Annotated in this window: 54 protein-coding genes (1 of these 54 running past the window's edge); 35 read left to right on the plus strand and 19 right to left on the minus strand. The window is 55.4% G+C overall.

Going from position 1 to position 57,671, the window contains the following annotated elements:
• Positions 1-382: 382 nt before the first annotated feature.
• Both A3466_RS19770 and mdtD read left to right on the plus strand, forming a co-directional pair.
• Complete coding sequence (locus A3466_RS19770; RefSeq protein ID WP_063452026.1) at positions 383-1,090, plus strand: FadR/GntR family transcriptional regulator; 708 nt, start codon at positions 383-385, stop codon at positions 1,088-1,090.
• Positions 1,087-2,520 (plus strand): multidrug transporter subunit MdtD, encoded by a 1,434-nt coding sequence (mdtD, locus tag A3466_RS19775; RefSeq protein ID WP_063452027.1) that lies wholly within the window; start codon positions 1,087-1,089, stop codon positions 2,518-2,520. The genes A3466_RS19770 and mdtD overlap by 4 nt, the downstream gene beginning before the upstream one ends.
• Here mdtD and rbsR read toward each other — a convergent pair.
• The 7 genes from rbsR to kup all read right to left on the minus strand — a co-directional run bounded on the left by rbsR (position 2,486) and on the right by kup (position 10,405).
• Positions 2,486-3,478, minus strand: a complete 993-nt coding sequence (rbsR, locus tag A3466_RS19780; protein WP_003862402.1) for a ribose operon transcriptional repressor RbsR — start codon at positions 3,476-3,478, stop codon at positions 2,486-2,488. The genes mdtD and rbsR overlap by 35 nt on opposite strands.
• Before the next feature lie 3 nt (positions 3,479-3,481).
• Positions 3,482-4,411 (minus strand): ribokinase, encoded by a 930-nt coding sequence (gene rbsK, locus A3466_RS19785; RefSeq protein ID WP_063452028.1) that lies wholly within the window; start codon positions 4,409-4,411, stop codon positions 3,482-3,484.
• 108 nt (positions 4,412-4,519) lie between these two features.
• Complete coding sequence (gene rbsB, locus A3466_RS19790) at positions 4,520-5,410, minus strand: ribose ABC transporter substrate-binding protein RbsB (protein WP_063452029.1); 891 nt, start codon at positions 5,408-5,410, stop codon at positions 4,520-4,522.
• Positions 5,411-5,437: 27 nt separating this feature from the next.
• A complete protein-coding gene (gene rbsC / locus A3466_RS19795; RefSeq protein WP_047360514.1) occupies positions 5,438-6,403 on the minus strand; it encodes a ribose ABC transporter permease in 966 nt (321 codons plus the stop codon).
• Positions 6,404-6,407: 4 nt separating this feature from the next.
• On the minus strand, positions 6,408-7,913 hold the full coding sequence (gene rbsA, locus A3466_RS19800) for a ribose ABC transporter ATP-binding protein RbsA (RefSeq protein WP_063452030.1): 1,506 nt from the start codon (positions 7,911-7,913) through the stop codon (positions 6,408-6,410).
• Between the two features lie 7 nt (positions 7,914-7,920).
• The gene (gene rbsD / locus A3466_RS19805) at positions 7,921-8,340 is read right to left on the minus strand and encodes a D-ribose pyranase (protein WP_063452031.1); all 420 of its coding nucleotides are present in this window, start codon (positions 8,338-8,340) and stop codon (positions 7,921-7,923) included.
• A 196-nt stretch (positions 8,341-8,536) separates the two neighbouring features.
• Entirely contained in the window at positions 8,537-10,405 is a 1,869-nt protein-coding gene (kup, locus tag A3466_RS19810) for a low affinity potassium transporter Kup (protein WP_063452032.1), read from the minus strand.
• Between the two features lie 222 nt (positions 10,406-10,627).
• On the opposite strand from kup, the gene ravA reads away from it, so the two are divergent.
• Positions 10,628-12,124 carry an ATPase RavA gene (gene ravA / locus A3466_RS19815; RefSeq protein ID WP_063452033.1) on the plus strand — a complete coding sequence of 499 codons (1,497 nt, stop codon included), beginning with the start codon at positions 10,628-10,630 and terminating at the stop codon, positions 12,122-12,124.
• Positions 12,118-13,569: an ATPase RavA stimulator ViaA gene (gene viaA / locus A3466_RS19820; protein WP_063452034.1), complete on the plus strand. Its 1,452-nt coding sequence runs from the start codon at positions 12,118-12,120 to the stop codon at positions 13,567-13,569. The genes ravA and viaA overlap by 7 nt, the downstream gene beginning before the upstream one ends.
• On the opposite strand, the gene asnA is transcribed toward viaA, so the two are convergent.
• Positions 13,570-14,562, minus strand: a complete 993-nt coding sequence (asnA, locus tag A3466_RS19825) for an aspartate--ammonia ligase (RefSeq protein WP_003862385.1) — start codon at positions 14,560-14,562, stop codon at positions 13,570-13,572.
• A gap of 151 nt (positions 14,563-14,713) precedes the next feature.
• On the opposite strand from asnA, the gene asnC reads away from it, so the two are divergent.
• The 20 genes from asnC to phoU all read left to right on the plus strand — a co-directional run bounded on the left by asnC (position 14,714) and on the right by phoU (position 34,680).
• Positions 14,714-15,172, plus strand: coding sequence for a transcriptional regulator AsnC (asnC, locus tag A3466_RS19830; RefSeq protein ID WP_003862383.1), 459 nt, complete (start codon positions 14,714-14,716; stop codon positions 15,170-15,172).
• 90 nt (positions 15,173-15,262) lie between these two features.
• Entirely contained in the window at positions 15,263-15,712 is a 450-nt protein-coding gene (gene mioC, locus A3466_RS19835) for an FMN-binding protein MioC (RefSeq protein WP_063452035.1), read from the plus strand.
• Positions 15,713-16,086: 374 nt separating this feature from the next.
• Positions 16,087-17,976 (plus strand): tRNA uridine-5-carboxymethylaminomethyl(34) synthesis enzyme MnmG, encoded by a 1,890-nt coding sequence (mnmG, locus tag A3466_RS19840; protein WP_063452036.1) that lies wholly within the window; start codon positions 16,087-16,089, stop codon positions 17,974-17,976.
• A 106-nt stretch (positions 17,977-18,082) separates the two neighbouring features.
• On the plus strand, positions 18,083-18,706 hold the full coding sequence (rsmG, locus tag A3466_RS19845) for a 16S rRNA (guanine(527)-N(7))-methyltransferase RsmG (RefSeq protein WP_063452037.1): 624 nt from the start codon (positions 18,083-18,085) through the stop codon (positions 18,704-18,706).
• Between the two features lie 615 nt (positions 18,707-19,321).
• Complete coding sequence (gene atpI, locus A3466_RS19850; protein ID WP_003862375.1) at positions 19,322-19,702, plus strand: F0F1 ATP synthase subunit I; 381 nt, start codon at positions 19,322-19,324, stop codon at positions 19,700-19,702.
• A gap of 8 nt (positions 19,703-19,710) precedes the next feature.
• Entirely contained in the window at positions 19,711-20,526 is an 816-nt protein-coding gene (gene atpB, locus A3466_RS19855) for a F0F1 ATP synthase subunit A (RefSeq protein ID WP_028014916.1), read from the plus strand.
• A 49-nt stretch (positions 20,527-20,575) separates the two neighbouring features.
• Complete coding sequence (gene atpE / locus A3466_RS19860) at positions 20,576-20,815, plus strand: F0F1 ATP synthase subunit C (protein ID WP_000429386.1); 240 nt, start codon at positions 20,576-20,578, stop codon at positions 20,813-20,815.
• Between the two features lie 48 nt (positions 20,816-20,863).
• Positions 20,864-21,334, plus strand: a complete 471-nt coding sequence (gene atpF, locus A3466_RS19865; RefSeq protein ID WP_003862370.1) for a F0F1 ATP synthase subunit B — start codon at positions 20,864-20,866, stop codon at positions 21,332-21,334.
• A gap of 14 nt (positions 21,335-21,348) precedes the next feature.
• Positions 21,349-21,882: a F0F1 ATP synthase subunit delta gene (gene atpH, locus A3466_RS19870; RefSeq protein ID WP_003862369.1), complete on the plus strand. Its 534-nt coding sequence runs from the start codon at positions 21,349-21,351 to the stop codon at positions 21,880-21,882.
• Between the two features lie 12 nt (positions 21,883-21,894).
• Positions 21,895-23,436: a F0F1 ATP synthase subunit alpha gene (gene atpA / locus A3466_RS19875; RefSeq protein ID WP_063452038.1), complete on the plus strand. Its 1,542-nt coding sequence runs from the start codon at positions 21,895-21,897 to the stop codon at positions 23,434-23,436.
• Between the two features lie 51 nt (positions 23,437-23,487).
• The gene (atpG, locus tag A3466_RS19880; protein WP_063452039.1) at positions 23,488-24,351 is read left to right on the plus strand and encodes a F0F1 ATP synthase subunit gamma; all 864 of its coding nucleotides are present in this window, start codon (positions 23,488-23,490) and stop codon (positions 24,349-24,351) included.
• 31 nt (positions 24,352-24,382) lie between these two features.
• On the plus strand, positions 24,383-25,765 hold the full coding sequence (gene atpD / locus A3466_RS19885; protein WP_015570150.1) for a F0F1 ATP synthase subunit beta: 1,383 nt from the start codon (positions 24,383-24,385) through the stop codon (positions 25,763-25,765).
• Positions 25,766-25,785: 20 nt separating this feature from the next.
• Complete coding sequence (locus A3466_RS19890) at positions 25,786-26,205, plus strand: F0F1 ATP synthase subunit epsilon (RefSeq protein ID WP_003862360.1); 420 nt, start codon at positions 25,786-25,788, stop codon at positions 26,203-26,205.
• A gap of 138 nt (positions 26,206-26,343) precedes the next feature.
• Positions 26,344-27,714 (plus strand): bifunctional UDP-N-acetylglucosamine diphosphorylase/glucosamine-1-phosphate N-acetyltransferase GlmU, encoded by a 1,371-nt coding sequence (glmU, locus tag A3466_RS19895; RefSeq protein WP_063452040.1) that lies wholly within the window; start codon positions 26,344-26,346, stop codon positions 27,712-27,714.
• Between the two features lie 224 nt (positions 27,715-27,938).
• The gene (glmS, locus tag A3466_RS19900; RefSeq protein ID WP_063452041.1) at positions 27,939-29,768 is read left to right on the plus strand and encodes a glutamine--fructose-6-phosphate transaminase (isomerizing); all 1,830 of its coding nucleotides are present in this window, start codon (positions 27,939-27,941) and stop codon (positions 29,766-29,768) included.
• Positions 29,769-30,089: 321 nt separating this feature from the next.
• Entirely contained in the window at positions 30,090-31,130 is a 1,041-nt protein-coding gene (gene pstS, locus A3466_RS19905; RefSeq protein ID WP_063452042.1) for a phosphate ABC transporter substrate-binding protein PstS, read from the plus strand.
• 127 nt (positions 31,131-31,257) lie between these two features.
• A complete protein-coding gene (gene pstC / locus A3466_RS19910) occupies positions 31,258-32,217 on the plus strand; it encodes a phosphate ABC transporter permease PstC (RefSeq protein ID WP_022649877.1) in 960 nt (319 codons plus the stop codon).
• A complete protein-coding gene (gene pstA, locus A3466_RS19915; RefSeq protein ID WP_003861156.1) occupies positions 32,217-33,107 on the plus strand; it encodes a phosphate ABC transporter permease PstA in 891 nt (296 codons plus the stop codon). The genes pstC and pstA overlap by 1 nt, the downstream gene beginning before the upstream one ends.
• A 47-nt stretch (positions 33,108-33,154) precedes the next feature.
• Positions 33,155-33,928, plus strand: coding sequence for a phosphate ABC transporter ATP-binding protein PstB (gene pstB / locus A3466_RS19920; RefSeq protein ID WP_003861154.1), 774 nt, complete (start codon positions 33,155-33,157; stop codon positions 33,926-33,928).
• Positions 33,929-33,954: 26 nt separating this feature from the next.
• The gene (gene phoU, locus A3466_RS19925) at positions 33,955-34,680 is read left to right on the plus strand and encodes a phosphate signaling complex protein PhoU (RefSeq protein ID WP_003861153.1); all 726 of its coding nucleotides are present in this window, start codon (positions 33,955-33,957) and stop codon (positions 34,678-34,680) included.
• A gap of 44 nt (positions 34,681-34,724) precedes the next feature.
• On the opposite strand, the gene yieH is transcribed toward phoU, so the two are convergent.
• Positions 34,725-35,390 carry a 6-phosphogluconate phosphatase gene (gene yieH, locus A3466_RS19930; RefSeq protein ID WP_063452043.1) on the minus strand — a complete coding sequence of 222 codons (666 nt, stop codon included), beginning with the start codon at positions 35,388-35,390 and terminating at the stop codon, positions 34,725-34,727.
• A 165-nt stretch (positions 35,391-35,555) separates the two neighbouring features.
• Between yieH and adeP the strand changes: the two genes are divergently transcribed.
• The gene (adeP, locus tag A3466_RS19935) at positions 35,556-36,893 is read left to right on the plus strand and encodes an adenine permease AdeP (protein WP_165602770.1); all 1,338 of its coding nucleotides are present in this window, start codon (positions 35,556-35,558) and stop codon (positions 36,891-36,893) included.
• A 61-nt stretch (positions 36,894-36,954) separates the two neighbouring features.
• On the opposite strand, the gene A3466_RS19940 is transcribed toward adeP, so the two are convergent.
• From A3466_RS19940 to rpmH, 9 genes are all read right to left on the minus strand, one after another.
• Positions 36,955-37,521: an NADPH-dependent FMN reductase gene (locus A3466_RS19940; RefSeq protein ID WP_003861147.1), complete on the minus strand. Its 567-nt coding sequence runs from the start codon at positions 37,519-37,521 to the stop codon at positions 36,955-36,957.
• A gap of 36 nt (positions 37,522-37,557) precedes the next feature.
• Positions 37,558-38,304: a 4'-phosphopantetheinyl transferase family protein gene (locus tag A3466_RS19945; protein WP_063452045.1), complete on the minus strand. Its 747-nt coding sequence runs from the start codon at positions 38,302-38,304 to the stop codon at positions 37,558-37,560.
• Between the two features lie 122 nt (positions 38,305-38,426).
• Entirely contained in the window at positions 38,427-39,398 is a 972-nt protein-coding gene (gene yidZ / locus A3466_RS19950; RefSeq protein WP_063452046.1) for an HTH-type transcriptional regulator YidZ, read from the minus strand.
• A complete protein-coding gene (locus A3466_RS19955) occupies positions 39,367-40,542 on the minus strand; it encodes an MFS transporter (protein WP_063452047.1) in 1,176 nt (391 codons plus the stop codon). Before A3466_RS19955 ends, yidZ begins: the two co-directional genes overlap by 32 nt.
• 112 nt (positions 40,543-40,654) lie before the next feature.
• Positions 40,655-42,019 (minus strand): tRNA uridine-5-carboxymethylaminomethyl(34) synthesis GTPase MnmE, encoded by a 1,365-nt coding sequence (gene mnmE / locus A3466_RS19960; RefSeq protein WP_006808762.1) that lies wholly within the window; start codon positions 42,017-42,019, stop codon positions 40,655-40,657.
• Positions 42,020-42,091: 72 nt separating this feature from the next.
• Complete coding sequence (gene yidC / locus A3466_RS19965; protein WP_003861138.1) at positions 42,092-43,735, minus strand: membrane protein insertase YidC; 1,644 nt, start codon at positions 43,733-43,735, stop codon at positions 42,092-42,094.
• 2 nt (positions 43,736-43,737) lie between these two features.
• A complete protein-coding gene (yidD, locus tag A3466_RS22655; protein WP_001307474.1) occupies positions 43,738-43,995 on the minus strand; it encodes a membrane protein insertion efficiency factor YidD in 258 nt (85 codons plus the stop codon).
• On the minus strand, positions 43,959-44,318 hold the full coding sequence (rnpA, locus tag A3466_RS19970) for a ribonuclease P protein component (RefSeq protein ID WP_006808764.1): 360 nt from the start codon (positions 44,316-44,318) through the stop codon (positions 43,959-43,961). Before rnpA ends, yidD begins: the two co-directional genes overlap by 37 nt.
• Positions 44,319-44,334: 16 nt before the next feature.
• Positions 44,335-44,475 (minus strand): 50S ribosomal protein L34, encoded by a 141-nt coding sequence (gene rpmH, locus A3466_RS19975; protein WP_000831330.1) that lies wholly within the window; start codon positions 44,473-44,475, stop codon positions 44,335-44,337.
• A 637-nt stretch (positions 44,476-45,112) separates the two neighbouring features.
• On the opposite strand from rpmH, the gene dnaA reads away from it, so the two are divergent.
• The 4 genes from dnaA to gyrB are packed head-to-tail and all read left to right on the plus strand — an operon-like array spanning position 45,113 to position 51,125.
• Complete coding sequence (gene dnaA / locus A3466_RS19980) at positions 45,113-46,507, plus strand: chromosomal replication initiator protein DnaA (protein ID WP_003861124.1); 1,395 nt, start codon at positions 45,113-45,115, stop codon at positions 46,505-46,507.
• Positions 46,508-46,511: 4 nt separating this feature from the next.
• On the plus strand, positions 46,512-47,612 hold the full coding sequence (gene dnaN / locus A3466_RS19985) for a DNA polymerase III subunit beta (RefSeq protein ID WP_003861122.1): 1,101 nt from the start codon (positions 46,512-46,514) through the stop codon (positions 47,610-47,612).
• On the plus strand, positions 47,612-48,685 hold the full coding sequence (recF, locus tag A3466_RS19990; protein WP_063452048.1) for a DNA replication/repair protein RecF: 1,074 nt from the start codon (positions 47,612-47,614) through the stop codon (positions 48,683-48,685). Before dnaN ends, recF begins: the two co-directional genes overlap by 1 nt.
• A 28-nt stretch (positions 48,686-48,713) precedes the next feature.
• Positions 48,714-51,125: a DNA topoisomerase (ATP-hydrolyzing) subunit B gene (gyrB, locus tag A3466_RS19995; protein WP_063452049.1), complete on the plus strand. Its 2,412-nt coding sequence runs from the start codon at positions 48,714-48,716 to the stop codon at positions 51,123-51,125.
• Between the two features lie 33 nt (positions 51,126-51,158).
• Here gyrB and A3466_RS20000 read toward each other — a convergent pair whose 3' ends face one another.
• On the minus strand, positions 51,159-52,094 hold the full coding sequence (locus A3466_RS20000) for a LysR family transcriptional regulator (RefSeq protein ID WP_063452050.1): 936 nt from the start codon (positions 52,092-52,094) through the stop codon (positions 51,159-51,161).
• A gap of 113 nt (positions 52,095-52,207) precedes the next feature.
• Between A3466_RS20000 and A3466_RS20005 the strand changes: the two genes are divergently transcribed.
• The 6 genes from A3466_RS20005 to dgoD all read left to right on the plus strand — a co-directional run.
• A complete protein-coding gene (locus A3466_RS20005; protein WP_063452051.1) occupies positions 52,208-53,233 on the plus strand; it encodes a zinc-dependent alcohol dehydrogenase family protein in 1,026 nt (341 codons plus the stop codon).
• A gap of 115 nt (positions 53,234-53,348) precedes the next feature.
• Positions 53,349-54,161 carry a sugar-phosphatase gene (yidA, locus tag A3466_RS20010; protein WP_045308263.1) on the plus strand — a complete coding sequence of 271 codons (813 nt, stop codon included), beginning with the start codon at positions 53,349-53,351 and terminating at the stop codon, positions 54,159-54,161.
• 225 nt (positions 54,162-54,386) lie between these two features.
• Positions 54,387-55,076 carry a D-galactonate utilization transcriptional regulator DgoR gene (gene dgoR, locus A3466_RS20015; RefSeq protein ID WP_003861109.1) on the plus strand — a complete coding sequence of 230 codons (690 nt, stop codon included), beginning with the start codon at positions 54,387-54,389 and terminating at the stop codon, positions 55,074-55,076.
• Positions 55,073-55,951, plus strand: coding sequence for a 2-dehydro-3-deoxygalactonokinase (locus A3466_RS20020; RefSeq protein WP_063452052.1), 879 nt, complete (start codon positions 55,073-55,075; stop codon positions 55,949-55,951). Before dgoR ends, A3466_RS20020 begins: the two co-directional genes overlap by 4 nt.
• Complete coding sequence (locus tag A3466_RS20025; protein WP_063452053.1) at positions 55,935-56,552, plus strand: 2-dehydro-3-deoxy-6-phosphogalactonate aldolase; 618 nt, start codon at positions 55,935-55,937, stop codon at positions 56,550-56,552. Before A3466_RS20020 ends, A3466_RS20025 begins: the two co-directional genes overlap by 17 nt.
• On the plus strand, positions 56,549-57,671 hold the 5' portion of the coding sequence (gene dgoD / locus A3466_RS20030; RefSeq protein ID WP_063452054.1) for a galactonate dehydratase. Its footprint extends 26 nt past the window's final position; only the first 1,123 of its 1,149 coding nucleotides appear in the window; it begins with the start codon at positions 56,549-56,551; its stop codon lies beyond the right edge, outside the window. Before A3466_RS20025 ends, dgoD begins: the two co-directional genes overlap by 4 nt.

Genomic DNA, 57,671 nt, shown 5'->3' on the forward strand with positions numbered 1-57,671 from the left:
TATCGTCTTGCGACGTTAAGAATCCATGTCACTTTGAGTGCCCACACAGATTGTCTGATAAATTGTTAAAGAGCAGTGCCGCTACGTTTTCGCTGCGGCGCGGGGTGTGCATATTACGCTTTCCCGCTTCAGAGTCAAGCCTTTATTTTGCTTTTCTCTGCTGACCCGGCGGCTTGCGTGCCGTTGTTCCGTGTCAGTGGAGGCGCATTATAGGGAGTTCTTCTGAAGTGACAAGAGGAAATTTAAAAAAAGTTTCTGACCGTGTTTTTTTTCACCAAAAACGATGAGTTCAAGCTACAAATTGTTCTATTTGATGTATCTGCAACCACAATCACACCTGAGATGGCATAATTAGCGCATCAATATTTAAGGAATAAAAGCGATGCCATTAAGCGCACAACAGTTGGCAGCTCAAAAAAACCTGTCGTACGTGCTGGCAGAAAAGCTGGCCCAGCTGATCTTAGCGGGTAAATATGCCCCAGGGAGCATCCTGCCCAGCGAGATGGAACTGGGGGATCGGTTTGGCGTAAGCCGTACCGCCGTTCGCGAAGCGGTAAAAACATTAACGGCGAAAGGAATGGTGCTTCCACGCCCGCGCATTGGCACCCGCGTTATGCCTCAGGGGAACTGGAACTTTCTCGATCAGGAATTACTCACCTGGTGGATGACCGAAGATAACTTTAATCAGGTCGTTGAACACTTTCTGGTCATGCGCAGCAGTCTTGAGCCTCAGGCCTGCCTGCTTGCCGCCACGCTCGGCACGGCAGAGCAAAAAGCGCAGCTCAATACATTAATGGAAGAGATGGTGTTTCTGAAAAAGCACTTTAACCGCGAACGCTGGATAGAGGTCGATATGGCCTGGCACGAACATATCTATAATATGAGCGGTAATCCTTTCCTGACCTCCTTTGCTTCTTTATTCCATTCTGTGTACCACACTTACTTTACCTCTATCACACAAGATGAGGTGGTGAAGCTGGATCTGCATCAGGCGATAGTCGATGCCATTCAGGAGAGCGACGGGCAGCGAGCCCTGAGTGCGTGCCAGGCGTTGCTGGCCGCGCCAACCCACCAGCAGGTAAATAAATGACTGAGAAAAAAGCACGCAGTATGGCCGGATTGCCGTGGATTGCAGCCATGGCGTTCTTTATGCAGGCACTGGATGCCACTATCCTCAATACCGCCCTTCCCGCTATAGCCCAAAGCCTTAACCGCTCCCCGCTGGCGATGCAATCCGCCATCATCAGCTATACCCTGACGGTGGCGATGCTTATTCCGGTCAGCGGCTGGCTGGCCGATCGTTTCGGCACGCGTAAAGTGTTCATGCTGGCGGTGACGCTGTTCACCCTCGGTTCTCTGGCGTGTGCCCTCTCCACTTCCCTGACGGAGCTGGTTATCTTCCGCGTCCTACAGGGGATAGGCGGTGCGATGATGATGCCCGTCGCGCGTCTGGCGCTCTTGCGCGCCTATCCGCGCAGCGAACTGCTCCCGGTGCTCAACTTTGTGACCATGCCGGGACTGGTCGGGCCGATACTTGGCCCGGTACTAGGCGGCGTACTGGTGACCTGGGCAAGCTGGCACTGGATCTTCCTGATTAACATTCCGATTGGTGTGGCAGGGCTGATTTACGCCCGCAAATATATGCCGAACTTCACCACGCCACGGCGCAGCTTCGATATGGGCGGCTTCTTCCTTTTTGGCCTCAGTCTGGTCCTGTTCTCTAGCGGGATGGAGCTGTTTGGCGAGAAAATCGTAGCGACGTGGCTGGCGCTGGCCGTCATCCTCAGCGGTATTCTGCTGTTCCTTCTTTATATACGCCATGCGCGTCGCCACCCGACGCCGCTTATCTCTTTATCTCTCTTTAACACCCGAACGTTCTCCGTCGGGATCGCGGGCAATATAGCTTCACGTCTCGGCACGGGCTGTGTGCCTTTCCTGATGCCGCTGATGCTTCAGGTCGGCTTTGGCTATCCGGCGCTGATTGCCGGCTGCATGATGGCCCCCACGGCGATGGGCTCGATTCTTGCAAAATCGACGGTTACCCAGGTGCTGCGCTGGTTTGGCTATCGTAAGACGCTGGTTGGCGTGACGGTATTTATCGGATTGATGATTGCGCAGTTCTCCCTGCAATCTGCGGCGTTACCGATATGGATGCTGATCCTGCCGCTGTTTGTGCTGGGAATGGCCATGTCGACGCAGTTCACGTCGATGAACACGATTACCCTTGCGGATCTCACCGATGAGAACGCCAGCAGCGGCAACAGCGTACTGGCGGTGACCCAACAGCTGTCGATCAGCCTCGGGGTAGCCGTGAGCGCGGCAGTGCTGCGGTTTTATGAAGGGTTTGACGGTACGAATACCGTTGAGCAGTTCCACTATACCTTTATCACCATGGGCGCGCTTACCGTGGTATCGGCGGTGGTCTTTATGTTGTTAAAGCCGAAAGACGGCCGGAACCTGATTAAAGAGCGTCACAAAGAAAAGGCTAAACCGAACCGCGTTCCATCAGAACAGGAGTAAGCTGCAAACGTTGCTGTTGCAGCGTGGGTTGCGCCATACGGTGGATCAACACGTCGATGGCCAGCTCACCCAGCTCATCCTTCGGCTGATGGATCGTGGTCAGCGGCGGCGTCATGTAGCGTGCCAGTTCGATATCATCGTAACCGACGATCGCCATATCGTCCGGAACACGTAACCCCGCCTGATACAGCGCCTGGTAAGCTCCGAATGCCATCGCATCGTTACCAATAAACACGGCCTGCGGGCGCGGCTCTTGCGCCAGCAGTTTCTGCATTGCTTCAAATCCACCGTTAAATTCGAAATCGCCGGTGATGCGATAGCCATCAGGAATGGCAAGCCCTGCCCGTTCCATTGCCGAAAGATAGCCTTCGAGACGCAGGCGCGCCGGGGTTTTATCCAGCGGGCCGGTAATGCAGGCAATGCGGGTATGACCTTTATCAATCAGGTGCTGCGTCGCCATATCGCCGCCCAGCAACGAGTTATCCTGAATCAGATCGCTGGTCCCGTCGAACGGCGCCCAGTCCATCATTACCGTGGGAATAGAAGGGTAGCGCTGAATAATCTCTTTCGAGGGTTGATGCGTTTCGGTACAGAGCAGCAGCAATCCGTCGACGCGTTTTTGCATGAGCGTCTCCAGGTTACGGTTCATGCGCTGCTCGTCCCCTTCGGTATTGCACAGCACCAGGCTATAGCCGCGCTCGAAGCAGCTGCGTTCCACGCCGCGCACCAGTTCAGAATAGAAAGGATTGGTACTGGCCGTGATCAGCATGCCGATGGTGCGCGTCTGGTTAAGCTTCAGGCTGCGCGCCAGCGCGGACGGCGCATAATTGAGTTCTTTAATTGCAGCGTCAACTTTCTCCCGAATCGCCTCGCTGACGAAGCGATCGTTATTAATAACGTGGGAGACGGTCGAGGTAGAAACGCCCGCCATACGGGCGACATCTTTCATTGTGGCCAAGCATTACCCCTGCTGACTTAAGAATTCATCGATCTCTTTACGCCACGGAACAGAAGGCTGTGCGCCTTTGCGCGTCACCGCAATCGCGGCGGCGGCATGCGCAAAGCGGATCGCGTCATCCATTGCTTTTCCTTCCAGCAATGCCGTTACCAGCGCACCGTTGAAGGTGTCGCCTGCGGCGATGGTATCAATGGCTTTGACCTTAAAGCCCGGTACGCGACGGCCATCGCCCTTGACGCTAGCCCACACTCCACGGCTGCCGAGGGTGATTATTACGGTTCCAATGCCTTTTTCATGCAGCGCACGCGCCGCACGCGCTGCATCGTCATCATTCTCGACACGGATGCCCGTCAGCTTTTCCGCTTCGGTTTCGTTCGGGGTGATGATATCCACCAGCGCCAGCAGTTCGTCTGATAATACACGGGCAGGCGCAGGGTTAAGTACGACAGTGGTATGATTTTCATGCGCAATTTTCGCGGCGGCCAGCACGCTTTCAACCGGAGACTCCAGCTGCATCAGCAGGGCTTCCGCTCCGGCGATGATCCCACGCTGCGCTTCGACACGTTCAGTCGTTAACGCGGCGTTAGCCCCCGCATGAATACCGATGACATTCTCACCTTCCGCATTGACGAAAATCAGCGCCACGCCGGTAGATTCCCCTTCAACAACGCTGACGGGTGCAGTATCGATGTTGTCGCTTGCCAGCTGTTTACGTACGCGCTCGCCGGTATCGTCATCACCCGTACAGGCGATAAACGCGATATTCGCCCCGCTGCGCCCGGCAGCAACCGCCTGGTTTGCGCCCTTACCGCCGAACGCGACCTGATACTGATTGCCGGTGACGGTTTCGCCCGGCGTGGGGAACGTTTCAAGGTTAAGAATGTGATCGGCATTGATACTGCCAAGGACGACGAGGTTGCCTGCGGTTTTCATGTATTGAGGTGTCCATCTGAGAGCGCCACCGGTATTACCCGGTGGCGTATGCCACACTTTTCTTTTATTTGGTGTCCCTCAGGCAGCCAGCGACTGCCTGAATCGCCTTTACTGCTTAATGACCAGCTTCAGGTCAACAGGGTATTTGGCCTGAACTTTTTCGCCCTTCAGCACTTTATCGGCAGTTTGCACGCCAGTCGCGCCAATCTGCTCAGGCAGCTGAGCGATGGTCGCAGCCAGTTTGCCATCATTTACTGCTTTTTCACCATCCGGCGTGCCGTCAAATCCGACAACCATCACATCTGATTTACCCGCAGTCTGGAGCGCACGCAGCGCACCGAGCGCCATTTCGTCGTTCTGTGCAAATACCGCCTGCACATCTGGATGCGCGGTCAGCAGGTTCTGCATAACGTTCAGACCCTTAGTACGGTCGAAGTCTGCTGGCTGGCTCGCCAGAACGTTAAATTTATGCGCCGCGACAGCCTGCTGGAAGCCTTCACCACGTTCACGGGCCGCAGAAGTACCGGCGATACCCTGCAACTCGATCACTTTTGCGCCTTCACCGGCTTTCTTAGCAATGTAGTCACCGGCAATTTTTCCGCCCAGTACGTTATCAGACGCAATGTGGCTGACCACGTCGCCTTTCGTCGCCTGACGGTCCAGGGTGATCACCGGGATCTTCGCCTGGTTTGCCATCTTCACGGCGTTACCGACCGCGTCGGAATCGGTTGGGTTGATCAGCAGGATTTTCGTACCGCGTACGGTTAAGTCCTGAACGTTAGCCAGCTCTTTCGCCGGATTGTTCTGTGAATCCAGCACCACCAGGTTGTAGCCCAGTTTGTCTGCTTCTTTCTGCGCACCGTCCTTCAGAGAGACGAAGAACGGGTTGTTCAGGGTAGAGACAACCAGCGCGATGGTATCTTTCGCCATGGCGTTAGCACTTACGGTTGTGCTCAGCGCGACAGCAGAAACCAGGGTAGCCAGTTTTTTCATGTTCATATCTAAGATGTCCTGTAGTGTCGTCAGTTACTGTTTTTTGTTGTCTACCAGTACCGCCAGCAAAATCACCACTGCCTTAACGATCATCTGGTAATAGGAGGAAACACCTAACAAATTCAAACCATTATTCAGGAAACCGAGGATCAGTGCGCCGATCAATGTCCCAACAATGCGACCTTTACCGCCCGCAAGGCTCGTACCGCCCAGAACCACCGCCGCGATGGCATCCAGCTCGTACCCCGTTCCCGCCGTTGGCTGTGCGGAAGAGAGGCGCGCCACTTCGATGATGCCCGCCAGAGAGGCCAGCAGGCCGCACAGGGAGTAAACGATAATTTTGACTTTATTGACGCTGATGCCGGACAGACGCGTGGCCGCTTCATTACCGCCCAGCGCATAGATATACCGGCCCAGGCGGGTATGATGCAGCATGTACCACGCCGCCAGGAAGACGATAGCCATGATCCAGACCGGCGTCGGGATGCCCAGCGGGCGACCAATACCGAACCAGCCAAACAGGTCGGCGTTATCCGTAAACCCGGTATTCACCGGGCTGCCGTTGGTGTACACCATGGTCACGCCGCGCAGCAGCAACATCATCACCAGCGTGGCGATAAATGCCTGAACGCGGCCTTTCGCCACTATCACACCGGTAACGGCACCAATCGCTGCGCCTGCCGCCAGGGCAGCGGCAACGGCCACCAGCGCGTTAACTTCAATGCCGACAATCGACGCGGCAATCGCACCGGTGAGCGCCAGCAGGGAACCGACGGACAGATCGATACCCGAGGTCAGAATCACCAGCGTCATCCCCACCGCCATAATGGCGTTGACGGAAGTCTGCTGAAGAATATTGAACAGGTTATTGACGGTAAAAAAGTTCGGGCTCATGGTCGAGACAATCGCGATCAGCACCAGCAGGGCAATCAGCGATTTTTGTTCCATCAGCCATGCCTTTGTGAAATAGCGGCGACCAGAAACAGCCTGGGTAGTCATCTTCTTACTCCTGATTCACGCGATTAAGCTTGCCCACAGCGGCAGCCATCAGAACTTCCTGGGTGGCCTGCTCGCGAGTGAATTCACCGCCGAGATGCCCTTCATGCATGACGATAATGCGATCGCTCATGCCTAATACTTCTGGCATCTCGGAAGAGACCAGAATGATGCTCAGACCGTCGGCCTTGAACTGGTTAATCAGCTGATAGATCTCTTTTTTCGCGCCCACGTCCACGCCGCGGGTTGGCTCGTCGAGGATCAGCACTTTCGGGCGCGTCATCAGCCCGCGAGCAATCGCCACTTTCTGCTGATTCCCGCCGGACAGCAGGCCAATCGCCTGCTCCATCGACGGCGTTTTAACGTTGAAGAGACGGATAAAATCGCTGACCGCCTGCTGTTCGTCTTTGTGCTTCAGGCTGCCGCCGCTGCGGCTGAAATAGCGCAGCGCGGTCAGGGACATGTTCTCTTTCACCGACATGCCCAGCACTAAGCCGTCGCGCTTTCGGTCTTCGGAGATATAGACGATGCCGTTCGCCAGCCCCTCCTGCGGCGAGCGGGTGACCACTTCATGACCATTAAGGGTAACGTAACCGCTGGTGCGCGGCAGTGCGCCATACAGCACTTTCATCAGTTCGGTACGGCCCGCGCCCATCAGGCCCGCCACGCCCAGGATCTCGCCCTGGCGGAGGGTAAAGGTCACATCGTTAACGCCCGGGCCGCAGAGGTTATCTACCTTCAGGCGGATCTCGCCCGGCGCTTTGTCCAGATGCGGATATTGGTCTTCGAGCTTACGTCCCACCATCATTTCGATCAGCGTATCTTCGTTCAGCGTCGCCACTTCGCGCTCGGCGATAAACTGCCCGTCGCGGAAGACGGTCACGTCGTCGCAAATTTCGAAGATCTCTTTCATGCGGTGAGAGATATAGACAATGCCGCGGCCCTGCGCTTTCAGCTCGCGGATCACGCGGAACAAGGATTCGGTTTCGGTATCGGTCAGGGCGTCGGTCGGTTCATCCATAATGATGACCTTCGACTCAAAGCTCAGTACCTTCGCGATTTCCACCATCTGCTGATCGCCGATGGAGAGGTCGCCCACCAGCCGGTCGCTCTTGAAGCGCAGGTTCAGCTTCGCCAGCAGTTTGTCCGCTTCGGCGTACATGGTTTTCCAGTCGATTTTGCCAAACCGGTTCACGAACTCGCGGCCCAGGAAGATGTTCTCCGCAATGGTCAGCTGCGGGATCAGGTTTAGCTCCTGATGAATAATGCCGATGCCCGCTTCCTGTGAGGATTTCGGGCCGCTGAAGGTGGTCTCTTTACCCAGCCAAACGAGTGAACCGGCATCGCGTTGGTAGATACCGGTCAGCACTTTCATCATGGTGGATTTGCCGGCGCCGTTTTCGCCCACCAGCGCCATTACGCGACCGGAATAGACGTTCAGCGCCGCGCCGGAGAGGGCTTTAACGCCCGGGAACGACTTATCGATCCCTTTGAGTTGGAGTAATGCGTCCATGATGGCCTCAGAAGGTGACGCCAGCACAGAGAATGATATTCGCATACGGGGAACACTCCCCGCTGCGAATCACCGCCTGACTGTCTGCGGTTTGTTGTTTGAACTGCTCGTGCGTTGTGTAACGAATTTCTATGGTGTTTCCCTGGCGTTGTTGCAGCTGCTCAATGTGGCTGAGCAACGCTTCGTGGAGTTGCGGATTATGCTGTTTGATTTCCGCGGCGAGAATGGCCGTCTCAACCTGCATTTCCGCGGTCACCACCTCCAGTACCTGCATGAACGAGGGTACGCCCTGCGTTAACGCCATATCGATACGGGTTGTGCTGCGCGGAACCGGTAAGCCTGCATCGCAAACCACCAGCGTATCGGTATGCCCAAGACGGGAAATAACCGACGAGATTTCTGAGTTGAGTACCGTGCCTTTCTTCATTTTTTGCTCCACTAGCGAAACGTTTCGCTAAAAACAGTGTAGCCGCAAAAATGTTCAGAAAACCATCATGACGTAACGGATTTGTGATCAACGTCGAAACGTTTCGCTAAGTGAAATATTGAGGTGATTTTGGCGGGTATGTTGAGGATCGGGTAGGCCGGGTGAGCGCAGCGCCACCCGGCATTTTTAGAAGGACTTAAATCTCGACCTGCGTCCCCAGTTCAATCACGCGATTAGGCGGGATCTCAAACTGGTCAGGCGCACGCAGGGCGTTACGTTGCAGGATGAGATACAGCTTACCGCGCAGACGCAGATACCATGGGCGCTTGCCGATGATCAGCGACTCGTGGGACATAAAGAACGACGTCTCCATCATGCGGCAGCTCAGCCCTTCCAGACCGCAGCGGTGGAAAACTTCTTCCACGTTCGGCGTTTCGCGCCATCCGTAGCTCGCCACCACGCGCCAGAAGGTCGGCGACAACTGCTCAATCTGTACGCGGCGCACGTTGTGAACGTACGGCGCATCTTCGGTGCGCAGCGTCAGCAGAATCACGCGCTCGTGCAGCACTTTGTTGTGCTTAAGATTATGCATCAGCGCAAACGGGATCACGTTCAACGCACGAGACATATACACCGCTGTGCCCGGCACGCGCACCGGCGGGGATTTCTCCAGCGAGGCGATCATCGCCTCCAGAGAATTACCGTGCTCATGCATACGTCGCAGCAGACGGAAACGTTCGCTCTTCCACGTCGTCATCACGATGAACATCACCAGACCCAGCGTCAGCGGCAGCCAGCCACCGGAGACAATCTTGTCGAGGTTCGCAGAGAACAGCGGCACGTCGATGCAGAGGAAGCCAACCAGGATCAGCCCCACGAGGAACTTATTCCAGTGCCAGTTACGATACGCCACGGTGGTGGAGAGAATAGAGGTCAACACCATCGTTCCGGTCACCGCGATACCGTACGCCGCCGCCAGGTTACTGGAGTGCTCGAAGCTGACGATAACAATCACAACCGCGAAATAGAGCAGCCAGTTGACGAACGGAATGTAGATCTGGCCTGACTCCATCTCAGAGGTATGAATAATGCGCATTGGCGAGAGATACCCCAGACGCACGGCCTGACGCGTCAGGGAGAAGACGCCGGAGATGACGGCCTGAGAGGCAATGACCGTCGCCAGCGTCGCCAGGATCAGCATCGGAACCAGCGCCCAGTCCGGCGCCAGCAGGAAGAACGGGTTTTTAATTGCTTCAGGATGGGCAAGCAGCAGCGCGCCCTGGCCGAAGTAATTCAGCACCAGCGAAGGCAGGACAACGCTAAACCAGGCGACACGAATAGGGAGTTTCCCAAAGTGGCCCATATCCGCATACAGCGCTTCAACACCGGTAATGGAAAGCACCACCGCGCCCAGCGCCACGAACGACACCACTTTATATTCAAGGAAGAAATGAACCGCCCACATCGGGTTCAGCGCGTGCAGGACATCCGGGTTGGCAATAATGCTGCGCAAGCCCAGCGCCGCCAGGATCAGGAACCAGGCCAGCATAATAGGCGCAAACAGCTTACCCACCAGCCCGGTACCGTGTTTTTGTATGGCAAACAGCAATGTCAGCACGACAATAGCGAGTGGCACGACCCACGTATCAAGCTGCGGCGCGACAATCTCCAACCCTTCTATGGCCGACATCACCGAAATCGCCGGCGTAATCACCACTTCCCCATAGAAGAAGCTGCCGCCAATCAGGCCGATAATGACCAGCACAGAGGTCATTCTTGCAGAGGTATTGCGCCCGGCAAGGGACATCAGGGTCAGAATACCGCCCTCACCCGCGTTATCAGCCCGCATAACGAAGGAGAGATACTTCAGGGAGACCACCAGGATCAGCAGCCAGAAGATGAGCGAGAGAAAACCAAATACGGCGTCACGCTCTACACCAAAACCAAACTGACCGGACAGACATTCACGAAGCGTATAAAGCGGGCTGGTGCCGATATCACCGTAGACAACCCCGATCGCCGCAAGCGTTACTGCGGGTAATGATTGCTTATTATCAGTGCTCATAGACTAGTCTTTTCGTTTGAATAACAAATGTGTGCTTAGTCCCTTGGCCCACAAAAAGCGCACAGTATGCACGATTCAATGCAAAATCGTACCCCTAAATGCAGCCGCATTAATGTAGCGCAAAGAAAATAGCGCCGCACTTCAGCCTATTACCAGGCCAGACCGAAACGTCTATACTCGCTTCAATTAGCCGCCACCACGGTGAAAGGATGCAAAACTATTATGGCTCACTCACATTTATTAGCAGAAAGAATTTCCCGCCTCAGCAGCGCGCTGGAGAAAGGCCTTTACGAGCGTAGCCACGCCATTCGCCTCTGTTTACTGGCGGCGTTGAGCGGGGAAAGCGTGTTTCTGCTGGGCCCGCCGGGCATTGCCAAAAGTCTGATCGCACGCCGCCTCAAGTTCGCTTTCCAGAACGCTCGCGCGTTTGAGTATTTGATGACACGCTTCTCCACGCCGGAAGAAGTTTTCGGCCCGCTCTCCATTCAGGCGTTAAAAGACGAGGGACGCTACGAGCGTCTGACGGCGGGCTATCTCCCGGAAGCGGAAATCGTCTTTCTTGATGAGATCTGGAAAGCCGGCCCGGCCATTCTGAACACCCTGCTGACGGCAATCAACGAACGCCGCTTCCGCAACGGCGCGAGCGAAGAGAAGATCCCCATGCGCCTGCTGGTGGCCGCGTCTAACGAATTGCCCGAAGCCGACAGCAGCCTGGAAGCGCTGTACGACCGCATGCTGATCCGCTTGTGGCTGGATAAAGTCCAGGATAAATCGAACTTCCGTTCAATGCTGGTGAGCCAGCAGGACGAAAACGAAAACCCGGTGGCAGCATCGTTACAGGTCACGGACGAGGAATATCACCAGTGGCAGGAGGATATCGGCAAGATAAAACTGCCTGATACCGTATTTGAGCTGATCTTCATGCTGCGCCAGCAGCTTGATTTACTGCCCTCCGCGCCGTACGTCTCCGACCGTCGCTGGAAAAAAGCCATTCGCCTGCTTCAGGCAAGCGCCCTGTTCAGCGGCCGCGATGCTGTTGCCCCTGTCGATCTGATCCTGCTGAAAGACTGTCTGTGGCACGACGCAGAAGGGATGAATCTGATGCAGCAGCAGCTGGACGTTTTGATGACCGGACACGCGTGGGGCCAGCAGTCGATGCTCAATCAGCTGGGGGCGATTGCCCAACATCGACTTCAGCTCCAGCAGCAGCAAAGTGACAAAACCGCGCTGAAGGTGAACCGTCTCGGCGGGATGTTTGCCCGTAAGCCACACTATGAACTGCCCGCCGGGCTGACTGACGCCTCGCTCACGCTCCTCCTCCAGCAGCCGCTTAAGCTTCATGATATGCAGGTGGTGCACGTGACGATCGAACGCGTTGCGCTGGTTCAGTGGCTGGATAAGGGCGGTGAGATCCGCGGTAAACTCAACGGTATTGGCTTTGCACAGCCGCTGTCGCTGGAAGTCGATAGCAGCCAACATCTGGTGATCCGCGACGTCAGCCTTCAGGGATCGCGCCTGGCGCTGCCGGGAACGGCCTCGGACAGCCTTCCGGAGGAGATCAAACAGCAGCTCGACGCGCTGGATAACGAATGGCATCAGCAGCACACGCGCTTCAGCGAGCAGCAGAAATGCCTCTTTATTCATAGCGACTGGTTAGGCCGCATTGAAGCCAGCTTGCAGGATGTCAGCGCGCAGATCAAACAGGCGCGTCAATGCTAACGCTGGATACGCTCAACGTCATGCTGGCGGTTAGCGAGGACGGTTTAATCGAAGAGGTCATCATTACCCTGCTCGCTTCACCGCAGCTGGCGGCCTTTTTTGAAAAATTCCCGAAGCTCAGAAAAGCAATGACGGACGATCTTCCCCGCTGGCGCGATAGCCTGCGACAGCGGTTCAAGGAGACGGAAGTCCCGCCCGAACTGACAGAGGAAGTGGCTGATTACCAGCAGTGCCAGCGGCTTTCAACGCCGCAGTTTATTGCCCAGCTTCCGCAAACCCTGACATTGCTTGATAAGGTTCATTCCCCGTTTGCCAGCCAGGCCAGAGCGCTGGCCACCGACAACCCGAGCTTTACTCCCGCCCTGCACACCCTGTTTTTACAGCGCTGGCGGCTCAGCCTTGTGGTTCAGGCCACCTCGCTCAACCAGCAATTACTGGACGAAGAGCGCGAACAGCTGTTGAGCGAGGTTCAGGAGCGGATGACGTTAAGCGGCCAGCTGGAACAGGTGCTGGTGGAGAATGAAAACGCTGCCGGACGCCTCTGGGATATGAGTGCCGGACAGCTAAAGCGCGGCGACTATCAGCTGATCGTCAGGTACGGCGACTTTCTGGCGCAACAGCCGGAGCTGATGAAGCTCGCGGAACAGCTTGGGCGCTCCCGGGAGGCAAAATCGGTCCCAAAGAACGATGCGCCGATGGAAACCTTCCGCACCCTGGTGCGTGAACCCTCCACCGTGCCGGAGCAGGTTGACGGGCTACAGCAAAGCGATGACATCCTGCGCCTGCTGCCCACGGAACTCAGCACGCTGGGAATGACCGAGCTGGAGTATGAGTTTTATCGTCGGCTGGTGGAAAAACAGCTGCTCACCTATCGGCTACACGGCGAAGCCTGGCGCGAGAAGATCAGCCAGCGTCCGGTGGTGCATCAGGACTTTGATGAGCAACCGCGCGGCCCGTTCATTGTTTGCGTCGATACGTCCGGATCGATGGGGGGGTTTAATGAACAGTGCGCAAAAGCGTTCTGCCTGGCCCTGATGCGCGTGGCGCTCGCCGATCGTCGTCGCTGCTACATCATGTTATTTTCCAGCGAAGTGGTCGGATATGAACTGACTGGCTCACAGGGGCTGGAGCAGGCGATCCGCTTTTTAAGCCAACGCTTTCGCGGCGGCACCGATCTGGCCAGCTGTTTTCGCAGCATCATTGAGCGTATGCAGGGCGGCGACTGGTACGACGCAGATGCGGTGGTGATTTCCGATTTTATTGCCCAGCGGCTGCCGGACGACGTGGTGAGTAAAGTGAAGGAGATGCAGCGCGTGCACCAGCACCGTTTTCATGCGGTGGCGATGTCCGCCCATGGAAAACCCGGCATCATGCGCATCTTCGATCATATCTGGCGCTTTGACACCGGGTTGCGTAGCCGCCTGCTCAGACGCTGGCAGCGTTAATTACAGAAGAGAACCGACGCTTTCACGTACCTGCTGCGGCCAGACCCCACACTGCACCTGACCAATGTGAGACAGTTGCAGCAGCAGCATGGTCAGACGGGACTGCCCGATACCGCCGCCGATGGTCTGCGGCATTTCACCGCGCAGCAGCGCCTGATGCCACTCCAGTTGCAGACGATCTTCATCACCGGTCACGGCCAGCTGACGCTTCAGTGCTTCAGCATCCACGCGGATCCCCATTGAAGAGAGTTCAAACGCATCTTCCAGAACCGGGTTCCAGACCAGAATGTCGCCGTTCAGTCCGGCATATTCGCTTTCGCCCACGGTGCTCCAGTCATCATAATCCGGCGCACGAACGTCGTGACGTTTGCCATCAGACAGTTTGCCGCCGATGCCAATCAGAAATACTGCGCCCAGTTCTTTGGCGATCGCCCGCTCGCGGCCTTTGGCATCCAGATCCGGGAAACGGCTCAGCAGTTCCTGGCTGTGGACAAAGTGGATCGTTTCCGGCAGGAACGGTGCCAGACCAAACTCTTTGCTCACGGCCGCTTCGGTTGCTTTGATCCCCGCGTAGATCGCCTCTACGGTGGATTTCAGCGTACCAACATGACGCTCGCCGTCACCCATTACGCGCTCCCAGTCCCACTGGTCAACGTAGACAGAGTGAATTGGGGAGAGACGGTCTTCATCGGGGCGAAGGGCTTTCATGTGCGTGTAAAGCCCTTCGCCCGCGCTGAAGTCGTGTTGTCCCAGGGTTTGACGCTTCCACTTCGCCAGGGAATGCACCACTTCGAACTGGGCGTCTGGCAGTGTTTTCACTTTTACCTGTACCGCTTTTTCGCAACCAGACAGGTTATCCTGCGTCCCGTCACCCACGCGGCTCAGAATCGGCGCCTGAACTTCAATAAGGCCAAGCTTCTCTTCCAGCTGGCGGGAAAAATGGGATTTTACGAAACTGATCTGGCGTTGTTTTGCGATGTAAGCGGTTTTCATTATTTATACTCCTGCGTCCTGTTGGTATTGATTAAGCAACAAAAATGGCACCTTATTCAATAACCCATCAACAAAAAGCCGCCTTCACTTTTGATTCGATAAAATTAACCGCTAGAATAGAGGGAATCATCAATCTTCATAAGAAAAAGCTATGGAAAATTATCAGATCGACAATCTTGACCGCGGCATCCTGGAGGCGCTGATGGCCAATGCGCGCACCGCGTATGCCGAACTGGCGAAACAGTTTGGCGTCAGCCCGGGGACCATTCACGTCCGCGTTGAGAAAATGAAGCAGGCGGGGATCATCACTGGCGCACGCATTGACGTCAGTCCGAAGCAGCTCGGCTACGACGTTTGCTGCTTCATTGGCATCATTCTTAAAAGTGCAAAAGATTACCCCTCAGCGCTGGAGAAGCTGAACGCGCTGGATGAAGTCACCGAGGCGTACTACACCACCGGGCACTACAGCATCTTTATTAAGGTAATGTGCCGATCCATCGATGCCCTCCAGCAGGTACTTATCAACAAGATCCAAACAATCGATGAAATTCAGTCCACCGAAACCCTGATCTCCCTGCAAAACCCGATCATGCGTACCATCCGCCCGTGATCGGGCAATTTCATTCCCACATTTTCCACAGGTAGATCCCAGCTCGTTCACAGCGTACAATGGCCGCCTCTTTATCTGAGCGAGCGATCAATGGCGGACATTACTCTTATCAGCGGCAGCACCCTAGGCGGTGCGGAATATGTAGCGGAACATCTGGCTGAGAAGCTGGAAGACGCGGGCTTTTCAACGGAAACCCTGCACGGCCCGCTGCTGGAAGATCTCCCGACTGATGGGGTCTGGCTGCTGATCACCTCCACGCACGGCGCGGGCGATCTGCCGGATAACCTGCAACCTTTATATGACGAACTGCTGGAACAGCAGCCCAGTCTGTCAAACGTCCGGTTTGGTGCGATCGGGATCGGCAGCCGTGAATATGACACCTTCTGCGGTGCAATAGAGAAAGTAGAAGCCGCTGTAACCGCCTGCGGAGCAAAACAGCTGGGTGAAACCCTGAAGATCAACATCCTCGATCATGATATTCCGGAAGATCCAGCCGAGATCTGGCTCGCAGAATGGAAAAATTTACTCAAAAACGATTAAAGATCGTGCGATCAGATGTGGATAACTCTGGTTAAAAGCTCGTATTAACCCGTAGTTATCCAAAGAACAACGTTGGTTTAGTTTTTGACCTGTGGATAAAGCGGCGATCTGATCCCAGCTTATACTGTCCAGGATCACCGATCATTCACAGCAAACGATCCTTCCTAACTGCATGATCTTATTTATGAGATCGGACTTATCCACAACGGTCTGCGATCCTAATAAGAGATCACAATAGAACAGATCTCTAAATAAAAAGATCTTCTTTTTAATAGCCCAGGATCCCAATGCTTTCTCGAAAGACTAAAGTTGAGTAGAATCCACGGCCCGGGCTTCAATCCATTTTCATACCGCTTTACGCGAGGCAGACCACCATGTTTTATCAGGATCCTTTTGACGTCATCATCATTGGCGGGGGTCATGCAGGCACTGAGGCCGCAATGGCCGCAGCGCGAATGGGTCAGCAGACCCTGCTTTTGACACACAATATCGACACGCTGGGACAAATGTCCTGTAATCCGGCGATTGGCGGCATTGGGAAAGGACACCTGGTAAAAGAAGTGGATGCACTTGGCGGCCTGATGGCGAAAGCGATCGATCATGCGGGCATTCAGTTTAGGATACTAAACGCGAGTAAAGGCCCTGCTGTCCGCGCCACTCGTGCGCAGGCAGACCGCGTGCTTTACCGTCAGGCTGTCCGCACCGCGCTGGAGAACCAGCCGAACCTGATGATCTTCCAGCAGGCAGTAGAAGATCTTATCGTGGAGAACGATCGTGTTGTCGGTGCTGTGACCCAAATGGGCCTCAAGTTCCGCGCAAAAGCCGTGGTGCTGACGGTCGGGACATTCCTGGACGGCAAAATCCATATTGGTCTGGACAACTACAGCGGTGGCCGTGCTGGCGATCCGCCGTCCATTCCGCTGTCTCGTCGTCTGCGTGAACTGCCGCTGCGCGTCAGCCGTCTGAAAACCGGCACGCCGCCGCGTATCGATGCGCGCACCATTGATTTCAGCGTACTGGCCCAACAGCACGGCGATAACCCAATGCCGGTGTTCTCGTTCATGGGCAATGCGGCACAACATCCGCAGCAGGTGCCGTGCTACATCACGCACACCAATGAGAAAACGCACGACGTGATCCGCAATAACCTCGATCGCAGCCCAATGTACGCGGGCGTGATCGAAGGGATCGGCCCGCGCTACTGCCCGTCGATCGAAGACAAGGTGATGCGCTTTGCCGATCGTAACCAGCACCAGATCTTCCTGGAGCCGGAAGGATTGACCTCTAACGAAATTTACCCGAACGGCATCTCCACCAGCCTGCCATTCGACGTGCAGATGCAAATTGTTCGCTCAATGCAGGGGATGGAGAATGCGAAAATCGTTCGCCCTGGCTACGCTATTGAGTACGATTTCTTCGACCCACGTGACCTGAAGCCGACGCTGGAGAGCAAATTCATCCACGGCCTGTTCTTCGCGGGGCAGATTAACGGCACCACCGGCTACGAAGAAGCCGCAGCGCAGGGTTTGCTTGCCGGTCTGAACGCTGCCCGCTTCTCTGCCGAGAAAGATGGCTGGGCGCCGGCGCGTTCTCAGGCCTATCTGGGCGTTTTGGTCGACGATCTCTGCACGCTGGGTACCAAAGAACCGTACCGTATGTTTACCTCTCGCGCGGAATATCGTCTGATGCTGCGCGAAGACAACGCCGATCTGCGTCTGACCGAAATGGGTCGAGAGCTGGGTCTGGTGGATGACGAACGCTGGGCGCGCTTCAACGAGAAGCTTGAACGCATTGAACAGGAACGTCAGCGCCTGAAAACCACCTGGGTAAACCCTCAGGCGGAAACCGCTGCCGAAGTGAACGCTCACTTAACAGCGCCGCTGTCGCGTGAAGCCAGCGGCGAAGATCTGCTGCGTCGTCCTGAAGTCACCTACGAGAATCTGGTCAAACTGACTGCGTTCGCGCCGGGCCTTGAAGACGCTGAAGCGGCTGAGCAGGTCGAAATTCAGGTGAAATACGAAGGCTACATTGCGCGTCAGCAGGATGAGATCGAAAAACAGCAGCGTAATGAAAATACGCTGCTGCCGGAAATGCTGGACTATCGTCAGGTGACGGGCCTTTCCAACGAAGTGATCGCTAAGCTTAACGATCATAAACCGGTGTCGATTGGCCAGGCCTCACGGATCTCCGGCGTCACGCCTGCCGCGATTTCAATTCTGCTGGTGTGGCTGAAAAAGCAGGGTATGCTGCGCCGCAGCGCGTAACGTTTGAACATTGCCCGGTGGCGCTGCGCTTACCGGGCCTACAGAACCCCGAAGGGCGGGTAAGCGAAGCGCCACCCGCCAGTAAGTATCTCAACAGGTATCCACCGTGCTCAATAAACTCTCTCGTCTGCTGGATGAAGCAGGTATTTCGCTCACCGATCACCAGAAAAACCAGCTGGTGGCCTATGTCGATATGCTGAACAAATGGAACAAAGCGTACAATCTGACCTCGGTGCGCGATCCCAACGAGATGCTGGTTCGCCATATTCTCGATAGCATCGTGGTGGCGCCGTACCTGAAAGGTGAACGTTTTATCGACGTTGGCACCGGTCCGGGGCTGCCGGGTATCCCGTTGTCTATCGTCCGCCCGGAGAGCCATTTCACGCTGCTGGACAGCCTGGGCAAGCGCGTGCGCTTTTTACGCCAGGTACAGCATGAGCTGAAGCTGGAAAACATCACGCCGGTGCAGAGCAGGGTAGAGGCGTTCCCGGCAGAGCCGCCGTTTGACGGCGTCATCAGCCGTGCCTTTGCATCGCTTAACGACATGGTGAGCTGGTGTAAACACCTGCCGGCGGAAAATGGCCGCTTTTATGCCCTGAAAGGGCTGGTGCCTGAAGATGAGATTCAACAGCTGCCAGCGGATTTTGCTGTTGAATCAATCGAGAAGTTACAGGTTCCTCATCTCGACGGTGAACGGCATTTGGTGATTCTTAAGCCAAACAAATTTTAAAAAATAAATAAAAAATGGGGAATTAGTGCTGTTCTTAGTGTGTTAAAAAACAGCACACCCATGAGGATAATTCTGAAGTCATTTTAACCTTGTGTTCACCATGGTTTTTCTTGCGGTTAACCTGAGGTGATTCATTCACCGTAATGATAATCAACTATGAAAATATCAGTCTGCTAAAAGTGGGCTGTAGCAACCAGAATGCAATGTTAAATATTTATTAAAAATGTCAATAAAAGGTTTTTGTTGTATATAAGGCTGTTTTAGAAATAGTTGCGATTTTTTGGCTTTAAATTCATGAAGATGAAATAAAACGTTTTACGTGTTTGATAATTACCGCTTTATCGCAAATGTGCATTTTGTGATCTCGTGCACGCTTTATCGCCAACGTTTTCGCGCTGTTTGCAGTTTCGCCTGAAGGTCGACGCTTTGGTCAAAAGTTGAAAAATAGCGCTGGGGAAAAATATTTAAACATTTATTCACCTTTTCGCTACTTAATGTTTGAAATCACGGGTACGCACCGTATAATTTGACCGCTTTTTGATGCTTGACTCTGAGCCTTAAAGGACGTTTTATACGACACGCGGCATACCTCGAAGGGAGCAGGAGTAAAACGTGATGTCTGTGTCGCTCTTGAGTAGAAACGTTGCTCGTAAGCTTCTGTTCATTCAGTTTCTGGCGGTAATAGCAAGTGGACTGCTGTTTAGCCTCAAAGACCCCTTCTGGGGCATCTCCGCCGCGTGCGGAGGTTTGGCGGTTGTGCTGCCAAACGTGTTGTTTATGATTTTTGCCTGGCGTCATCAGGCGCATACACCCGCCAAAGGCCGCGTGGCCTGGTCCTTCGCTCTCGGCGAAGTGTGTAAGGTGTTGTTGACCTTTGCTCTACTGGTGATGGCGCTGGCGGTTTTGAAAGTGGTATTCATGCCGCTGATAGCAACGTGGGTTTTGGTGCTGGTGGTACAAGTTCTGGCTCCAGCTGTAATCAATAACAAAGGGTAAAAGGCATCATGGCTTCAGAAAATATGACGCCGCAGGATTACATAGGTCACCATCTGAATAACCTTCAGCTGGACCTGCGTACATTCTCGCTGGTGGATCCACATAACCCCCCGGCCACCTTCTGGACGATCAACATCGACTCCATGTTCTTCTCGGTGGTTTTGGGTCTTCTGTTCCTGGCCATGTTCCGCAGCGTTGCTAAAAAGGCGACCAGCGGTGTTCCAGGGAAATTCCAGACGTTCGTTGAGATGATCATCGGCTTCGTCCATGGCAGCGTGAAAGACATGTACCATGGCAAGAGCAAGCTGATTGCTCCGCTGGCCCTGACCGTGTTCGTTTGGGTCTTCCTGATGAACCTGATGGACCTGCTGCCAATTGACCTGCTGCCGTTCATCGGCGAGCACATCTTCGGCCTGCCTGCGCTGCGTGTTGTACCGTCTGCGGACGTGAACATCACCCTGTCGATGGCGCTGGGCGTGTTTATCTTGATTCTTTTCTACAGCATCAAAATGAAAGGCGTAAGCGGCTTTGTGAAAGAGCTTACCTTGCAGCCGTTCAACCACTGGGCGTTTATTCCGGTCAACCTGATCCTGGAAGGCGTTAGCCTGCTGTCCAAACCTGTTTCACTGGGTCTGCGACTGTTCGGCAACATGTATGCGGGTGAGCTGATTTTCATTCTGATCGCGGGTCTTCTGCCGTGGTGGTCACAGTGGGTTCTGAATGTGCCATGGGCCATTTTCCACATCCTGATCATTACGCTGCAAGCCTTTATCTTCATGGTTCTGACGATCGTCTATCTGTCGATGGCGTCTGAAGAGCACTGATTTTTTACCAACACTACTACGTTTTAATTGAAACAAACTGGAGACTGTCATGGAAAACCTGAATATGGATCTGCTGTACATGGCTGCCGCTGTGATGATGGGTCTGGCGGCTATCGGTGCTGCGATCGGTATCGGCATCCTCGGGGGCAAATTCCTGGAAGGCGCTGCGCGTCAACCTGATCTGATTCCTCTGCTGCGTACTCAGTTCTTTATCGTTATGGGTCTGGTGGATGCAATCCCAATGATCGCTGTAGGTCTGGGTCTGTACGTGATGTTTGCTGTCGCGTAGTAGTTGTTTTAAAACCCCAAGCCACAGAAATTTAAGAGGTATTGTGCTGTGAACATGAACGCAACAATCCTCGGCCAGGCCATCGCGTTTATTCTCTTTGTCTGGTTCTGCATGAAGTATGTATGGCCGCCTTTAATGGCTGCCATCGAAAAACGTCAGAAAGAAATTGCTGACGGTCTGGCTTCCGCAGAACGCGCTAAGAAAGATTTGGACCTTGCACAGGCCAACGCGACAGACCAGCTGAAAAAAGCGAAAGCTGAAGCTCAGGTAATCATTGAACAGGCTAACAAACGCCGTTCTCAGATCCTGGACGAAGCCAAAGCTGAAGCAGAACAGGAACGTACTAAGATCGTGACACAGGCTCAGGCTGAAATTGAAGCTGAGCGTAAACGTGCTCGTGAAGAACTGCGTAAGCAGGTTGCGATTCTGGCTGTTGCTGGCGCCGAGAAGATCATCGAACGTTCCGTGGATGAAGCTGCTAACAGCGACATCGTGGACAAACTTGTCGCTGAACTGTAAGGAGGGAGGGGCTGATGTCTGAATTTGTTACGGTAGCTCGCCCCTACGCCAAAGCAGCTTTTGACTTTGCTGTCGAACACCAAAATGTCGATCGCTGGCAGAATATGCTGGCGTTTGCCGCTGAGGTGACGAAAAACGAACAAATGGCCGAGTTGCTTTCCGGTGCGTTAGCGCCTGAAACCCTCGCCGCGTCGTTTATCGCCGTGTGCGGAGAGCAACTGGATGCCAACGGCCAGAACCTGATTAAGGTGATGGCAGAAAATGGTCGTCTCCGTGTGCTCCCGGATGTTCTCGAGCAGTTTGAGCACTTACGTGCCCTCAGTGAAGCTACCGCTGAAGTTGAAGTAACTTCCGCAACTGAACTGAGTGACGAACAGCTTGCGAAAATCACCGCCGCGATGGAAAAACGTCTGTCACGCAAAGTTAAGCTGAATTGCAAAATCGATAAGTCTGTAATGGCAGGCGTAATCATCCGCTCGGGTGATATGGTCATTGATGGCAGCGTACGCGGCCGTCTTGAGCGCCTTGCAGACGTCTTGCAGTCTTAAGGGGACTGGAGCATGCAACTGAATTCCACCGAAATCAGCGAACTGATCAAGCAGCGCATTGCTCAGTTCAGTGTTGTGAGTGAAGCTCACAACGAAGGTACTATTGTTTCTGTAAGTGACGGTGTTATCCGCATCCACGGCCTGGCCGATTGTATGCAGGGTGAGATGATTTCCCTGCCGGGTAACCGTTACGCTATCGCACTGAACCTGGAGCGCGACTCCGTAGGTGCAGTTGTGATGGGTCCATACGCTGACCTCGCCGAAGGCATGAAGGTTAAGTGTACTGGCCGTATTCTGGAAGTGCCGGTTGGCCGTGGCCTGCTGGGTCGCGTTGTTAACACCCTGGGTGCGCCAATCGACGGTAAAGGTCCGGTTGATAACGATGGCTTCTCGCCAATCGAAGTTATCGCACCGGGCGTTATCGACCGTCAGTCCGTTGATCAGCCTGTGCAGACGGGTTATAAGTCCGTTGATGCCATGATCCCAATCGGTCGTGGTCAGCGTGAACTGATCATCGGTGACCGTCAGACCGGTAAAACCGCGATGGCAATCGACGCCATCATCAACCAGCGTGACTCCGGCATCAAATGTGTGTACGTGGCTATCGGCCAGAAAGCGTCCACCATTTCCAACGTGGTTCGTAAACTGGAAGAGCACGGCGCACTGTCTAACACCATCGTTGTGGTAGCAACCGCGTCTGAATCCGCTGCACTGCAATACCTGGCGCCATACGCCGGTTGTGCAATGGGCGAATACTTCCGTGACCGCGGTGAAGATGCACTGATCGTATACGATGACCTGTCTAAACAGGCTGTTGCGTATCGTCAGGTTTCCCTGCTGCTCCGTCGTCCACCAGGACGTGAAGCATTCCCGGGCGACGTATTCTACCTCCACTCTCGTCTGCTGGAGCGTGCTTCCCGCGTTAACGCGGAATACGTCGAGAACTTCACCAAAGGTGAAGTTAAGGGTAAAACGGGCTCTCTGACCGCGCTGCCGATCATTGAAACCCAGGCGGGTGACGTTTCTGCGTTCGTTCCGACCAACGTAATCTCCATTACCGATGGTCAGATCTTCCTGGAAACCAACCTGTTTAACTCCGGTATTCGTCCGGCGGTTAACCCGGGTATTTCCGTATCCCGTGTGGGTGGTGCTGCTCAGACCAAGATCATCAAGAAACTGTCCGGTGGTATCCGTACCGCGCTGGCACAGTATCGTGAACTGGCTGCGTTCTCTCAGTTCGCATCCGATCTGGACGAAGCAACCCGTAAACAGCTGAGCCACGGTCAGAAAGTGACCGAGCTGCTGAAGCAGAAACAGTACGCGCCAATGTCTGTTGCTCAGCAGGGCCTGGTACTGTTCGCGGCTGAACGCGGTTACCTCGAAGATGTGGAACTGGCGAAAATCGGTAGCTTCGAAGCCGCTCTGCTGGCTTACGCTGACCGTGATCACGCTCCGCTGATGCAAGAGATCAACCAGACCGGTGGCTATAACGACGAAATCGAAGGCAAGCTGAAAGCTATCCTCGATTCCTTCAAAGCAACCCAATCCTGGTAATCGTCCGGCGGCTTGTCTCAGGACAAGCCGTCTGGCATTGAGGAGAAGCTCATGGCCGGCGCAAAAGAGATACGTAGTAAGATCGCAAGCGTCCAGAACACGCAAAAGATCACTAAAGCGATGGAGATGGTCGCCGCTTCCAAAATGCGTAAATCGCAGGATCGCATGGCGGCCAGCCGTCCTTATGCAGAGACCATGCGCAAAGTGATTGGTCACCTTGCAAACGGTAATCTGGAATATAAGCACCCTTACCTGGAAGAACGCGACGTTAAGCGCGTGGGCTACCTGGTGGTGTCGACTGACCGTGGTCTGTGTGGCGGCTTGAACATTAACCTGTTCAAAAAACTGCTGGCGGATATGAAAGTCTGGTCCGATAAAGGCGTTCAGTGCGATTTGGCACTGATTGGCTCTAAAGGCGTCTCTTTCTTTAACTCCGTTGGCGGCAACATTGTCGCTCAGGTGACCGGTATGGGTGATAACCCGTCCCTGTCCGAACTGATCGGCCCGGTTAAAGTGATGTTGCAGGCCTACGATGAAGGCCGTCTGGACAGACTGTACGTTGTCAGCAACAAATTTATTAACACCATGTCTCAGGTACCTACGCTCACTCAGATGCTGCCGTTACCGGCATCAGAAGATGACGAGCTGAAACAGAAAGCCTGGGATTACCTGTATGAACCCGATCCGAAACCGCTGCTGGATACCCTGCTGCGTCGTTACGTTGAATCTCAGGTTTATCAGGGCGTTGTAGAAAACCTGGCCAGCGAGCAGGCCGCACGAATGGTGGCGATGAAAGCCGCGACCGATAATGGCGGCAGCCTGATTAAAGAGCTGCAGTTGGTTTACAACAAAGCTCGTCAGGCCAGCATTACTCAGGAACTCACCGAGATCGTCTCGGGGGCCGCCGCGGTTTAACCAGGTTTACGAATTACGTAGAGGATTCAAGATGGCTACTGGAAAGATTGTCCAGGTAATCGGCGCCGTGGTGGACGTCGAGTTCCCTCAGGACGCCGTACCACGCGTGTACGACGCGCTTGAGGTACAGAATGGTAACGAGAGCCTGGTGCTGGAAGTTCAGCAGCAGCTCGGCGGCGGTATCGTGCGTACCATCGCCATGGGTTCTTCCGACGGTCTGCGTCGTGGTCTGGAAGTTAAAGACCTTGAGCACCCGATCGAAGTCCCGGTAGGTAAAGCAACGCTGGGTCGTATCATGAACGTATTGGGTCAGCCAATCGACATGAAAGGCGACATCGGCGAAGAAGAGCGTTGGGCGATCCACCGCGCGGCACCTTCCTACGAAGAGCTGTCCAGCTCTCAGGAACTGCTGGAAACCGGCATCAAAGTTATCGACCTGATGTGTCCGTTCGCGAAGGGCGGTAAAGTGGGTCTGTTCGGCGGTGCGGGTGTAGGTAAAACCGTAAACATGATGGAGCTGATCCGTAACATCGCGATCGAGCACTCCGGTTACTCCGTGTTTGCGGGCGTAGGTGAACGTACTCGTGAGGGTAACGACTTCTACCACGAAATGACCGACTCCAACGTTCTGGATAAAGTATCCCTGGTTTACGGCCAGATGAACGAGCCACCAGGAAACCGTCTGCGCGTTGCGCTGACTGGCCTGACAATGGCTGAGAAATTCCGTGACGAAGGCCGTGACGTGCTGCTGTTCGTTGATAACATCTATCGTTACACCCTGGCCGGTACCGAAGTATCTGCACTGCTGGGTCGTATGCCTTCAGCGGTAGGTTATCAGCCTACGCTGGCGGAAGAGATGGGTGTTCTTCAGGAACGTATCACCTCGACCAAAACCGGTTCTATCACCTCCGTTCAGGCGGTATACGTACCTGCGGATGACTTGACTGACCCCTCTCCAGCCACCACCTTTGCGCACTTAGACGCAACCGTGGTACTGAGCCGTCAGATCGCGTCTCTGGGTATCTACCCGGCCGTTGACCCGCTGGACTCCACCAGCCGTCAGCTGGATCCACTGGTTGTTGGCCAGGAACACTACGACACCGCGCGTGGCGTACAGTCCCTGCTGCAACGTTACCAGGAACTGAAAGACATCATCGCCATCCTGGGTATGGATGAACTGTCTGAAGAAGACAAACTGGTGGTAGCACGTGCGCGTAAGATCCAGCGCTTCCTGTCCCAGCCGTTCTTCGTTGCGGAAGTATTCACCGGTGCGCCGGGTAAATACGTTTCCCTGAAAGACACCATCCGTGGCTTTAAAGGCATCATGGAAGGCGAATACGATCACCTGCCAGAGCAGGCGTTCTACATGGTTGGTTCCATCGAAGAAGCCGTGGAAAAAGCCAAAAAACTTTAACGCCTTAATCGGAGGGTGATATGGCAATGACTTACCACCTGGACGTCGTCAGCGCAGAGCAACAAATGTTCTCTGGTCTGGTCGAGAAAATCCAGGTAACGGGTAGTGAAGGTGAACTGGGTATTTTCCCGGGTCACGCACCGCTGCTCACCGCCATTAAGCCTGGTATGATCCGCATCGTTAAACAGTTCGGTCACGAAGAGTTTATCTATCTGTCCGGCGGCATTCTTGAAGTGCAGCCTGGTAGTGTGACCGTTCTGGCCGATACCGCTATTCGTGGCCAGGATCTCGACGAAGCGCGAGCCCTGGAATCGAAGCGTAAGGCTGAAGAGCACATTAACAGCTCTCATGGTGACGTGGATTACGCTCAGGCGTCTGCGGAGCTGGCCAAAGCGATCGCGAAACTGCGCGTTATCGAGTTGACCAAAAAAGCGATGTAACACCGGCTTGAAAAGCACAAAAGCCAGTCTGGATCCCAGGCTGGCTTTTTTTTTCGGCCTTAATTCATGATGAAAAAGATGTAGAATTTTAAGCATCAAACGTTTTTACTTCTCACACAAACTACCGTCAGGATGCGTATGTTAAACAGTGCGATGAGCGTGGTGATCCTTGCCGCAGGCAAAGGTACCCGCATGTATTCCGATCTGCCTAAGGTGCTTCACACGCTGGCAGGAAAGCCAATGGTGCAGCATGTTATTGATGCCGCTAATGAATTAGGCGCCAGCCAGGTGCATCTGGTTTATGGACACGGCGGCGATCTGCTGAAAAAAACGCTGCGTGACGACAATCTCAACTGGGTGCTACAGGCAGAACAGCTGGGCACCGGTCATGCAATGCAGCAGGCTGCACCCTTCTTCTCTGATGATGAAGACATCCTGATGCTCTACGGCGACGTCCCGCTGATCTCCGTTGAAACCCTCACTCGTTTGCGTGAAGCCAAACCGCAGGGCGGCATTGGGCTGTTAACCGTCGTGCTGGACGATCCGAGTGGCTATGGCCGCATTACCCGTGAAAACGGCAACGTGACGGGGATTGTTGAGCATAAAGATGCCAGCGAAGCGCAGCGCCAGATTCAGGAGATCAACACCGGTATCCTGATTGCGAACGGTGCAGATATGAAGCGCTGGCTGTCTAAACTTAACAATAACAACGCTCAGGGTGAGTATTACATCACCGATATTATTGCGATGGCGTATCAGGAAGGGCGTGAGATTGCCGCCGTTCACCCGGCACGCATCAGCGAAACGGACGGGGTAAACAACCGTCTTCAGCTTTCCCGCCTGGAGCGCATTTACCAGTCCGAGCAGGCAGAGAAGCTGCTGCTTGCTGGCGTCATGCTGCGCGATCCGGCGCGTTTCGATCTGCGCGGTACGCTGTCCCACGGGCGCGACGTTGAGATTGATACTAACGTTATCCTGGAAGGTAACGTCACGCTGGGTAACCGCGTCAAAATCGGCGCTGGCTGCGTGATTAAAAACAGCGTTATCGGCGACGACTGCGAAATCAGCCCGTACAGCGTGGTGGAAGACGCGCGTCTTGATGCGGCGTGTACCATCGGCCCGTTTGCGCGTCTGCGCCCGGGCGCTGAGCTGCTGGAAGGCGCACATGTTGGTAACTTCGTTGAAATGAAAAAAGCGCGTCTGGGTAAAGGCTCCAAAGCGGGTCATTTAACCTATCTGGGCGATGCAGAAATTGGCGACAACGTGAATATTGGTGCAGGTACCATCACCTGTAACTATGACGGTGCCAATAAGTTTAAAACCATCATCGGTGATGATGTGTTTGTGGGCTCTGATACGCAGCTGGTGGCGCCTGTTACCGTGGGTAACGGTGTAACCATTGCCGCCGGAACGACCGTCACGCGCGACGTAGCGGATAACGAGCTGGTGTTAAGCCGCGTTCCGCAGGTGCACAAGCAGGGCTGGAAACGCCCGGTGAAGAAAAAGTAACCCTAAGGCGGGTGGCGCTGCGCTTACCCGCCCTACGATTGAGTAGGCCTGATAAGGCGTAGCCGTCATCAGGCAAACCCGGGAGAGGAGATAAATATATATCTCCCCCCACAAGCAGTACCCATAAAAATAACCCCACTCTCTACAAGGCTCGGGGTGCCCGGAAAGGGTAAATACAGGTCAGCGACAACGCAGGCATAATGCCTAAATTCGGAATCTAAATTATGTGTGGAATTGTTGGCGCAGTTGCGCAGCGTGATATTGCTGAAATCCTTCTCGAAGGTTTACGTCGTCTGGAATACCGTGGCTATGACTCTGCCGGTCTGGCTGTCGTGGATGCAGAAGGTCATATGACCCGTCTGCGCCGTCTCGGTAAAGTGCAGATGCTGGCCCAGGCCGCGGAAGAACATCCGCTGCACGGGGGAACCGGTATTGCGCACACCCGCTGGGCGACGCACGGTGAACCGTCTGAAGGCAACGCGCACCCGCATGTGTCTGAACACATCGTGGTGGTGCATAACGGCATTATCGAAAACCACGAACCGCTGCGCGAAGAACTGAAAGCGCGCGGCTACACCTTCGTCTCTGAAACCGACACCGAAGTGATTGCTCACCTCGTACACTGGGAACTGGCACAGGGCGGTACGCTGCGTGAGGCAGTGCTGCGTGCTATTCCTCAGCTGCGCGGCGCCTACGGTACGGTGATCATGGACTCTCGCGATCCGTCTACCCTGCTGGCCGCGCGTTCCGGTAGCCCGATGGTTATCGGTCTGGGCATGGGCGAGAACTTTATCGCTTCCGATCAGCTGGCGCTCCTGCCGGTTACCCGTCGCTTTATCTTCCTGGAAGAGGGCGATATCGCGGAAGTGACGCGCCGCAGCGTGACCGTCTTCGATACCAAAGGCGAGCAGGTGAAGCGTCAGGAGATCGAATCTAACCTGCAATACGACGCGGGCGACAAAGGCGCTTACCGTCACTACATGCAGAAAGAGATCTACGAGCAGCCGAACGCCATTAAAAATACCCTGACCGGGCGCATTAGCCATGGCGAGGTGGATCTGAGCGAGCTGGGGGCGAACGCCAACGAGCTGCTCGGCAAGGTTGAGCATATTCAGATTGTGGCCTGCGGGACCTCATACAACTCCGGTATGGTCTCTCGCTACTGGTTTGAATCCCTGGCGGGCGTGCCGTGCGATGTCGAAATCGCATCTGAGTTCCGCTATCGTAAATCCGCTGTGCGCCGTAACAGCCTGATGATCACCCTTTCCCAGTCTGGCGAAACGGCGGATACCCTGGCGGCGCTGCGTCTGTCTAAAGAGTTGGGTTACCTGGGATCTCTTGCCATCTGTAACGTGCCGGGCTCCTCGCTGGTACGTGAATCCGATCTGGCGCTGATGACCAAAGCGGGCACCGAAATCGGCGTGGCCTCCACCAAAGCGTTCACCACGCAGCTGACCGTTCTGCTGATGCTGGTGGCGAAGCTGGCGCGTCTGAAAGGCGAAGATGCTTCCGTTGAGCATGACATCGTTCACGGTCTCCAGGCGCTGCCGAGCCGTATCGAGCAGATGCTGTCTCAGGACAAACGCATTGAGGCGCTGGCAGAAGATTTCTCTGATAAGCACCACGCTCTGTTCCTGGGCCGTGGCGATCAGTACCCTATCGCGCTGGAAGGCGCGCTGAAGCTGAAAGAGATCTCCTACATCCACGCGGAAGCCTACGCGGCAGGCGAGCTGAAGCACGGCCCGCTGGCGCTGATTGACGCGGATATGCCGGTGATCGTTGTTGCACCAAACAACGAACTGCTGGAAAAACTGAAGTCTAATATCGAAGAAGTCCGCGCCCGTGGCGGCGTGCTGTACGTCTTCGCGGATAAAGACGCCGGTTTCGTCAGCAGCGACAACATGCACATCATCGAGATGCCGCATGTGGAAGAGGTGATTGCGCCGATCTTCTACACCGTTCCGCTGCAACTCCTGGCTTATCACGTGGCGCTGATCAAAGGCACCGACGTTGACCAGCCGCGTAACCTGGCGAAATCGGTTACTGTAGAATAATCCCTTCAGGCTCCACCTTCGGGTGGAGCTTTTTTATCCCGCCTGGTTTGTTTTTCTTCACTTCTTTCTCGTTTTTATTAATGACAATGTGTCATCTTCAGCTATTTTTTCAGTGTCACATAAAGAAAATATTTCTGAAAACGTCTTGTCATAAAACTGGCTAACCCGATGTAAAATAAGTTTTTTCTAGTTGGTTTTTAAATGAAATCTTCATTGTCATAAAACTGTCATAATTCGTACATTTATCTGTCACCTGTTTGTCCTATTTTGCTCATCGTAGCCACTTAAACAATGATTTACGAAATCCTTGCAGGAGACATTATGAAAGTTATGCGTACCACTGTCGCAACTGTTGTCGCCGCGACCTTATCTCTGAGCGCTTTCTCTGCCTTCGCAGCAGCAAGCCTGACTGGCGCTGGTGCAACCTTCCCTGCGCCGGTGTATGCCAAATGGGCGGATACCTACCAGAAGGAAACCGGCAACAAGGTTAACTATCAGGGTATCGGCTCCTCCGGTGGCGTAAAACAAATTACCGCGAATACCGTTGATTTCGGCGCATCCGACGCTCCGCTGTCTGATGAAAAACTGAATCAGGAAGGCCTGTTCCAGTTCCCGACCGTGATCGGCGGCGTTGTGCTGGCCGTTAACATCCCTGGCCTGAAATCAGGCGAGCTGGTGCTGGACGGCAAAACCCTGGGCGACATCTACCTGGGCAAAATCAAAAAATGGGACGACGAAGCCATCACTAAGCTGAACCCGGGCGTTAAGCTGCCTTCGCAGAACATCGCTGTGGTTCGCCGCGCTGACGGTTCCGGTACCTCCTTCGTGTTCACCAGCTACCTGGCAAAAGTGAACGAAGAGTGGAAATCCAAAGTCGGTTCCGGCTCTACCGTTAACTGGCCAACCGGTCTGGGCGGTAAAGGTAACGACGGCATCGCTGCCTTCGTACAGCGTCTGCCGGGCTCTATCGGTTACGTAGAATACGCTTACGCGAAGCAGAACAACCTGGCTTATACCAAACTGGTTTCTGCTGACGGCAAACCGGTTAGCCCGACCGAAGAGAACTTCGCTAACGCCGCAAAAGGCGCAGACTGGAGTAAATCCTTCGCGCAGGACCTGACTAACCAGAAAGGCGACGATGCGTGGCCAATCACTTCTACCACCTTCATCCTGGTCCACAAAGATCAGAAGAAACCTGAGCAGGGTGCAGAAGTGCTGAAATTCTTCGACTGGGCATACAAAAACGGCGGCAAACAGGCTAACGACCTGGACTACGCCAGCCTGCCGGACAGCGTGGTTGAGCAGATTCGCGCTGCATGGAAAACCAACGTGAAAGACAGCAGCGGTAAAGCGCTGTACTAACAGGATATTTTTGACGAAGATGGCGGGTGGCGCGCAGCGATCCCGCCCTACGGTTCATCCTGTAGGCCCGGTAAGCGCCAGCGCCACCGGGCATATTCGTAAGACGTCTCAAAAAGAAGAGTAATTTATGGCTGCAACCAAGCCTGCATTTAACCCTCCGGGTAAAAAAGGTGACATGATTTTCAGCGCCCTGGTGAAACTGGCTGCGCTGATTGTGCTATTGCTGCTGGGCGGCATTATCGTGTCCCTGATCTTTTCCTCCTGGCCGAGCATTCAGAAATTTGGTTTCGCCTTCCTGTGGACCAAAGAGTGGGATGCGCCGAACGATATCTACGGTGCGCTGGTGCCGATTTACGGCACGCTGGTAACCTCCTTTATCGCCCTGCTGATTGCGGTGCCGGTAAGCTTCGGTATTGCCCTGTTCCTGACGGAGCTGGCGCCGGGCTGGCTGCGACGCCCGCTGGGTATCGCCATCGAACTGCTGGCGGCCATTCCAAGTATCGTTTACGGCATGTGGGGCCTGTTTATCTTTGCTCCGCTGTTTGCAACGTACTTCCAGGAGCCGGTCGGTAACGTGCTTTCTGCCGTTCCGTTTGTGGGCGCCCTGTTCTCCGGTCCGGCATTCGGTATCGGTATTCTGGCGGCTGGCGTGATCCTCGCCATCATGATTATCCCGTACATTGCGGCGGTTATGCGCGATGTCTTTGAACAAACCCCGGTGATGATGAAAGAGTCGGCCTACGGCATCGGCTGCACCACCTGGGAGGTTATCTGGCGCATCGTCCTTCCGTTCACCAAAAATGGGGTGATCGGCGGCATCATGCTGGGCTTAGGCCGCGCGCTGGGTGAAACCATGGCGGTGACCTTTATCATCGGCAACACCTACCAGCTCGACAGCGTCTCTCTGTACATGCCGGGCAACAGCATTACCTCTGCGCTGGCGAACGAATTCGCCGAAGCGGAATCCGGGCTGCACGTTGCCGCGCTGATGGAGCTGGGCCTGATCCTGTTTGTTATCACCTTTATCGTACTGGCTATCTCCAAGCTGATGATTATGCGTCTGGCTAAAAACGAGGGGGCACGCTAATGGCGACTCTCGACATGCAAAACACCGCTCAGCTTGCGGAATCCCGTCGCAAAATGCAGTCAAAGCGCCGGATTAAAAATCGCATTGCGCTGACGCTTTCCATGGCCACGATGGCGTTCGGCCTGTTCTGGCTGATCTGGATCCTGATGTCCACCATCACCCGCGGCATCGATGGAATGTCCCTGGCGCTGTTCACAGAGATGACGCCGCCGCCGAACACGGCGGGCGGTGGTCTGGCAAACGCCCTGGCGGGTAGCGGCCTGCTGATCCTGTGGGCGACCGTTTTCGGTACGCCGCTGGGCATCATGGCGGGTATCTATCTGGCGGAGTATGGCCGTAAATCCTGGATCGCTGAAGTCATCCGCTTTATTAACGACATTCTGCTGTCTGCCCCATCGATTGTTGTGGGTCTGTTTGTTTACACCATCGTGGTGGCTCAAATGGAACACTTCTCCGGGTGGGCGGGTGTGATTGCGCTGGCGCTGTTGCAGGTGCCTATCGTTATCCGTACCACTGAAAACATGCTGAAACTGGTGCCGGACAGCCTGCGTGAAGCGGCTTACGCGCTGGGCACGCCGAAATGGAAGATGATTTCGGCGATCACCCTGAAAGCGTCCGTCTCGGGGATCATGACCGGTATCCTGCTGGCTATCGCCCGTATCGCCGGTGAAACCGCACCGCTGCTGTTTACCGCGCTTTCCAACCAGTTCTGGAGCACGGACATGATGCAGCCGATCGCCAACCTGCCGGTGACGATCTTTAAATTTGCGATGAGCCCATTCGCGGAATGGCAGCAGCTGGCCTGGGCCGGGGTGCTGATCATCACCCTTTGCGTACTGTTGCTGAACATTCTGGCGCGCGTCATTTTCGCGAAGAAGAAACACGGTTAAATTTTTACGGCGCGGCACATCGCGGCGCCGAATGAGGAAATGAGTCAATGAGTATGGTTGATACTGCCCCGGGTAAGATTCAGGTTCGTGATTTGAACTTCTACTATGGCAAATTCCATGCCCTGAAGAATATCAACCTGGATATCGCGAAGAACCAGGTCACGGCATTTATCGGTCCGTCTGGCTGTGGTAAATCCACACTGCTGCGCACCTTCAACAAAATGTATTCGCTCTATCCGGAGCAGCGTGCGGAAGGTGAAATTCTGCTGGACGGTGACAACATCCTGACCAATACCCAGGATATCGCCCTGCTGCGCGCGAAAGTGGGGATGGTGTTTCAGAAACCCACGCCGTTCCCGATGTCGATCTATGACAACATCGCCTTTGGCGTGCGTCTGTTTGAAAAGCTCTCCCGTGCGGACATGGACGAGCGCGTGCAGTGGGCATTGACCAAGGCCGCATTATGGAACGAAACCAAAGATAAACTTCACCAGAGCGGGTACTCTCTCTCCGGTGGTCAGCAGCAGCGTCTGTGCATTGCGCGCGGTATCGCCATTCGCCCGGAAGTATTGCTGCTGGATGAGCCGTGCTCAGCGCTGGACCCGATCTCAACCGGGCGTATTGAAGAGCTGATTACCGAGCTGAAGCAGGATTACACCGTGGTGATCGTCACCCACAACATGCAGCAGGCTGCCCGTTGTTCTGACCACACGGCGTTTATGTACCTGGGCGAGTTGATTGAGTTCAGCGATACGGACGCGCTGTTCACCCGGCCCGCGAAGAAACAAACCGAAGATTATATTACTGGCCGCTACGGTTGATTTGCCTTAGTGCATGTGGAGAAACCATGGACAACCTCAATCTTAATAAACACATTTCCGGCCAGTTTAACGCAGAGCTGGAAAGCATTCGCACCCAGGTGATGACCATGGGCGGCATGGTCGAGCAGCAGCTTTCTGATGCGATTACGGCGATGCACAACCAGGACAGCGAACTGGCGAAGCGCGTTATCGAAGGCGATCACAACGTCAATATGATGGAAGTCGCCATCGACGAAGCGTGCGTGCGCATCATTGCCAAGCGTCAGCCGACCGCGAGTGACCTGCGTCTGGTCATGGCGATCATCAAAACTATCGCCGAGCTGGAACGTATTGGTGACGTGGCGGATAAAATCTGCCGCACCGCGCTGGAGAAATTCTCCCAGCAGCACCAGCCGCTGCTGGTCAGCCTGGAGTCTCTCGGTCGCCACACCGTGCAGATGCTGCACGACGTGCTGGACGCTTTCGCGCGCATGGATCTGGACGAAGCGGTCCGTATTTATCGTGAAGACAAGAAAGTTGACCAGGAATACGAAGGCATTGTGCGTCAGCTGATGACCTACATGATGGAAGATTCCCGTACCATCCCAAGCGTGCTGACGGCCCTGTTCTGCGCGCGCTCAATCGAGCGTATCGGCGACCGCTGCCAGAACATTTGCGAATACATCTTCTACTTCGTGAAGGGGCAGGACTTCCGTCACGTGGGCGGCGACGAGCTGGATAAGCTGCTGGCGGGTAAAGATCCGAAAGAGTGATGTTTGTGGCGGGTGGCGCTGGCGCTTACCCGCCCTACGTTAGCTTAACGCGTAATATCCCACCCGCGCGCCTTCCACAGTTCTGGCAGCTGAGCCAGGTCGGTAAAGGTCGTCACTTTTGGATGATCGATCGGCTTGTTGTGCGAATCGGCACAGAAGTAAAACACTTCCATTCCTGCATCAATCCCCGACTGCGCGCCCGCAGACGAGTCATCCACCAGAATGCAGTTCTCCACGTTGACGTTCATCGCCTTCGCCGCGTGGAACATCAATGCCGGATCGGGCTTCCAGCGCTGGATATCGTAGCCGCTGAACAGTTTTTCCGGGAAGTGGTGTAGCATGTCCAGCTTGCCGAGCGAATGCTGCATTTTGCTGACCGGGCCGTTAGAGACCACGCAGATCGGCACCGTCATCGCATCCAGCAGCGCGTTAGCGCCGGCGATAACCTCCAGCTCGGCGTCGAAGAGGCGTGCGACCTCGGCGCGGTACACCGGTTCCAGAGCCGCTTTCGCCAGATCCACCCCGTGCTCTTCGTTAATGATGTCGATAATCTCGTACAGCTTCACGCCCTTAAAGCGTTTGAACACCTCTTCGAGATCGAGCGTAATGCCAAATTCCTGGAACATGGCGACATACGCGCGGGAACAAATGACCTCACTGTCGACCAGCGTACCGTCACAGTCGAAAAATACCGCTTCAATTCCGGACATGCCCTTCCCTTTTAACAAGTTTAACGTTTACGTACGACAGATTTACGAGACGCAATCGTTGCCGTATAAGCAAAATCAATGAAAAAAGTATCCCGTAACCGCCACTATTGTCGCATTTTGGTATAGGATAGCGACGAATTTTCCCTCCTTGTTCGGAAATTGATGATGAGTCAACAACACACAACCCAGACATCTGGTCAGGGTCTGCTTGAGCGCGTATTCAAACTGCGCGAGCACGGCACAACGGCACGCACCGAAGTGATCGCCGGTTTTACTACCTTCCTGACGATGGTCTACATCGTTTTTGTGAACCCGCAAATTCTGGGCGTGGCTGGCATGGACACCAGCGCCGTCTTTGTTACCACCTGTCTGATCGCGGCCCTTGGCAGCATTCTGATGGGCGTTTTCGCTAACCTGCCCGTGGCGCTGGCCCCGGCGATGGGTCTGAACGCGTTCTTCGCGTTCGTGGTGGTTCAGGCGATGGGCCTGCCGTGGCAGGTTGGTATGGGCGCTATCTTCTGGGGCGCGGTCGGCCTGCTGCTGCTGACCATCTTCCGCGTCCGCTACTGGATGATTGCCAATATCCCGGTGAGCCTGCGCGTGGGTATCACCAGCGGTATCGGTCTGTTCATCGGTATGATGGGGCTAAAAAACGCCGGTGTGATCGTGGCGAACCCGGAAACGCTGGTGAGCATCGGTAACCTGACCTCGCACAGCGTGCTGCTGGGCGTGCTGGGCTTCTTCATCATCGCGATCCTGGCGTCGCGCAACATCCACGCTGCGGTGCTGGTCTCTATCATCGTGACCACGCTGCTGGGCTGGATGCTGGGTGACGTGCATTACAGCGGTATTGTCTCTGCGCCGCCGAGCGTCTCTACCGTGATTGGTCACGTTGATCTGGCGGGCTCTCTGAACCTGGGCCTGGCGGGGGTGATCTTCTCCTTCATGCTGGTCAACCTGTTTGACTCCTCCGGTACGCTGATTGGCGTGACGGACAAAGCGGGTCTGGCGGACGAGAAAGGCAAATTCCCGCGCATGAAGCAGGCGCTGTATGTGGATAGCATCTCTTCCGTTGCGGGTTCTTTCATCGGCACCTCGTCTGTTACCGCTTACATTGAATCCTCTTCCGGCGTCTCCGTGGGCGGCCGTACCGGCCTGACGGCGGTGGTGGTGGGTCTGCTGTTCCTGCTGGTGATCTTCCTCTCTCCACTCGCCGGGATGGTGCCACCGTACGCGGCGGCGGGTGCGCTGATTTATGTCGGCGTGCTGATGACCTCGAGCCTGGCGCGCGTGAAGTGGGAAGATTTAACCGAAGCGGTGCCAGCCTTTATTACCGCCGTGATGATGCCGTTCAGCTTCTCAATCACCGAAGGGATCGCGCTGGGCTTTATCTCTTACTGCGTGATGAAGATCGGTACCGGTCGCTTCCGCGACCTCAGCCCGTGCGTGATTATCGTTGCGCTGCTGTTTGTGTTGAAGATTGTGTTTATTGACGCGAAATAAACAGGTTTGTTCCCTCTCCACGTGGGAGAGGGCCAGGGTGAGGGCATCAGGCCGCTCCGGCTTACGCCTTCACCCGCTTAATATAATCCCCAAACGCGGTCAGCTGGCCAGAGAGATGGTCACGCGTGCTCTGATCCACCACTTCACCCGTCTGCGGGTCGACCTTGTTCTGAATCACACCGCCCATAAATTCCGGCTTGTTCATGACCATAGCATCCAGGAACACCAGGATCTGACGCAGGTGATACTGGCAGCGCGCGCCGCCGATGGCGCCCATAGAGCTGGTCTGGATCAGCACCGGTTTGCCTGACAGCGGCTGCTCCGGTAAACGGGATAACCAGTCAATCGCGTTCTTCAGGCCACCCGGCACCGAGTAGTTATATTCAGGCGTTACTATCACCACGCCGTCAGCCTGGCGGATCTGCTCGGCTATCGCTTCCACGCTCTGCGGAAACCCTTCTTCCTGCTGAACGTCAGCATCATAAAGCGGGATGTCGCCAATAGACGGCAGGGCACTGATTTCCATTCCCGCAGGCGCCAGCTGCGGCAGCGTGCGGGCAACCATCCCGTTAAAAGAACCTTTGCGCAGGCTTCCCAGTAACGTAACAACTTTCAACGTATCAGACATGATTACTCCTGTTTCATCATGATGATCCTGGACGGATCAGCTATGGGTGTATGCTTTTTCTGCCGGTAAACTGGTTAATCGCAACAGGCGCGCGGCGGGCTCGTTGGCGCGCTCGGGGACATCCGGAAGACTACGCCAACCGCGAATACTGTCAAATTCCCAGATTTTCAGCCGTTCGATGGCGGGACTCACCGCAACAGACCAGATCAACACGTCCTCAGCGTCGCTGAGCGCCTCTACCAGCGAGGCTTTTGTGGCCCGCAGGCGTCCGGAGCCAGGCAGCAGTTGCAACAGGCTGGCGTCGTCTGACGCCGCACCGCTCAGTTTGCGGATGCTCTGGCGAAGGGTAATGAGCTGCGCTCTGGCTTCAACGGGGTCGTTCTGGTTACGTATCCACAGCATTTCATTGCTTGAGAGCGGGTATTCATCAAGCGCGTTAGCCCCGTGGAAGCTGCGCGTGACGCGTTGCAGCTCCATATCCAGCCCGCAATCGCCTTCGGTGGTCAGCGCGACGCCAACAATGTTGCCGGTGTACGCAATGGAAAAATGGGGGAGTGCCGGGTCCGCAAAAACCGGGCGACCTTCTGGCTGGGTGAGTATGTCCGGTAATTCGCTGGTGCCGTACAGCATAAAAAGCAGTTCTGCGAGAAGTGCTCTGGAGGCTAAAAACCGCGTCCTGCGGTGTTCAGGTAGCTTGAGCGCCTCACTGTGGCAGGCTGAAGAAATTCTGGCCGATACGAGATGCCCTTCCGCTAATGTTCCTCGTGCAAAGTGCGTAGCCATTTTTCGCTCCTTGATAATGGTCGTAGTCGGTTAAACGGTTACATGATTATCGCTTAACTCAGCTTCTGTTTTAATCAGTAAATAGAAATAAGAGAAGCCTGAGGACCGAACTTTACATTATCTTAGGCAAAAACCTGACCTGGCGCGGTATACAGGGCTTTTATGGTTTCGCGCAGCCAGATAATTTTCGGATTATGGCTGTTCCGCTTATGCCAGATGAGCGTGAAGGGGACGGTCAGCTTTTCTGCCTGTGCCTCATCAATGGGAATGGGAAGGCAAACCAGTTTACGCTGGTGGAGTTGATTGTAGTGATGGCAGTAGTAAGGCGCAGTGGCAATGCAGTTGTGGTCCGGCTGGGCCGCCATAAACATCGACTGTTCAAAGCCGGGCAGGCACATGGCGACGTTGCGCTCGCGGCCCATCTCCTTTAGCACTTCATCAAGCGCCCAGGTATCGCTTCGCTCCCAGAAGATGCTGATGTGCGGGTAGCGCAGAAACGTCTCGAGGTTCCACGCTTCGCGAAGTGCCGGATGGTCTTCTCGCAGATAGACGCACGGACGGTCGCTGAACAGGATTTCGTAATCAATAAACCACGGCATCAGCTTCAGCAGCTCGCGGGAGCGCGGGTGCGTTTCGCGGCCGGTAAAACCGAGATCGACCTCCCCGCGCGTAATGGCGTCCAGCGAATCGTAATCCCACTGGCGCAACTTCACCGTCGCCTGCGGGTAGCGCTGATTCACCTGCTCCAGCAGGGTGTTAAAGCGAATCAGCATCAGCGGCGTTTCGGCGGCGAGCACAAACTTGAGCCCGCCAGGAGAGCTGTGGTGGGATTTATCGACAATCTGATTACCAATCTGCATCCAGTCGGCCAGGTCCTGTTCCAGGCTCACCGTCAGCGGCGTGGGCAGTAGTCCTAAAGGCGTTTTCACAAACAGCGGATCGTCGAACCAGTCGCGCAGCTTCGCCAGCGATTTACTCACCGCGGACGGCGTCACGTTCATCCGCTTCGCGGCTTTGGTGACGCTGCGCTCCTGCAACAACAGTTGCAGGCAAAGTAAAAGATTAAGATCGAGACTGCTGATAGGCTTCTTCATAATGCGCCGCGGGCTGGATGACCAAAAGTAAGATAATGCTAAGTATGCTACAGCCAATCAGCACCCCGATCAGCATATTCAGCGCGTGAAGGCCGATCACCGCCGCCAGCCAAATCCACAGCGACGAACCGCAGACCTGCGCAATGCCCAGCACCGAGCTTGCCACACCAGCCCGCAGTGAGAACGGGCCAAGCGCCTGACTCATTGCCACGCCGAAGCCGCCGGAGAATCCGGCGCAGATCAGGGTCATACTCATCAACATCAGCGCGTGTGAGGTGGCGGTCGCCAGAATCACGCCGGCGGCGAGAAACAGCGTCTGTGAAGTGAGCATCAGCGTGCGCTGGCGGAAAATATTGAGTGCAAAGGGCATCGAGAATGAAACCACCATGCTGACCATCGCATTGAGCGCCATCATCGTCGAATACTCACCGCGATCGAAGCCCATCGTTTCCATCAGTAACACCGGAGAAACGTTTACATAGGTGAGGATCACCGCCACGCTGAGCGTGATGATGGTCAGGCGGCTCAGGAAAAAGCGATTCAGAAGCTTTTCAGCCGGATGAAAGGTAGCAGCGTGGTGCATCTGCTGTGAACCGGGATGGGTCTCTTTCAGCACCGTCACGGACAGAATAAAGACGATAGTGCCCATGGTGGCCATGGTCCAGAAAAGGCTCTGCCATGGAAATTTCAGCATGATCAGGTAGCCCACGACCGGCGCCAGCACCGGGATGATGCAGGTAATGCCGTTCAGCATCGACAGCACCCTGGCGCGGCGCTGGGCGCTTAAGGTATCGCGAAGAATGGCAAACGCCACCACGTAGCATCCGCCCGCGCCAATGCCCTGAATAAAGCGCCCTGCCAGGAACATCGTGCTTTCCTGAGCCATTGAACACAGTACCGATGCCAGCGCAAAGATAACCGCACCCGTAATGGCGACGGGCTGACGACCGGCTTTATCCGCGATTTTCCCGGCAAACACCATCGACGACGCCATCCCCCCCAGGTAGGCCGAAAACGCGATGTGCAGCTGCGCCTCGCTGGCCTCCAGATCGCGGGCAATATGCGGTAGCCCCACCAGATACATATCAATGCCGGATGGATAAAGCAGAACGAGTGCAAAACTACAGAACAGAAAACGAGCCATAAATCCCCCATGGATGCAGGCATGCAGGATAGGGGGCATGGAGGGGATAAAGCGAGTTGCCATTTGGACAATGGTGATTTCCCTGGAGGAAATCACCCTGTACTAACGGGAATTACTTACCAATACAGAAGCTTGAGAAAATCCGTCCCAGCAGATCGTCGGACGTAAATTCCCCGGTGATCTCGCTCAGATTCTGCTGCGCCAGACGCAGTTCCTCGGCCAGCAGCTCACCGGCCCACGCGCCGATCAGCTGGGCTTTGCCCTGCTCAAGGTGGCGAGCCGCCTCTTCCAGCGCCTGCAAGTGACGACGACGCGCCAGGAAGCCACCCTCCATGCTGGTGTCAAAGCCCATGCTCTGTTTGAGATGGTTACGCAGGTCTTCTACGCCTTCCCCGGTACGGGCCGACAGGCGAATAAGTGAGTGACCATTCACATCGCTGATGCCCAGCGTTTCGCCGGTCACGTCTGCCTTGTTGCGCACTACGGTGATCGGCAGTTTAGCCGGCAGTCGGGCGATAAAGTCAGGCCAAATCTCTGCCGGGTCTACGGCGTCGGTTGTGGTGCCGTCTACCATAAACAGCACGCGATCGGCCTGCTCAATCTCCTGCCAGGCGCGTTCGATGCCGATACGCTCGACTTCATCGCTCGCATCGCGCAGGCCGGCGGTATCGATGATGTGCAGCGGCATGCCGTCGATATGGATATGCTCGCGCAGCACGTCGCGGGTGGTGCCGGCTATGTCGGTGACGATCGCCGCTTCACGGCCCGCCAGGGCGTTCAGCAGGCTCGATTTCCCGGCGTTAGGGCGTCCGGCAATGACCACCTTCATGCCTTCACGCAGCAGGCTGCCCTGGCGCGCTTCGGCGCGGACAGCATCCAGATCGTTCATTACCTGGTTCAGCTGGGCTTCGATTTTGCCGTCAGAAAGGAAGTCGATCTCCTCGTCCGGGAAGTCGATAGCCGCTTCGACATAGATTCGCAGGTGAGTAAGTGCTTCCACAAGATGATTTACGCGTGCGGAAAACGCGCCCTGCAACGAGTTCAGCGCGGAGCGGGCCGCCTGTTCGGAGCTGGCGTCGATCAGATCAGCAATCGCTTCGGCCTGCGCCAGGTCGAGCTTGTCGTTCAGGAACGCACGCTCGGAGAATTCGCCCGGCTTCGCAATGCGCAGGCCAGGCAGGGTCAGAATACGTTTTAACAGCAGGTCGAGGATCACCGGACCGCCGTGGCCCTGAAGTTCCAGCACGTCTTCGCCGGTAAAGGAGTTCGGGCCGGGGAACCACAGCGCGATGCCCTGGTCCAGCGGGGTGCCGTCGGCATCTTTAAACGGCAGATAATCAGCGTAGCGCGGCTTTGGCAGTTTACCCAGCACCGCTTCGGCCACCTCACGCGCCTTCAGGCCGGAGATACGCAGAATGCCTACACCACCGCGTCCCGGTGGGGTTGCCTGGGCGACGATAGTGTCGTTATGGCTCATGGTTGCTCTCGTTCAATACAAATAAAAAAGGCGGTCAATCGACCGCCCTTATTTTAGCGTTAACTTACCGAATCAGGACTTTTTCTTTTCGCGGCTATGCAGGCCACGTTTTTCCAGACCACGGTAAATCAGCTGCTGCTGGATGATGGTCACCAGGTTGCTGACAATATAGTACAGCACCAGACCTGACGGGAACCACAGGAAGAACACGGTGAAGATGACCGGCATAAAGGTCATGATCTTCTGCTGCATCGGGTCGGTCACGGTGGTCGGAGACATCTTCTGGATGAAGAACATCGTCACGCCCATCAGGATCGGCAGGATGTAGTACGGGTCCTGTGCGGACAGGTCATGGATCCACAGGGCGAACGGCGCGTGGCGCAGCTCAACGGAACCCATCAGCATGTAGTACAGCGCAAGGAAGATTGGCATCTGAATCAGCAGCGGGAAGCAACCACCCAGTGGGTTTACTTTCTCTGCTTTATACAGGGCCATCATCTCCTGGCTCTGACGCTGTTTATCATCGCCCAGACGCTCACGCATAGCCTGAATCTTCGGCTGTAGCATACGCATCTTCGCCATGGAGGTGTACTGCGCTTTCGTCAGCGGGTACATGATGCCACGAACGATAAAGGTGATAACGATGATGGAGAAGCCCCAGTTACCCAGGAAGCTGTGGATGAACTTCAGCAGCTTAAACAGCGGCTGAGAGATGAACCACAACCAACCGTAATCAACGGTCAGATCCAGGTGCGGCGCAACGGCAGCCATTTTGTCCTGGATTTCCGGACCGACCCACAGGGTGCTTGCCAGCTTACCGGTTTGACCCGGCTGTACCAGAACCGGCTGAGATTTGTAGCCAATGGCTGCAATACCGTTGCCGAGGTTCGCGGTGTAGAAGTTATTCGTACCGTCGTTGTTCGGTACCCACGCCGTCGCGAAATACTGTTGCAGCATTGCGACCCAACCGCCTTTAGAGCTGACGTTCAGGTTTTCGTTATCGGCAATGGTGTCGAATTTGTATTTCTCGTACTTGGTATCTGGCGTGGAGTATGCCGCGCCACGGAAGGTATGCAGCGCAAAGTTGCTGCTTCCGGTGTCACGGTGAGACGGCAGATTGATGGACTGCTTCAGCTGACCAAAGGTAGAGATTTCCAGCGGTTTCGCACCGGCGTTTTGCACGCTGTAGCCCACGTTCACCGCATACTCACCGCGTTTCAGGGTGAAGGTTTTGGTGAAGGTGTTGCCTGCCGCGTCGGTGTAGGTCATCGGAATAACCAGTTCGTTCTGACCATCAGCCAGCACAAACGTGTCGTTCTCGACGTTATACAGTGGACGCGCACCGTTAGCCGGGTTATCCGGGCCATCACGACCGGTCAGGCCGCTCTGTGCCTGGTAGATAAATTCAGGCGTGGTTTCCAGTAACTGGAACGGTTCGGTAGACTTCAGCTCTTTCGGGTAGGTCAACAGCAGCGCCTGCTCAACATCACCACCACGGGTGTTGATAGTCAGCTCAAGCACATCGGTCTTAACCGTAATCTGTTTCCCCTGGCCACTGGCCGGTACGCCCTGGTCGGCGGCGCTACCCGCTGCGGTGGTCGTGGTCTGCGTGGTCTGCTGCTGGGGTTGAGGATTTTTATCCTGCTCCCATGCCTGCCAGATCATGAAAGACACGAACAACAAAGCGATGATAAGAAGATTGCGTTGCGAATCCATCGTTAGTGTTCTCTGGTATCAAAGGGTCCTGGAGGGACGGGGTCGTCTCCACCGGGGTGTAAAGGGTGGCATTTTAATACGCGTTTCACCGTCAACCAACTGCCTTTTATCACTCCAAACCTGCGCAATGCCTCAATTCCGTAGCTTGAGCACGTAGGGGTGAAACGACAATGTGGCCCGAGTAGCGGACTAATCAGGCGTTGATAGACCCTGATAAGGGCTATCAGGACCCGCGAGCCAGGCGACAGTGGCGGCGCCATAATTTTTCCAACGCTTCCGAGAGAGCACGGTTATCGAGGTCGGCAACCCCTTTTTTAGCCACCACCACGAAATCCATAGAAGGCAGTTCGTGCTGACGTAAACGGAAGCTTTCACGCGTCAGACGTTTAATCCGGTTGCGTTCATGCGCACGCTTAACGTTTTTCTTGGCGACTGTGAGACCGATACGGGGATGCCCCAGCGAATTTTGGCGGCCGAGGATGGTGATTTGCGGCGTGCCAGCCCGTAATGGCTGCTGGAAGACGAAAGTGAAATGAGTGGGAGTTAACAAACGTAACTCCCTGGGAAATGCGAGCTTAACCACTCAGGGGTTAGCTTTATTACTTGGAAACGGTCAGACGAGCGCGGCCTTTAGCACGACGACGTGCCAGAACCTGACGACCATTTTTAGTAGCCATACGAGCACGGAAGCCGTGAGAACGGTTGCGCTTCAGTACAGACGGTTGAAAAGTGCGTTTCATGGCGATTTCTACCTAAACTTGAATAAATTCACTGACTTTTGCGTATACCCGAACGAGTTTCGAACGACTAACGCCTCAGCGTGGGTGATTAAAGAGGCCGGATTGTAATAATTGTACACTCCGGAGTCAATTCTCTTTCCTTATTTCCCGCGTATTTCCGCACGATTTCGCGTGGAAAATGAGCAACGGACGACGCAGGAAGATGAGCATCACGCGCCGGGTCGAGGATTATACGGAGTCATCCACAAAGCGCAAGGATCGTCCCGGATCTTCGTTAGATCATTTAAGCCAAAAATCGTCTGTGCTCATTAAATTTTCCAATATGCGGCCTAAATCGCGAGGCACGCGCGTCAGGATCGTTTACACTTACCCGATTCCGGATCATCCTGTGGATAAATCGGGAAGAATCTGTGAGAAACAGAAGATCTCTGGCTCAGTTTAGGCTATGATCCGCGGTCCCGATCGGGATCCAGCGATCCTGGTCGGGCATAAACACAACATCGTTCAGGTTGTATCAACGATAGCGTGTATAACCGCAGATAGCGGTTCGCACATCACCCTGATGGGGTCATGTCGATGTGCGCCAACAATCATGAATATTCAATAGTTTTCTTTTATTGTTCGAGTGGAGTCCGCCGTGTCACTTTCGCTTTGGCAGCAGTGTCTTGCCCGATTGCAGGATGAGTTACCAGCCACAGAATTCAGTATGTGGATCCGCCCGTTGCAGGCGGAACTGAGCGATAACACGCTGGCTTTGTATGCGCCAAACCGTTTCGTGCTCGATTGGGTAAGGGATAAATACCTTAATAACATCAATGGACTGCTGAACGATTTTTGCGGGTCAGATGCCCCACAGCTGCGTTTTGAAGTGGGCACAAAGCCGGTCACCCAAACCGTTCGTGAAGTTGTCAATGTGGCAGCCCCTGCACAGGCGGCGCCCGCTCCAGCGCCTCGCGTTGCACCGGCTCGTCAGGGCTGGGATAACGTTCCGGCCCCCGCTGAGCCCACCTACCGCTCTAACGTGAACGTGAAGCACACGTTCGATAACTTCGTTGAAGGTAAGTCGAACCAGCTGGCGCGCGCGGCGGCTCGCCAGGTTGCTGATAACCCCGGTGGCGCGTATAACCCGCTGTTTCTTTATGGCGGCACGGGTCTCGGTAAAACGCACCTTCTGCACGCGGTGGGTAACGGCATTATGGCGCGTAAGCCGAATGCGAAAGTGGTGTATATGCACTCCGAGCGCTTCGTTCAGGACATGGTAAAAGCCCTGCAAAACAATGCGATCGAAGAGTTTAAACGCTACTACCGTTCCGTTGATGCGCTGCTGATCGATGACATCCAGTTCTTTGCCAATAAAGAACGATCGCAGGAAGAGTTTTTCCACACCTTTAACGCCCTGCTGGAAGGCAATCAGCAGATCATTTTGACCTCGGATCGTTATCCTAAAGAGATCAACGGCGTTGAAGATCGTCTGAAATCCCGCTTCGGCTGGGGCCTGACCGTGGCGATCGAGCCACCGGAGCTGGAAACCCGCGTCGCGATCCTGATGAAAAAAGCCGACGAGAACGACATTCGCCTGCCGGGCGAAGTGGCGTTCTTTATTGCCAAGCGTCTGCGCTCCAACGTTCGTGAGCTGGAGGGGGCGCTGAACCGCGTTATCGCTAACGCCAATTTCACCGGTCGTGCGATCACCATCGATTTTGTGCGTGAAGCGCTGCGCGATTTGTTGGCATTGCAGGAAAAACTGGTCACTATCGACAATATTCAAAAGACGGTGGCTGAGTATTACAAGATCAAAGTGGCAGATTTACTGTCTAAACGTCGTTCCCGCTCGGTGGCGCGTCCGCGTCAGATGGCGATGGCGCTGGCAAAAGAGCTAACCAACCACAGCCTGCCGGAAATCGGCGATGCATTTGGTGGCCGTGACCATACGACCGTGCTGCACGCTTGTCGAAAGATTGAGCAGTTACGCGAAGAAAGCCACGACATAAAAGAAGATTTTTCCAATTTAATCAGAACATTATCATCGTGACGCTATGAAATTTACCGTTGAACGTGAACATTTATTAAAACCGCTGCAACAGGTGAGTGGCCCGTTAGGCGGCCGCCCAACGCTGCCTATTCTTGGAAACCTGCTGCTTCAGGTCGCGGACGGTACGCTGTCGCTGACCGGCACAGATCTGGAAATGGAAATGATCGCGCGCGTTACGCTGACTCAGCCGCACGACGCGGGCGCGACCACGGTTCCGGCCCGTAAATTCTTTGATATCTGCCGTGGGTTGCCGGAAGGTGCTGAAATCGCCGTGCAGCTGGAGGGCGACCGCATGCTGGTGCGCTCTGGCCGCAGCCGTTTCTCTCTTTCCACGCTGCCCGCTGCGGACTTCCCGAACCTGGACGACTGGCAGAGCGAAGTTGAATTTACCCTGCCGCAGGCGACGATGAAGCGTCTGATTGAAGCCACGCAGTTCTCCATGGCGCATCAGGACGTTCGTTACTACTTAAACGGCATGCTGTTCGAAACCGAAGGTGAAGAGCTGCGTACCGTGGCCACCGACGGCCACCGTCTGGCGGTCTGTTCCATGCCGATTGGCGACTCGCTGCCGAACCATTCGGTGATCGTGCCGCGTAAAGGCGTGATTGAACTGATGCGTATGCTCGACGGCGGTGACACGCCGCTGCGGGTGCAGATTGGCAGCAATAACATCCGTGCCCACGTGGGCGATTTTGTCTTTACGTCGAAGCTGGTTGATGGTCGTTTCCCTGATTATCGCCGCGTATTACCGAAGAATCCGGACAAAACGCTGGAAGCGGGCTGCGATATCCTCAAGCAGGCGTTTGCCCGCGCGGCCATTCTCTCGAACGAGAAATTCCGCGGCGTACGTCTGTACGTGAGTGAAAACCAGATCAAAATCACCGCCAACAACCCGGAGCAGGAAGAGGCAGAAGAAATTCTGGACGTCACCTACGCCGGGGCTGAGATGGAAATCGGCTTCAACGTCAGCTACGTGCTGGATGTGCTCAATGCACTGAAATGCGAGAATGTGCGCATTCTGCTGACCGACTCCGTTTCGAGCGTACAGATTGAAGATGCGGCCAGCCAAAGCGCGGCTTATGTTGTCATGCCAATGAGACTGTAATGTCGCTCACCCGTCTGTTGATCCGCGACTTTCGCAATATCGAAAGCGCGGATCTCGCTTTATCCCCCGGCTTTAACTTCCTGGTTGGCGCGAACGGCAGCGGCAAAACCAGCGTGCTGGAAGCCATCTATACGCTCGGCCATGGCCGGGCGTTTCGCAGTTTGCAGATTGGTCGCGTGATTCGCCACGAGCAGGACTCTTTTGTTCTGCACGGGCGTTTGCAGGGCGCAGAGCGGGAAACCGCCATCGGCCTGACCAAAGACAAGCAGGGCGACAGCAAGGTGCGCATCGACGGCACCGACGGCCACAAGGTGGCGGAGCTGGCGCTACTGATGCCAATGCAGCTAATTACGCCCGAGGGGTTTACTTTACTCAACGGCGGCCCCAAATACAGAAGAGCGTTCCTCGACTGGGGATGCTTTCACAACGAAGCCGGATTCTTTAACGCCTGGAGCAACCTGAAGCGCCTGCTCAAGCAGCGTAACGCCGCGTTGCGCCAGGTCACGCGCTACGCCCAGCTGCGTCCGTGGGACATGGAACTCATCCCTCTCGCGGAACAGATCAGCCGCTGGCGTGCCGAATACAGCGCGGGTATCGCCGAAGACATGGCCGACACCTGCAAACAGTTTTTACCCGAGTTCTCTCTCACCTTCTCCTTCCATCGCGGCTGGGAGAAAGAGACGGATTATGCCGAGGTGTTAGAGAGAAGCTTCGAGCGCGACCGCATGTTGACCTACACCGCGCACGGCCCGCACAAGGCGGATTTCCGCATTCGTGCCGACGGTGCGCCGGTGGAAGATACGCTGTCGCGCGGGCAGCTCAAGCTCCTGATGTGCGCGCTGCGCCTGGCGCAGGGGGAGTTCCTCACCCGCGAAAGCGGGCGACGCTGCCTGTACCTGATAGATGATTTTGCCTCGGAACTTGACGACGCGCGGCGCGGGCTGCTTGCCAGCCGCTTAAAAGCCACGCAGTCGCAGGTTTTCGTCAGCGCCATTAGCGCTGAACACGTTATGGACATGTCGGACGAAAATTCGAAGATGTTTACCGTGGAAAAGGGTAAAATAACGGATTAACCCAAGTTGAAATGAGCGAGAAACGTTGATGTCGAATTCTTATGACTCCTCCAGTATCAAAGTCCTGAAAGGGCTGGATGCGGTGCGTAAGCGCCCGGGTATGTATATCGGCGACACGGATGACGGCACCGGTCTGCACCACATGGTATTCGAGGTGGTAGATAACGCTATCGACGAAGCGCTCGCGGGTCACTGTAAAGACATCGTGGTCACGATCCATGCGGACAACTCCGTCTCCGTTACCGATGACGGTCGTGGCATCCCAACCGGTATTCACCCGGAAGAGGGCGTATCGGCTGCGGAAGTGATCATGACCGTGCTGCACGCAGGCGGTAAGTTCGATGATAACTCCTATAAGGTTTCCGGCGGTCTGCACGGCGTAGGCGTTTCCGTGGTAAACGCCCTGTCGCAGAAGCTGGAGCTGGTTATCCAGCGCGAAGGCAAAATTCACCGTCAGATCTACCAGCACGGCGTGCCTGACGCTCCGCTGGCCGTGACGGGTGATACTGATAAAACCGGTACTATGGTGCGTTTCTGGCCGAGCCTCGAAACCTTCACCAACGTTACCGAGTTTGAGTACGACATCCTGGCGAAACGCCTGCGCGAACTGTCGTTCCTGAACTCCGGCGTGTCGATTCGTCTGCGCGATAAACGCGACAACAAAGAAGACCACTTCCACTACGAAGGCGGTATCAAGGCGTTCGTTGAGTATCTGAACAAGAACAAAACGCCAATTCACCCGAATATCTTCTACTTCTCCACCGAAAAAGACGGTATCGGCGTTGAAGTGGCATTGCAGTGGAACGACGGTTTCCAGGAAAACATCTACTGCTTTACCAACAACATTCCGCAGCGCGACGGCGGTACTCACCTTGCGGGCTTCCGCGCGGCGATGACCCGTACCCTGAACGCCTACATGGACAAAGAAGGCTACAGCAAAAAAGCGAAAGTCAGCGCCACCGGCGACGATGCCCGTGAAGGCCTGATTGCCGTGGTCTCCGTGAAAGTGCCGGATCCGAAGTTCTCCTCTCAGACCAAAGACAAGCTGGTCTCTTCTGAGGTGAAATCGGCGGTTGAGCAGCAGATGAACGAACTGCTGAGCGAATACCTGCTGGAAAACCCGTCCGACGCGAAAATCGTGGTGGGCAAAATTATTGATGCGGCACGTGCCCGTGAAGCGGCGCGTAAAGCCCGTGAAATGACCCGTCGTAAAGGCGCGCTGGACCTGGCAGGCCTGCCGGGCAAGCTGGCTGACTGCCAGGAACGCGACCCGGCACTGTCTGAACTGTACCTCGTGGAAGGGGACTCCGCGGGCGGTTCTGCGAAGCAGGGCCGTAACCGCAAGAACCAGGCGATCCTGCCGCTTAAGGGTAAAATCCTTAACGTTGAGAAAGCGCGCTTCGACAAGATGCTCTCTTCTCAGGAAGTGGCGACGCTCATCACCGCGCTCGGCTGCGGCATTGGGCGCGACGAGTACAACCCGGACAAGCTGCGCTATCACAGCATCATCATCATGACCGATGCGGACGTCGACGGCTCGCACATTCGTACGCTGCTGTTGACCTTCTTCTATCGTCAGATGCCGGAAATCGTTGAGCGCGGCCACGTCTACATTGCGCAGCCACCGCTGTACAAGGTGAAAAAAGGCAAACAGGAACAGTACATTAAGGATGACGAGGCGATGGATCAGTACCAAATCGCAATCGCCCTTGATGGCGCGACCCTGCACGCGAACTCCAGCGCGCCAGCGCTGGCCGGCGAGCCGCTGGAGCGTCTGGTCTCCGAGTTCAACGCCACGCAGAAAATGATTGGCCGCATGGAGCGCCGCTATCCGAAAGCGCTGCTGAAAGAGCTGATTTACCAGCCTACCCTGACCGAAGCCGATCTGAGCAGCGAGCAGGCCGTAACCCGCTGGGTGAATACCCTGGTGAGCGAGCTGAACGAGAAAGAGCAGCACGGCAGCCAGTGGAAGTTCGACGTTCAGCAGAACGCTGAGCAGCAGTTCGAGCCGATCGTGCGCGTGCGTACCCACGGCGTCGATACCGACTACCCGCTGGAGCACGAATTTGTGACCGGTCCGGAATACCGCCGTATCTGCACCCTCGGCGAGAAGCTGCGCGGTCTGATCGAAGAAGATGCGTTTATCGAACGTGGCGAGCGTCGTCAGCCGGTAGCCAGCTTCGAGCAGGCGCTGGAGTGGCTGGTGAAAGAGTCCCGTCGTGGCCTCTCTATTCAGCGTTATAAAGGTCTGGGCGAAATGAACCCGGACCAGCTGTGGGAAACCACCATGGATCCGGAAAGCCGTCGCATGCTGCGCGTCACCGTTAAAGATGCGATTGCAGCGGATCAGCTGTTCACTACCCTGATGGGCGATGCGGTTGAACCACGTCGTGCGTTCATCGAAGAGAACGCCCTGAAGGCGGCGAATATCGATATTTAATCGTCGCTTTACGGCAACATAACTGGCCGCGCTTTAGCGCGGCTTTTTTATGGACGCAGGAAGGTCCAGCGACATCACTGCCGGTAAACGGCTCGCCAGTTTATCTATGGCAATTCTTACCCTTAGCGGCAGGTGTGGTGTCTGCTGCCAGACGGCATGAACGTCGAAGCGTACATCCGGGGCCTGATTTAAGAGCGGGACAAGGTTCCCCTGCTGAATTTCTTTAATGACCATCCAGCAGGGTAGCCACGCAAGGCCGTGGCCGGCCAGCGCCGCGTCACAGATCGCCTGTAAATCATCCATATTGAGTGATGAACGGGGAATAAACGTGCGCGACGTGCCATCGTAATTCATCAGCTGCCAGGATAAGACTCTGCCCGCACGCGTGTAGTTGATGGCCGTATGCTGGCGTAAATCATCAACGGCCTGCGGCTGGCCATTCTTAAGCAGATAATCCGGCGCGGCACACAGAACCATTCGGTGCTCCCCCAGCTTTCTGGCGACCAGCACGGCGCTGTCAGCCAGGGGGCCATTGCGCACCGCCATATCAAAGCCTTCTTCCACGAGATCCACGATGCGGTCGCTGAAGGACATTTCAAGCTCAAGTCCGGGGTGTTCCTGCGTCAGCTCTGTGAGCAGCGGGGCGATACACTGGCGACCAAACAGCACCGGCATGGCAACCCGCAGCCGGCCGCTGACCTGATGTTTTCCGGTTTCAAGCAGCGATTCAGCGCCACGAATCTCCTCCAGCGCGCGCAGGCAGCGTTCATAAAAAAGCGCGCCGTTATCGGTCAGTCTCTGACTGCGCGTGGTCCGATGAAACAGACGAACCCCCAGCCTCTCTTCAAGACGAGCAATGCTTTTTCCTACCGCCGAGCGCGACAAATGCAGACGGACGGCGGCCTGCGCAAAACTTCCTGCTTCTACGGAGGCAACGAAAACGGGAATATCTTTCAGCGTATCGGTCATGAATTGATTGTATCGTTTTAGTCATCAATAGTGGGAAAACTTATCGCCACTGGCGACAAAGAGTCAACGGTAGACTGTCAGAACTGAAAATCATCTGATGACAGGATAAAAAAATGACAGAAACAATGCAGCGCTGGTCAATGAACGTCCTTGGGCGCGAGAGCCTTCAGCTTGTTCAGGAGCCTGTTCCACAGCCAGGCCCGGGTGAGGTTCGCGTACGGGTAAATGCCGTTGCGCTCAACTATCGGGATAAAATGGTTATCGAAGGCACGATGCCGATTCCGCTTTCCTTCCCGTTCACCCCGGCGTCTGACATGGCGGGCGTGGTGGACAGCATTGGCGACGGGGTGACACGTTTCAAACCCGGCGCACGCGTCATCTCAACCTTTTTCCCCGAGTGGATCGACGGCAAGCCGCAGGCAGACGCGCGTGATTTGCCCTACAAAACGTCCGGCGGATACTTCCAGGGCATGCTGGCTGAATATGTGATTGTGAGTGAAAACGCGCTGGTGGCCTCCCCGGAAAGCCTGGATGACGCTGAGGCCAGCACGCTTCCTTGCGCGGGGCTTACCGCATGGTTCGCGCTGGTAGAACGCGGTCATTTACGCGCCGGGCAATCGGTGCTGGTACAGGGGACGGGCGGCGTGGCGCTATTCGCTTTGCAGATAGCAAAAGCGCACGGCGCCGAGGTGATTGTCACGTCGGGGAGTGATGAAAAACTGGTGCTGGCCAAAAAACTGGGTGCCAGCCAGGGCATTAACCGGCTGAAAGGCGACTGGGCTGAAAATGCGTTGGTACTCACGCAGGATCGCGGCATTGACCATATCATTGAAACCGTGGGAGGCGAGAACCTGAAGCATTCCCTGCGCGCCGTTGCCGTCCACGGACGGATATCGGTCATTGGCGTGCTGGCCGGGACAGAAATTTCTCTGCCCGCGAGCGAACTGTTGCTGAAATCCCCCGTCATCCAGGGGATTGGAGTTGGACACCGTCGGGCGCTGGAAGATTTTGTCCGTGCTGTTGATGTCACTGGCTTAAAACCGGTGATTGAGCATCGCTACCGCTTCGACGAGCTGGATCAGGCGCTTAACCATCTGGATCGCGGCGCGTTTGGCAAAATTGTTCTCACCCGCGAGTAAGTCGTCGTTCCCCGGGATAAGCGTAAAAGGGGGCTTTTTGTTGCGCAAAGTAGCTCTATTTTTGTGGGCTTAATCGCGTTAGCATGAGGTAGCACTCATTTATCCCGGGGACCTCATGGCTATCAAACTCATTGCAATCGATATGGACGGCACGCTGCTGCTGCCGGACCACACCATCTCTCCAGCTGTTAAAAACGCGATCGCCGCTGCACGCGAAAAAGGCGTGAACGTGGTGCTCACCACCGGACGCCCGTATGCCGGGGTGCACAGCTACCTGAAAGAGCTGCACATGAATCAGCCTGGCGATTACTGCATCACCTATAACGGCGCGCTGGTGCAAAAGGCAGCCGATGGCAGCACGGTGGCACAAACTGCGCTGAGCTATGATGACTACCTGTTCCTGGAAAAACTGTCCCGCGAAGTAGGCTCCCACTTCCACGCGCTCGATCGTAATACGCTTTACACCGCTAACCGCGATATCAGCTACTACACGGTGCACGAGTCCTACGTTGCAACCATTCCACTGGTGTTCTGCGAAGCGGAAAACATGGACCCGGCAACCCAGTTCCTGAAAGTAATGATGATCGACGAACCCGCGATCCTCGACAAAGCCATCTCACGCATTCCGGCTGAGGTAAAAGAGAAATATACCGTGCTGAAAAGCGCGCCGTACTTCCTCGAAATCCTCGATAAACGCGTCAATAAAGGCACGGGCGTGAAATCGCTTGCCGATGCGCTGGGCATTAAGCCCGAGGAGATCATGGCGCTGGGCGACCAGGAAAACGATATTGCGATGATCGAGTATGCGGGCATGGGCGTGGCGATGGATAACGCGATCCCGTCGGTAAAAGACGTGGCGAACTTCGTTACCAAATCTAACCTGGAAGACGGCGTTGCCTGGGCGATCGAGAAATTCGTTCTGTCGTAACAAGCGCTTAAATCATCAGCCCCGGTTATCAACCGGGGCTTTTTTTTGCCCTGAATTAATCGAATTGTTCTTTTTGTGATCTGGATTGTAGTACAACATTAACTGATTGTACTACATTGTCACCACAACAAAGACGAATGGCCTCACGTTTGTACTGCAAAAGTGAGGCGAAATTCAGCGGTCGCGGTAAAGTAGTGATGGACTTACAGAGCACAAGGACTCTCTATGACACTCAATAAAACCGATCGCATTGTCATCACGCTGGGCACCCAGATTGTGGGTGGCAAATACGTTCCCGGTTCGCCGCTGCCAGCAGAGGCCGAACTGTGCGAAGAGTTTGAAACCTCGCGCAACATCATCCGGGAAGTGTTCCGCTCGCTAATGGCGAAGCGGCTGATTGAAATGAAGCGCTACCGCGGGGCGTTTGTTGCGCCGCGTAACCAGTGGAACTACCTCGATACCGATGTTCTGCAATGGGTACTGGAAAACGACTACGACCCACGGCTTATCGGCGCGATGAGCGAAGTCCGAAATCTGGTGGAACCGGCTATCGCCCGCTGGGCAGCAGAGCGCGCAACGTCAGGTGACCTGGCACAGATTGAGTCAGCGTTGAACGACATGATCGCCAATAACCAGAATCGGGAGGCGTTTAACGAAGCGGACATTCGCTATCACGAGGCGGTATTGCAGTCGGTGCATAACCCGGTTTTACAGCAGCTTAGCGTGGCGATCAGCTCGCTACAGCGAGCAGTATTTGAACGTACCTGGATGGGCGATGAGGCCAACATGCCGAAAACGCTTCAGGAACATAAAGCGCTGTTCGATGCGATACGGCATCAGGACGGCGATGCGGCAGAGCAGGCGGCGCTAACCATGATCGCCAGCTCGACACGAAGGTTGAAGGAAATCACATGACATCACGCTACATCGCAATTGACTGGGGATCGACCAATCTGCGCGCCTGGCTCTACCAGGGCGAGCAATGTCTGGAAAGCAGGCAATCAGAAGCAGGCGTCACGCGCCTGAACGGTAAATCCCCTGAAGCGGTGTTAGCAGAGGTGACACAAAGCTGGCGCGACGGTAACACGCCGGTGGTGATGGCCGGAATGGTTGGCAGTAACGTGGGCTGGAAGGTCGCACCTTACCTGTCGGTTCCGGTTCATTTCGCCTCCGTTGGTGAGCAGTTAACGTCCGTTGGCGACAATGTCTGGATTATTCCCGGTTTATGCGTCTCTCGCGACGATAACCAAAACGTAATGCGCGGCGAAGAGACGCAACTGCTCGGGGCGCGCACCCTTTCTCCTTCTTCTGTCTACGTCATGCCCGGCACGCACTGCAAATGGGTCCAGGCGGATGCTGAGCAAATTCATGATTTTCGCACCGTGATGACCGGCGAACTGCATCATTTGCTGCTTAAGCATTCGCTGGTGGGGGCCGGTTTGCCGGAGCAGAACCCTTCGCCGGAGGCGTTTGCCGCCGGGCTTGAGCGCGGGATCGCATCCCCTGCCGTTTTGCCGCAACTTTTTGAGGTTCGCGCCTCGCACGTGCTGGGAAATCTTCCGCGCGAGCAGGTAAGCGAATTTCTGTCCGGCCTGCTGATTGGCGCCGAAGTCGCCACCCTGAGCGACGCGTTCGCCGGGCAGCAGACCATCACGCTCGTCGCGGGTTCATCGCTGACGTCTCGTTACCGCCAGGCGTTCCTCGCTATCGGACGGGATGTTGCCGCGGTGGAGGGCGACACGGCATTTCAGGCAGGCATAAGGAGCATAGCTCATGCAGTGGCAAACTGATCTTCCCCTTATCGCGATTTTGCGCGGCATCACGCCCGACGAGGCGTTAGCGCACGTTGGCGCGGTTATCGACGCCGGGTTCGACGCGGTGGAAATCCCGCTCAACTCACCGGCGTGGGAAAAAAGCATTCCGGCAGTGGTGGAGGCGTTTGGTGATAAGGCGCTGATTGGCGCAGGAACCGTGTTGCAGCCGGAGCAGGTGGATGACCTGGCAAAGATGGGCTGCAAGCTTATCGTCACACCCAATATCAACCCCGAGGTCATCCGCCGGGCGGTGGATTACGGCATGACCGTTTGCCCGGGGTGTGCCACCGCCACGGAAGCCTTTACCGCCCTCGATGCGGGCGCACAGTCGCTCAAAATTTTCCCGTCGTCGGCTTTTGGCCCGGATTACATCAAAGCGCTGAAGGCGGTCTTGCCCGCCAGCGTGCCGGTCTTTGCCGTGGGCGGCGTCACGCCGGAAAACCTGGTGCAGTGGATAAACGCGGGCTGTGTGGGCGCGGGGCTGGGCAGCGATCTTTATCGTGCCGGGCAGTCCGTGGAACGTACCGCACAGCAGGCGGTAGCATTTGTGAAAGCGTATCGAGAGGCAGTGCAATGAAAATAACCAAACTCACCACGTACCGTTTACCCCCGCGCTGGATGTTCCTGAAAATCGAAACCGACGAAGGCGTGGTCGGCTGGGGCGAACCGGTGATTGAAGGGCGCGCGCGCACCGTTGAAGCGGCAGTACACGAGCTGGGCGAATACCTGATTGGTCAGGATCCGGCGCGCATCAACGACCTGTGGCAGGTCATGTACCGCGCGGGCTTCTACCGCGGTGGTCCGATCCTGATGAGCGCCATCGCCGGTATCGACCAGGCGCTGTGGGATATCAAGGGCAAAGTGCTGAATGCCCCGGTCTGGCAATTAATGGGCGGCCTGGTGCGCGACAAAATCAAAGCCTACAGCTGGGTGGGCGGCGACCGCCCTGCGGAAGTCATCGACGGTATCCGCCAGCTGCGCAACATTGGTTTTGACACCTTCAAACTCAACGGCTGCGAAGAGATGGGCGTTATCGACAACTCGCGCGCGGTAGACCGGGCGGTGAACACCGTGGCGCAAATCCGTGAGGCTTTCGGCAACGAGATTGAGTTTGGCCTGGACTTCCACGGCCGCGTCAGCGCGCCGATGGCCAAAGTGCTGATTAAAGAGCTGGAGCCGTATCGCCCGCTGTTTATCGAAGAGCCTGTACTGGCCGAGCAGGCGGAATACTATCCAAAACTGGCAGAACAGACGCACATTCCCATCGCGGCGGGTGAGCGCATGTTCTCGCGCTTCGAGTTTAAACGCGTGCTGGAAGCGGGCGGCATTGCGATCCTGCAACCGGACCTCTCCCACGCGGGCGGCATCACCGAATGCTACAAAATTGCCGGCATGGCAGAAGCCTACGATGTGGCGCTGGCGCCGCACTGTCCGCTTGGGCCGATTGCGCTGGCAGCCTGTCTGCACGTGGACTTCGTCTCCCGCAATGCGGTGTTCCAGGAACAAAGCATGGGCATTCACTATAACAAGGGCGCGGAGCTGCTCGACTTTGTGAAAAACAAAGAAGACTTCAGCATGGAAGGCGGTTTCTTTAAACCGTTAACGAAGCCAGGCCTTGGCGTAGAAGTTGACGAAGCCAAAGTCATTGAGCTGAGTAAAAATACGCCGGACTGGCGTAACCCACTGTGGCGTCATG

It is taken from the genome of Enterobacter genomosp. S (assembly GCF_001631805.1).
GTDB classification, from domain to species: domain Bacteria; phylum Pseudomonadota; class Gammaproteobacteria; order Enterobacterales; family Enterobacteriaceae; genus Enterobacter; species Enterobacter quasihormaechei.

Coding starts and splice junctions, on each gene's coding strand:
- A3466_RS20000 (WP_063452050.1), bottom strand. CDS start 52,094: ATGACCGATACGCTGAAAGATATTCCCGTTTTCGTTGCCTCCGTAGAA.
- mnmG (WP_063452036.1), top strand. CDS start 16,087: ATGTTTTATCAGGATCCTTTTGACGTCATCATCATTGGCGGGGGTCAT.
- pstS (WP_063452042.1), top strand. CDS start 30,090: ATGAAAGTTATGCGTACCACTGTCGCAACTGTTGTCGCCGCGACCTTA.
- A3466_RS19770 (WP_063452026.1), top strand. CDS start 383: ATGCCATTAAGCGCACAACAGTTGGCAGCTCAAAAAAACCTGTCGTAC.
- atpI (WP_003862375.1), top strand. CDS start 19,322: ATGTCTGTGTCGCTCTTGAGTAGAAACGTTGCTCGTAAGCTTCTGTTC.
- recF (WP_063452048.1), top strand. CDS start 47,612: ATGTCGCTCACCCGTCTGTTGATCCGCGACTTTCGCAATATCGAAAGC.
- rbsK (WP_063452028.1), bottom strand. CDS start 4,411: ATGAAAACCGCAGGCAACCTCGTCGTCCTTGGCAGTATCAATGCCGAT.
- asnC (WP_003862383.1), top strand. CDS start 14,714: ATGGAAAATTATCAGATCGACAATCTTGACCGCGGCATCCTGGAGGCG.
- A3466_RS20025 (WP_063452053.1), top strand. CDS start 55,935: ATGCAGTGGCAAACTGATCTTCCCCTTATCGCGATTTTGCGCGGCATC.
- asnA (WP_003862385.1), bottom strand. CDS start 14,562: ATGAAAACCGCTTACATCGCAAAACAACGCCAGATCAGTTTCGTAAAA.
- phoU (WP_003861153.1), top strand. CDS start 33,955: ATGGACAACCTCAATCTTAATAAACACATTTCCGGCCAGTTTAACGCA.
- atpA (WP_063452038.1), top strand. CDS start 21,895: ATGCAACTGAATTCCACCGAAATCAGCGAACTGATCAAGCAGCGCATT.
- gyrB (WP_063452049.1), top strand. CDS start 48,714: ATGTCGAATTCTTATGACTCCTCCAGTATCAAAGTCCTGAAAGGGCTG.
- yidZ (WP_063452046.1), bottom strand. CDS start 39,398: ATGAAGAAGCCTATCAGCAGTCTCGATCTTAATCTTTTACTTTGCCTG.
- mioC (WP_063452035.1), top strand. CDS start 15,263: ATGGCGGACATTACTCTTATCAGCGGCAGCACCCTAGGCGGTGCGGAA.
- atpB (WP_028014916.1), top strand. CDS start 19,711: ATGGCTTCAGAAAATATGACGCCGCAGGATTACATAGGTCACCATCTG.
- rbsB (WP_063452029.1), bottom strand. CDS start 5,410: ATGAACATGAAAAAACTGGCTACCCTGGTTTCTGCTGTCGCGCTGAGC.
- rbsD (WP_063452031.1), bottom strand. CDS start 8,340: ATGAAGAAAGGCACGGTACTCAACTCAGAAATCTCGTCGGTTATTTCC.
- yidA (WP_045308263.1), top strand. CDS start 53,349: ATGGCTATCAAACTCATTGCAATCGATATGGACGGCACGCTGCTGCTG.
- glmU (WP_063452040.1), top strand. CDS start 26,344: ATGTTAAACAGTGCGATGAGCGTGGTGATCCTTGCCGCAGGCAAAGGT.
- A3466_RS20005 (WP_063452051.1), top strand. CDS start 52,208: ATGACAGAAACAATGCAGCGCTGGTCAATGAACGTCCTTGGGCGCGAG.
- yieH (WP_063452043.1), bottom strand. CDS start 35,390: ATGTCCGGAATTGAAGCGGTATTTTTCGACTGTGACGGTACGCTGGTC.
- atpE (WP_000429386.1), top strand. CDS start 20,576: ATGGAAAACCTGAATATGGATCTGCTGTACATGGCTGCCGCTGTGATG.
- atpH (WP_003862369.1), top strand. CDS start 21,349: ATGTCTGAATTTGTTACGGTAGCTCGCCCCTACGCCAAAGCAGCTTTT.
- mdtD (WP_063452027.1), top strand. CDS start 1,087: ATGACTGAGAAAAAAGCACGCAGTATGGCCGGATTGCCGTGGATTGCA.
- yidD (WP_001307474.1), bottom strand. CDS start 43,995: ATGGCGCCGCCACTGTCGCCTGGCTCGCGGGTCCTGATAGCCCTTATC.
- A3466_RS19940 (WP_003861147.1), bottom strand. CDS start 37,521: ATGTCTGATACGTTGAAAGTTGTTACGTTACTGGGAAGCCTGCGCAAA.
- pstB (WP_003861154.1), top strand. CDS start 33,155: ATGAGTATGGTTGATACTGCCCCGGGTAAGATTCAGGTTCGTGATTTG.
- rbsC (WP_047360514.1), bottom strand. CDS start 6,403: ATGACTACCCAGGCTGTTTCTGGTCGCCGCTATTTCACAAAGGCATGG.
- viaA (WP_063452034.1), top strand. CDS start 12,118: ATGCTAACGCTGGATACGCTCAACGTCATGCTGGCGGTTAGCGAGGAC.
- A3466_RS19890 (WP_003862360.1), top strand. CDS start 25,786: ATGGCAATGACTTACCACCTGGACGTCGTCAGCGCAGAGCAACAAATG.
- rpmH (WP_000831330.1), bottom strand. CDS start 44,475: ATGAAACGCACTTTTCAACCGTCTGTACTGAAGCGCAACCGTTCTCAC.
- ravA (WP_063452033.1), top strand. CDS start 10,628: ATGGCTCACTCACATTTATTAGCAGAAAGAATTTCCCGCCTCAGCAGC.
- dgoR (WP_003861109.1), top strand. CDS start 54,387: ATGACACTCAATAAAACCGATCGCATTGTCATCACGCTGGGCACCCAG.
- kup (WP_063452032.1), bottom strand. CDS start 10,405: ATGAGCACTGATAATAAGCAATCATTACCCGCAGTAACGCTTGCGGCG.
- glmS (WP_063452041.1), top strand. CDS start 27,939: ATGTGTGGAATTGTTGGCGCAGTTGCGCAGCGTGATATTGCTGAAATC.
- atpG (WP_063452039.1), top strand. CDS start 23,488: ATGGCCGGCGCAAAAGAGATACGTAGTAAGATCGCAAGCGTCCAGAAC.
- A3466_RS20020 (WP_063452052.1), top strand. CDS start 55,073: ATGACATCACGCTACATCGCAATTGACTGGGGATCGACCAATCTGCGC.
- rbsA (WP_063452030.1), bottom strand. CDS start 7,913: ATGGACGCATTACTCCAACTCAAAGGGATCGATAAGTCGTTCCCGGGC.
- dnaN (WP_003861122.1), top strand. CDS start 46,512: ATGAAATTTACCGTTGAACGTGAACATTTATTAAAACCGCTGCAACAG.
- A3466_RS19955 (WP_063452047.1), bottom strand. CDS start 40,542: ATGGCTCGTTTTCTGTTCTGTAGTTTTGCACTCGTTCTGCTTTATCCA.
- yidC (WP_003861138.1), bottom strand. CDS start 43,735: ATGGATTCGCAACGCAATCTTCTTATCATCGCTTTGTTGTTCGTGTCT.
- atpD (WP_015570150.1), top strand. CDS start 24,383: ATGGCTACTGGAAAGATTGTCCAGGTAATCGGCGCCGTGGTGGACGTC.
- pstC (WP_022649877.1), top strand. CDS start 31,258: ATGGCTGCAACCAAGCCTGCATTTAACCCTCCGGGTAAAAAAGGTGAC.
- A3466_RS19945 (WP_063452045.1), bottom strand. CDS start 38,304: ATGGCTACGCACTTTGCACGAGGAACATTAGCGGAAGGGCATCTCGTA.
- mnmE (WP_006808762.1), bottom strand. CDS start 42,019: ATGAGCCATAACGACACTATCGTCGCCCAGGCAACCCCACCGGGACGC.
- pstA (WP_003861156.1), top strand. CDS start 32,217: ATGGCGACTCTCGACATGCAAAACACCGCTCAGCTTGCGGAATCCCGT.
- adeP (WP_165602770.1), top strand. CDS start 35,556: ATGAGTCAACAACACACAACCCAGACATCTGGTCAGGGTCTGCTTGAG.